This window comes from Pontimicrobium aquaticum (assembly GCF_005047595.1).
GTDB classification, from domain to species: domain Bacteria; phylum Bacteroidota; class Bacteroidia; order Flavobacteriales; family Flavobacteriaceae; genus Pontimicrobium; species Pontimicrobium aquaticum.
On sequence record NZ_SUPL01000001.1, the window covers coordinates 1 to 57,671 of the forward strand.

A 57,671-nucleotide genomic window follows, 5' to 3' on the forward strand; every position below is an offset into this window, starting at 1 on the left:
CACATTTGAGCCTTAATTACAAAACACCTAACTTTGTACACAACAAAAAAACCAGTGAAGTTAACTTCACTGGTCCTATCTAATTTTTATTTATAAACTGTCAACCTATTTTAGGACGACTCATAATTTTTAACGTCCAATGCATCACGTAATGTATTACCAATTAGCATAAATGCCATGACCAAACTCATAATACACAATCCTGGAATTAATGCTAAATAGGGTTTTCCGAGAATAATATAGTTGTAATGATCTTTTATCATAGCGCCCCAACTCGCCATAGGTGGTTGTGCACCTATACCTAAAAAACTTAAACCACTTTCAATTAAAATGGCCGCTGCAAAATTAGCTGCTGATATTACTATAACTGGTGCCATGATATTAGGTAGTATGTGCTTGGTAATAATCCTAAAATCATTATACCCTAAAGCTCGTGCAGCCGTAACATATTGCATTTCTTTAACGCCAATTATTTGTCCTCTCACTACTCTAGCCACTTCAACCCACATGGTTAAACCTACTGCTATAAAGACTTGCCAAAACCCTTTACCAAGTACTAATGTAATAGCTATCACCAAAAGTAATGTTGGGATAGACCACGTAACGTTAATGAGCCACATGATGATAGCGTCTGTTTTCCCCCCAAAATAGCCTGCAAGACTTCCTAATAAAATTCCAATAACCAAAGATATAAACACTGCTACAAAACCTATAAAGAAAGAAATTCTCGCACCAACAAGAATGCGACTAAAATAATCACGACCGTATTTATCGGTTCCAAACAAAAACGTTTTTTCTTTAATATAATTTTGAACTTCTTGGTTTGGAAATGTTGTTAAAGGAAGGGTTTTTAATTGCCCAACCAACCCATCAGAGGCATACTCTGTATAGCTTAAAACTTCATTTTCTATTTTATAATCTGAAATTGGAAGTTCTTCGGTTTGATTTATTTTACCAAAAAACAGTTTGTCAAAAAAAGATTGCGCTGTTTCATTCTTAGAAGGCAAAGACAGCATTACAACCTTAAATCCTGGTTTTTTTGAATGAATTGACAAATGCATTTGATTTGCATTTTGTGAATTGTCTGGTGTAATAACATAAGCAAATACGGATACAAACCCTACTATTACAATAAACCAAAAACTTAAAACGCCCCAAAAGTTCTTTTTAAACTTTTGGAGCGCTAAACTAGTTAATGAGTTATTTGTGTTACTCATTAATTTAATTTTTTATTGTCGTTGCTAATTTTGTTTTCACCTCTAAGGTCATTTTTAAATCATTAAGCACATTAAGGGCTTCTTCCATATATACATCTCTACTTAAACTTTCATGCCAACGATCTCGTTTTATTTTAAGCGTTGAGTCTTGAGCCATTAAAGCTAATTCATATGGTAACGATTTAAACGTTAAGTTGGTTTTATAATCGGCTAATTTTTCAAAACGCTTTGCCTCTTCTTCATTCTTTTCTAACTGAGCTCTATAATCTTCATAGCTTAATGGAAACTGGTCGTTGTCTCTTATTTTCTTAATCCATCTAGCGTTTTCATCAATAAGCTTTAACTGCTCACTCTGTTGCATACGCTCGTTACTTTTTTTAATGGTGTCATCATAATCAAAATAGCTTCCCCAAACTTCGTAGGGTGCTGCTTCAATTTTATCCCAAGGAAGTGGGTTGTCTTGATCTTTTTCTCCTATATCTATATAACTATAACGATCTGGCACTACCACATCGCTATTTACACCTTTTAACTGTACCGAACCTCCATTAATTCTATAATACTTTTGTATGGTAAGTTTAAGTGCTCCTAAATCGCCATTGGTGTTGTTTCTAATCATTCTGTTTAAATCCATGATACGTTGTACACTTCCTTTACCAAAGGTGTGCTTACTACCAATAATTATAGCGCGCTTATAATCTTGCAGTGCAGCTGCCATAATCTCTGAGGCTGAAGCTGATAATTCGTTTACTAAAACCACTAAAGGACCATCCCAAATAATAGAAGGATCTGGATCATTTAAAACCTCAGCTGGTTCGCCTGTTGTTCTTACTTGCACGATAGGCCCTTCTTTAATAAACAATCCTGCCATTTCTTGAACTGCTCTAAGTGAACCTCCTCCATTGTCTCGCAAATCTAATACCAATCCTTCCATGCCTTCAGCTTTAAGACGTTCAATTTCTCTTTTTACATCATCAGCTGAATTCTTTTTACTATAATCTTCAAAATCGGCATAGAAACTTCTTAAATCAATAACCCCAAAAATTTTATTGTCTTTCTTAACCGTTGACGATTTAGCAAAGGTTTCTTCTAATACAATAACGTCACGTGGTATTGATAAATCTTCAATAGTACCATCTACCTTTTTTAAGGTTAAAATAACATTAGTGCCTTTTGGCCCTTTTATATATTTTACAGCATCTTCAGTTCGCATCCCAACAACATTAATACCTTCTTTTTCACCTTCTTGCCTTACTTTTAAAATGGCATCGCCTACCTCGAGTTTATTTTGTCTCCAAGCCGATCCTCCAGAAATCACTTCACTAATAGTGATGTAATCGTTTTTACGCAGTAATCTTGCGCCAATACCTTCGTATTTTCCAGACATTCTAACATCGAATGCTTCTTTTTCTTCTGGTGCGAAATAGTATGTATGTGGATCAAACTCAGTTGCTATGGCGTTTATATAAACCGAAAACCAATCTTTACGCTGTCTTTCATCAATAAATTCGTATAGCTCGTTTAACGAACGTAATGTCATATCTCGTGCTTCTTGTTCTAATTCAGTTTCGGTTTTAACTACAAATGCATTTTCATCGGCTTCATTAAAAAACTTTTCCTTTTCTAAATCAGTTAAAGTCTTAACTTCTTCAGGAGTCATCACACTAATTTCCTGCTTTCTTTTCTTCCCATTTTCTTGCTCTAATACAAGATCATGATAATTTGCTATTGCCGAAAATTTTAACTGCTGTCTCCAACGCTCTTCCATGTCCTTTTTCGATTTAGCAAATGGTAAACTTTCATAATCGGTTTTATAGATTTCTTCTTTATTAAAGTCAAAAGGTTGTTGCAAGACCTCTTTGTATAAGGCTTTAGATTCTTCCATGCGTTCTAACAAACGTTGGTTTGTTAAATCAAAGAATGACACATCGTAAGCCATAATTTGATCATCAAGTTCAGTTTTATACTTTTCAAACTCTTTGATATCTGATTCATAAAAATAACGCTTATAAGGATCTATTTGATCTATATAAACATTATAAACATTTTCAGAAAAATCATCATTAATATCCTTAGGCTCAAAATGTCCTTGCTCTAGCATATAGGTAATTAGCTGTACAAGTAATTTATCTTTATCATTATCCTCTAGGGTTTTTGTTGTAAAACTACATGAGGCAAAAGCCAGTAGTAACGTAAGCAGTAAAATATTATAATTCCTTTTCATTTCTTCTTTCTAAATTGGGTGAAATTTTTTTCTAAATTACAGAAAAAATTATGCCAACATTATGTTATGGTACTAATTTTTTGTTAAACAGTGTAAAATATGAAAAATCGAGCGAATTTATTTACTTTTGCATTTCATATTTTTCTAATTACAACATGAAAAAAAAACCACTGATACTGGTTACTAATGACGATGGTATTACTGCTCCAGGAATCCGCACTTTAATCAAGGTTATGAATACCATAGGTGAAGTGGTTGTCGTGGCTCCAGACAGTCCACAAAGTGGCATGGGTCATGCTATTACCGTTGACGCTACTTTACATTGCAGAAAAGAACATATTGATAATGGCCCCCAAATTGAATACAGTACCTCAGGAACACCAGCTGATTGTATTAAACTAGCAAGACATGAAATTTTAGACAGGGTTCCTGATTTATGCGTTTCAGGGATTAATCATGGATCTAACTCATCAATAAATGTTATTTACTCAGGCACTATGAGTGCCGCGATAGAAGCTGGAATAGAAGGGATTCCTGCTATTGGGTTTTCATTATTAGACTATAATTACGATGCCAATTTTTCACCTAGCGAGCCCTTTATAAAAACAATTACCCTAAATGTGTTAAACAATGGTTTGCCTAAAGGTGTTGTTTTAAATGTAAATATTCCTAATTTACCAAAAAAAGCTATAAAAGGCATAAAGGTTTGCAGACAAGCTAAAGCCAATTGGGTAGAGAAGTTTGACAAGCGTCAAAATCCTCAAGGAAAAGATTATTACTGGTTAACAGGAAAGTTTGTAAATTTAGATAAAGGTGAAGACACAGATGAGTGGGCTTTAAAACAAGGATATATTTCGGTGGTCCCAGTGCAGTTTGACATGACAGCTCATCATTTTATACAACAACTAAATTCATGGTCTTTAAATGAAGAATAAAGATATTATAATAGGCATACTAGTGGGACTAGTTGCTAATGCTATTGGCTTATATTTTGCCGCAATGTTTCTGGGCAAAGGAGATGATCCTTTTACAGTTATAAAAGCAGCTAATGCTGAAGGATTTTTAGGCAAATTAGTTAGCCTTGGTGCTATTTTAAATTTAGGCGCTTTTTTTGTATTTATAAAAAAGAAGCAAGATCGACGCGCTAAAGGGGTACTTGTTGCTACGGTTTTAATTGCTGTTTTTACGTTTATTATTAAGCTATAGTCCATATTAACCAAAATAATCAACAGTATTTGCTGTAAATTTTAAATATATGAAGTACTACATTATTTCAGGAGAAGCTTCGGGTGACCTTCATGGATCCAATCTCATGAAAGCACTCCAACTTCAAGATGTAAACGCTGAGTTTAGATTTTGGGGAGGTGACCTTATGCAGCAAGTTGGTGGTACTCTTATAAAACACTACAAAGATTTAGCATTTATGGGTTTTATTGAGGTTGTTATGAACCTAAGAACCATTACTAAAAACCTGAAATTTTGTAAGCAAGATATTGAAGCTTACAATCCTGATGTGATTGTATTTATTGATTATCCAGGATTTAATTTACGTATTGCCAAATGGGCAAAAACTAAAGGATATAAAACTCATTATTATATTTCTCCTCAAATTTGGGCCTGGAAAGAAAACCGTATTACTTCAATAAAACGAGATATTGATGAAATGTATGTCATTTTACCATTTGAAAAGTCGTTTTACGAAGATAAACACAACTATCCTGTTGCATTTGTTGGCCATCCATTAATTGACGCTATTTCAAATAGGGTTCAAGTTGACGAGTATGATTTTAGAGCCAAACACGGATTAAACAATAAGCCAATTATTGCTTTATTACCTGGAAGTAGAAAACAAGAGATAAAAAAAATGCTCTCAATAATGCTAAGTGTTGTTAATAATTACACAGATTATCAATTTGTAATTGCTGGTGCACCTAGTCAAGATTACGATTTCTATAAGCAATTTATTGATGATGCTAATATTAATTTTGTAAGCAACAAAACGTATGATTTGCTAAGTTTATCAACTGCAGCTTTAGTTACCTCTGGGACTGCCACCTTAGAAACAGCCTTATTTAAAGTACCACAAGTAGTATGTTATAAAGGATCTTGGCTTTCGTATCAAATTGGGAAACGCTTAGTAAAACATATTAAATACATTTCGTTAGTGAACTTAATTATGGATAAAGAAGTAGTAACCGAACTTATTCAAGATGACTGTAATACCAAACGATTAAACTTAGAATTAAATAAAATTCTTGAAGACAATGAACGTACTAAGTTTTTTATGAGTTATTACGAACTTGAAAAAAAGCTTGGTGGTAAAGGCGCCAGTGATAAAGTTGCGCAATTAATTTTTAATTCTTTAAATTAGCATCGATTACATATAGTATTTATGCGATTTTTGCCCTTAATTTTAATACTCCTAATAAGTTTTACGTCTTGTAAATCTTCCAAGCTTTCTAAAAAAGATGAAAGTGAATCTGTTGCAAAAACACCTACAATTACAAAAGGCACAAATACAATAAGCCCTAAAGCTCTTAAAATATATAATATTGTTAAGCATGCCAACTCTTTTAGTGGTACCAAATATAAATTTGGAGGTACAACAAAAAAGGGAATGGATTGTTCTGGGCTAATATATATTGCTTTTAAAAATGAGCAAATATTGCTGCCCAGAGTATCAAAAGATATGGCAACAAGAGGGTTTCCTATTTCTGTAAAAGAAATTAAAAAAGGCGACCTATTGTTTTTTCAAACCAGTAAAAAAAGACGTGGTATTAATCATGTTGGTTTGGTAACAAATATTAGCAACAATACTATAGAATTTATACACTCCACAACAAGTAAAGGCGTTATAACCTCTTCTTTATCTGAACGTTATTGGCAAACAACTTTTAAAGAAGCTAGACGGTTATTGTAAGATTTTTATTATCTTACATGTATGCAACTGCTTAATTTTACGATAATTAAACTTACCATTTGTTTAATAATTGGTATTCTTTTAGGTTACTTTTTCGATATTAACCTGCTTTTAATCATTGGCTTTTACGCCTTTTTCTTACTGCTTTTAACTTTAGAATTATTTTTGTTTAAAACATCTATTAAAAAACAAACTTGGGGCACATTACTTATTTATTTAACATGTCTTTGTTGTGGTAGTCTAACTATAACTTCCCATAATGAATTTAATTTTAAAAATCACTATGTCAAAAACCAACTTGTTAAAAAAGACACTGTTCTCTCTATAACATTTAGGGTTAGAGAAGTACTAAAACCTGGTAATTTTTACAACAAATATGTTATCGATGTGTTGAACCTTAACAGCCAAAATGTAATAGGAAAATCCTTGCTTAATGTTGCTAAAGATTCAACTCAAAAACTTTTAAAAGTAGATGATATGGTATTTGCTCAAACTCAGTTTAAAGAATTAATACCACCATTAAATCCACATCAATTTGATTATAAGGCTTATTTAAAGAAACAGCATATCTATCATCAGCTTTTTGCTACAAATAAAGAGCTTTTACGTTTAAGTAATAATAAACATACATTGTTTGGCTATGCAAGTTTATTAAGAGAAACTATTAATACTAAACTTGAAAAGCATCATTTTAAAAACGACGAATTAGCAATTATTAATGCTTTATTATTAGGACAAAGACAAGACATTTCTAAAGACATTTACAATAGCTATACCCAAGCTGGTGCTATACACATACTTGCTGTTTCAGGTTTGCATGTTGGAATTATTCTTATGTTGCTAAACTTTCTATTTAAACCTATTGAATATGTAAAGCATGGTTTGTTTCTTAAAACCCTTTTACTCATTATTGTTTTATGGAGTTTTGCTATTATAGCTGGTTTATCGGCTTCGGTTGTTAGAGCTGTTAGTATGTTTACTGTGGTGGCCATTGCATTAAATTTAAAACGTCCTACTAATGTATATAACACACTAACCATATCAATGTTTGTCTTGTTGCTTTGGAAGCCTACCTTTTTATTTGATGTAGGTTTTCAGTTAAGTTATTTGGCTGTGTTTGCAATTGTTACCGTACAACCTATGTTAGATAAGCTATGGAGTCCGAAACCAAAGGTGTTTAAATTTTTCTGGAATATTTTTACGGTGACGCTTGCAGCACAATTTGGTATTGTTCCTTTAAGCTTGTATTATTTTCATCAGTTTCCTGGATTATTTTTCATTTCAAATTTAGCTATTATCCCTTTTTTAGGAGTAATATTAGGTTTTGGCATTGTAGTTATTGGACTATCAATAACAAATATGCTTCCTGGGTTTGTTGCTAAAAGCTTTGGAGTAATCATTTCAACCATGAATAATTTTGTTGGTTGGGTCGCTAACCAAGAAGCTTTTTTATTTAGAAATATTTCTTTTGATTTAATTCATGTTTTTATCAGTTATGTTTTAATTGCATTAGTTATCATAGTTATAAAAACCAAAACTTATAAAAGTATTGTATCATTACTTTTAATTATTATCATAAGTCAGTGTGCTTTATTACAAGACAATAATAAGACAGTAGAAAACTCATTTATTGTATTTCATAAATCAAGGCATAGCATTATTGGTCAAAAAGCAAATAAACAGCTACAACTTTATACAAATACCAATGATAGCATTATAAGACAGGACAAAATGATTACAAATTATACCATTGGCTCACATATAAATACTGTAACAATTAATTCTTCTAAGAGCATTTATACTTTTAACAATAAAAAGTTATTGGTTATAGACAGTTTAGGGGTTTACAAAACAAGATCTTTTAAGCCTGACATCGTCCTACTGCAACATTCAACAAAAATTAATTTAGAACGTTTAATTAAGTATCTAAAGCCTGAGCTTATTATTAGCGATGGTAGCAATTATAAAAGCTACCAAGAGCGATGGCAAGCTACTTGTAATAAGTATAACATTCCGTTCCACCAAACTAGCAAAAGAGGAGCTTTTATAGCTACTTACTAATATTATTTTTGAATAAACTCTGGCTTAAATGCTTTATAATAAGCAGTAAAAGCATCTTGAGATTTAATACTTTTATGATCGTTCTCTTTAAACATTTTTAAGTATAACTCAATCTCTTGAGGTCTTTTAACGCCTCTCAAAGGCACTAACATTTTTAAATCTTCATCTAAAAATACTACTGTTGGATACGCTTGCACTTGAAAATACTGTGTTAATTGATGCGGATAATTTCTAGATTTTGCTCTAGCTGGATCGTAATTAGGATTGGAAAATTCTCTTCCATTAAATACAACCTCATTATTTCCTTCCGCATTAAATTTCACAGCATAGTAGTGCTTATTTACATAATCTACTACATCTTTATTTTGAAATGTGATTCTATCCATCATTTTACATGGACCACACCAAACGGTGTACATATCTATAATGATTTTTTTTGGTGTTTTCTTTTGGAGTTCTTGAGCTTCCTCAAGCGACACCCAATTTATGTCTTGCGCTGATATTAGGTTTACAGCAAAGACTAGTACGAAGGTTATGACTATCTTTTTCATAATTTGATTTGTTGCAAAATATGTGCCTAACTTACAAAAAATGCTCCTAAAAGGGAGCATTTTACGTTTATTTTAACGGTTTATTCGATTAATGAACGTTACCCATAAGCTTTTTCATTAATGGTCCAAACACTAGTACAACGAGACCTGCACCAATAGAATACTGAGCAATTAAGCTAAACCCATCAGTATATACACTCAAGGTATCAAAACCTCCAATATTAGCATCGGTACTTTCAATAGCTAATTTTTTCCCGATAAATCCAACTATTTGAAATGCAAAAGCTGAAGACAAGAACCAAATTCCCATCATAAAAGCTACAATGCGTTTTGGGGATAAATCGGTTATCTTAGACAAACCAACTGGCGACATAAATAATTCACCAACAGATATAATAAAATACATAGCTAACAAATAAATCATCGGCACCATACCATTTTCATTTGCACTACCACCACTTAATGCCAACACATAAAAACTGACACCAGCTAACACTAATCCCAAACCAAACTTATACGGTGTTCTTGGGTTCAAGCCTCTTTTAGACAAGTAACCCCAAAGTAGTGAAATTGGAATAGCTAATATAATAATGAACATCGAGTTTAGTGCATTTGTTTGGCCAGCATTTATTAATGACAAATCAACATTTCTAGAAGCAAATAATGTAATTACACTTCCTGACAATTCATGAAATCCCCAAAAAAGTGTCATGAAGAATGTAATTAAAACTGCCATAAATAGTTTTTTTCGTTCATCTAAAGTCGCTTTAAACATGATATACGCCATGTAGGCAACAACAGCAACCAAAATTATTTTGAATAATAATCCAACAACAGTTTCATCTCCTAAAAAAGACTCTCCATTTGCTATGGATTTATATGAAGATAGCATATATGCAATTAAAGGCGCAGATAAAAAGGCGATAATAGGCACAAAGGTTTTTTGTGGAATCCCCAATATTTTCTTTTCATACACTTCAGGGTTTGGAGGCATTCCTTTATCTCCAAAAACATTCTTTTTAATCCCACTCCAAAAGAAAATAAGCCCTGTTAACATTCCAATGCCTGCCAATCCAAAACCATAATGATATCCATAAGCTGTTGCTAACCAAGCACATAATAAAGGTGCCACAAAGCCACCAATATTAATTCCCATATAAAAAATGGTAAATCCTGAATCCTTTCTAGTATCACCATCTGGATATAAGGAGCCTACAAAAGTGGAAATATTTGGCTTAAAAAAACCATTCCCTACAATAATAAAAGATAAGGCTAAAAAGAAAGCGACATTATTTTCTATAGCGAGCACAAAATGCCCTAGAGCCATTAAAATACCTCCTAAAAATATAGAACTTCGCATTCCTAATATTTTATCAGAAATTCTTCCTCCTATAACAGTAGAAGCATATACTAACGATCCATATGATGAATATACTACTGCTGTTGCAAAATCTCGCTCCACTAAAGCTTCAAATATCACTTCAACCATGTAAAGCGTTAGTAACGCTCTCATTCCATAGAAACTAAAACGTTCCCATAACTCTGCAAAGAATAAATAAAATAACCCTCTTGGGTGTCCAAATAAATCTTTAGGATTATTGGTTTCTACTGTATCTGCCATAATTAGATAATTAGATTAGTTAGTTTATAATGTCAAGTTTACTAAAAATTCAGCAAAAAACAGGCACTATTAACAGTTAAATAGATGAATGCATTGATACAAGAGATATTTTACGGTGAAGAATAGTATCTTTGCTGCAATAAATTGAATGGCATGAGTAAGTCTATTTCTGGGTTTTCTAAATTATCAAAATCTAAAAAAATTGATTGGATTGTTAACACCTATTTTTCTAATAAAGAAGAAGCCAAAACAATATTAAAACAATATTGGAACAGCAACGAAAAACTACAACAGCTGCACGATGAATTTATTGAAAACACGATTACAAATTACTACTTACCTTTTGGAGTCGCTCCTAATTTTCTAATAAATGATGATTTGTATTCCATTCCAATGGCTATTGAAGAAAGTTCGGTCGTAGCTGCCGCAAGTAAAGCTGCAAAGTTTTGGTTAGATAGAGGTGGTTTTAAGGCCGAAGTGATTTCAACTAAAAAAATTGGACAAGTTCACTTTATGTATAATGGTAATTATGATACTTTAAAAGCCTATTTTAAACATATAAAACCTCAAATAATTGCAAAAGCTAAGCCTATTACTAAAAATATGGAAAAACGAGGTGGTGGGATTTTAAACATAGAATTAGTAAACAAAACACAAAGTATTGATAATTATTATCAATTGCATGCTACTTTTGAAACCTTGGATGCTATGGGCGCCAATTTTATTAATTCTTGTCTTGAAAGTTTTGCAGACACTTTTAAAACCGGAGTAGATAACTATGTTGGCATGGAAAATACAACCATCCATATAGTAATGAGCATTCTTTCTAATTATGTTCCTGAATGCTTGGTAAGAGCAGAAGTAAGCTGTAAAGTTGAAGAGTTAAATGAAGATGACACTATTTCTCCGCAAGATTTTGCTAATAAATTTATGCAGGCAGTACGAATAGCTGAAGTAGAACCATACAGAGCAGTCACGCACAATAAAGGTATTATGAATGGCATTGATGCTGTAGTATTAGCTACTGGAAATGATTTTAGGGCTGTTGAAGCTGGTGTGCATGCATACGCTTCTAGAAATGGCTCTTACAGCAGTTTAACACATGCTAGTGTTGAAAATGATATATTTAAATTTTGGATTGAGATTCCATTAGCATTAGGTACGGTTGGTGGTTTAACAGGTTTGCATCCTTTGGTGAAATTATCGTTAGAAATGCTTAATAAACCATCAGCTAGAGAACTTATGATGATTGCAGCAGTTGCAGGTTTAGCCCAAAACTTTGCTGCATTAAGATCATTAACAACAACAGGAATTCAACAAGGTCATATGAAAATGCATTTAATGAATATATTAAATCAATTTAATGCAAACGACATAGAGAAAATGGCCATTATTGAACACTTTAAAACCAATATGGTAACCCATAGTGCTGTTGTAGAAATTATTGAAAACCTAAGAAGTTCTTAAAATAAAACCATACATGAGCTTTAAAAAGCTTCAGTCATCGAACCAAACATCAAGTAGGTGTCTGAGGCACTCGAAGACACCAAACAAGTTAGATAAATGCCTAAAGGATTTGTATATATACTAGAATGTAGTGATGGTTCTTACTACACAGGAAGCACTATTGATATTGAAAAACGTTTAATGGAGCACAAAAACGGAAAAGGAGCTAATCACACCAAAAAGCGCCTTCCTGTGCAACTTGTCTATCTAGAAGAATTTCAAAGAATTGACGATGCCTTTTATAGGGAAAAGCAAATTCAAGGTTGGAACAGGCAAAAAAAAGATGCCCTAATAAAAAACAAGCAACATTTACTTCCAGAAATAGCTATGGCGTATAGAGACAAGGAGGCTTCGAGAACCTCAGCCTCCAAAACTAAAAATAAAATGGTACCTAAAAAACATGAAAACACAAACAAAATGTACTCTTTTTACAGTAATGGCAAATTATTAATCACAGGTGAATACACCGTTTTAGATGGTGCTTTAGCTTTAGCAATTCCGACTAAGTATGGTCAATCTTTAACAGTTGAAAATATTAATGAAAATAAGATTGTCTGGACAAGCTTAGATTATGAAGGTAATAAATGGTTTGAAGTTTCCTTTAAATTTGAACAAGTTGTCTTTCCCTTTTTATTTGAATACTCGCAAGAAACCTTACTTGATAATGATATTTCTAAAACAGTACTTAATATTTTAAATACCATTCATAAAGAAAACAAAACAATATTCTCAAACTTTATTGAATCTGGTAAAGGACTTAAATTTATTACAAAATTAGATTTTCCTAGAAATTGGGGACTTGGCAGCTCATCAACTCTTATTAATAATATTGCTAATTGGGCTAAAGTAGATGCTTTTAAACTTTTAGAATTAACCTTTGGAGGTAGTGGTTACGATATTGCATGTGCTGAACATAATTTCCCAATTACTTATCAGTTAGAAAACTCTTATCCTAATGTCAAGGAAGTTCATTTTAATCCGAGTTTTAAAAACCTTTTATACTTTGTTCATTTAAATAAAAAGAAGAATAGTCGTGAAGGGATTATGGAGTATAATAAGAATAAAAAGGCTATTTCTGATAAGATTAAGGAGATTAATTCAATTACCAAAAATATTATTTCATGTACAGCTATAGAGGAATTTAACTTACTAATAGAAGCTCATGAAACCATTATAAGTTCTATTATTAAACAACCTACAATTAAAGATTTGCTTTTTAAAGATTTTAATGGTTTTATTAAAAGCCTTGGAGCTTGGGGAGGTGATTTTATTTTAGTGAGCTCAACCAACAATCCTTCCAATTATTTTAAAGATAAAGGATATAATACCGTTATACCATATAGTAAAATGGTGTTAAACTAAAAAGAGCCTCACAACGTGAAGCTCTTTTAATATTTATTAAAGCAAATTTCCTATTAATAAAACGTTGCTCTGTTATCTTCAATTTCTGCGGCTTCTTTTAGAGCATTCAATAATACTGTATTTACAGTTGCCGATTTAGCATTACCTATTCTATTGGCTGCTGCTTGATAGTTTGGTAATGGTTCAGCTGGTGTAAATTTAGTTACTTGAACTACAAATACACCTGAATTCCCTGTAATTGGTTTTGAAGTCGCTCCTTCAGTTAATCCAAATACAGTTCCAACTACTTTTGACTCATTTCCTGAACCTGAAATTGTTGGTGTTTTCATATTTACAGCTAAGGCTGTTTGTACTGTTTGGCTTTCACTTGAAGCGATATCTTCAAGAGTTGCTCCAGAAATACGCGCTTTAATAAGTTCTGCCTTCTTTTCTTTTCTAATAGCTGGTAATGCAGTAACCGATGCTTTATCTGTACTCATTAACCCTTCTGCATTAATCGCTGTAAGCTGTACAACAGCGTAACCTCCAGGAACATTAAATCTTTTAATATCTCCAACTTTAACACCATCTTCGTAAGCCCATCTTACAATAGCTCTTTGGCTTCCTAAACCAGGAATTGCTTCGTCTAATGCTTTAACAGCACTTACAGGTTTTACTGTATAATCACTTTCGTTAGCAACTTCATTAAAGTCTCTTGTTGCAACTGCAATCTCAAATTTAGAAGTTTCATTAAAAACTCTATCTACAGTATCGTCAGATGGTTCAATTTCTCTAGCCAAATTACCTATTTTAATTGCTCTTTGCTTATCACCTTGACTTAAAATTTCAACTACATGATATCCAAAATCTGTTTTTACTACATCTAAAGCTCCTACACTATTATCGAATGAAAATGCCTTAAACTCAGGAGCCATTCCTGCAGTATATGCAAACTCTATTTCTCCATTATTTTGGTTACTAACAACATCAGATGATAATTCTAATAAGTCTTGAAATTTAGAACGATTAGATTTAACAACGTTTAAAATACTATCGGCAGTTGCTTTTGCTTGCTCATCGGTTTTTACAACATCTGGAGCGGCTTGCATTGCTCCTGCAAACGGAATTAAAATATGTCTAACTTTTACAGAATCGGCTATTTGTTTAGTGTCGATAATCTTAGTAATCATAAACATGTTACCATTTTTATATGGACCATAAAGCTCTCCTTTATTTAAATTCCAAATACTATCGGCATGCTCTACAGGTAGGTTAGCTTTAAACATATAATCATCAAACAACTTTAACGCTGAGTTTTGTGATAGAAAAGCTTCATCGTCGGTAGTGTTTTTAAATCCAATTACTGTTTCTGTATTTTGTGAAGCTTCAACATATTCCTCTCTATCTTCTAGCAACTTAATTAATTCATCTTTAATTGCTGTTTCATCTTCTAAAGATGCTTCTTCTTTAAACTCTACAAAACGAATGTCTCTGGATTCATCTACTTGGTATTGCGCTTTATGCTCTTTTACATATTTAGAAATATCTGATTGTGTAACAGTAATGGTACTATCTGGAATTGATGAGAAAGGAATTTTAACATACTTAAAATCTACTTTGTCATTCTCCAATTTATAATCTATTTCACCTTCAGCTAAAGTTCCAAAAAGACCTGCTTTAACCATGTTGAAGTAGGTTTGTTGTTTACCTGTAGCTGCCATATCATTTTCATAATTGGTCCATGCTTCGTAGTTTATAGGTGAGCCACCTAATAATGCTGTTTCAGGAGAAATGGCTTTTAAATTGGCAATAAATTCGTTTAATTTATTTTCGTCGTACAGACCATCTTCGTTTTTAAATTCCTCAAAATTAGAAAGACCTAATTGTAACAAATCTCTCATTTGGTCACGCTCAACAGAAATTCCTAAAGCATTATATTGTGCCTCTAGTAATGTACTGTTTACTTCTTGATCCCAAACTCTATTCATGGCTTGAGTGCTAGTTAGTGAACCTGCAAACTGCTGTTGTGCAGCCTCTACTTTAGCCATAAAATCATCACGTTTAATATCTTCGCCGTTAATTGTTGCGATTACGGTTTGTGATTTACTTGAAAAGTTATCTGTGTTTTTAAATAAATCGGCTAAGACAAAAGAGAATAATGCCATAGCGATTACTAAGATTAAGAATAACGATCGTTGTCTAATTTTATTTAAAATTGCCATTGTAATTTAAATTTTTAAGTAACCTTTTTTGGGGTTTATATTTAGATCAAAACATCTATAATTGTTAGTTGGTGTTGATCTTTATTTAATTATCATAAAATATCGTGCGCGAAAATACCATTTTCTACTTAATAATAAAAGCAGAACAACGGATTAATTGTACTGTTGTAGGATTTTTAATCGTCTTGTAATATACGTAATAAAACAATGTCTATTTTAGTATTAGAGACTTCTAAAATTTCGAATAAATAGTTGTTTATAGTTACTTTATCGTTTTGTTGCGGAATTTCTTGGGTGCTATTAACTATTAAGCCTCCTAGAGTTTCGTAATTTTCGTTTTCAGGTAAATTTAATTTGTAGGTTTCGTTTATATAGTCCACTTCTAGTCGTGCTGAAAAATGAAATTCGGTATCACTAACTTTTTCTTCTAATAGCTCTATAGTATCGTGTTCATCTTCAATTTCGCCAAACAATTCTTCTACAATATCTTCAACAGTCATAATTCCTGAAGTACCTCCATATTCATCTAATACTACCGAAATACTTTTACGCTTTTTAGTAAGGACATTTAACACATCTTTTATGAGCATTGTTTCTGGAACAAACTCAACAGGCATAATAATAGACTTAATGGTTTTAGGTTTTTTAAACAAATCAAAGGAATGTACATAGCCTAAAATATCGTCCATCGTATCTTTATATACTAAAATTTTTGAATACCCTGTAGCTGTAAAAAGCTCGTTAAGCGATTTAATACTATCATGAATCTCGACACCTACAAGCTCTGTACGAGGAATCATAACTTCTCTTGACTTGACTTCGGAAAATTCTAACGCGTTTTGAAAAATTTGAATTTCGCTATCTACATCATCCTCATCTTCTACAGATTCCATTTGCTCGCTTATATAATTTCCTAATTCAACTTTTGTAAATGCCAATTGTACTTGGTCACCTTCGGTTTTAAAAAAGGTTTTTAGTACCACATCTGAGATCCAAATAACAAAGGTCGATATAAACGAAAACAACATGTAAAACACATACGCTGGGACTGAAAACAACTTTAGTAATAAATTGGAATAAATTTGAAAAAATACCTTAGGCAAAAACTCAGCAGTTATTAGTATAATAATGGTACTTATAAATGTTTGTGTTAATAGATTTAAATCGGTAATAAGATAATTAACAAAAGTACTTTGAGAGTTTATTCCAGCAAACCACTCCATTAGCACATCTCCCATATAAAACCCATAAATAACAAGTGCTATATTATTTCCAATAAGCATTGTTGCAATAAACTTTGAGGGTTTAGCTGTTATTTTGGTAAGTATTTTTGCTAGAATTCCGCTTTGTTTTTTCTCAATTTCTATGTGTATTTTGTTTGAAGACACATAGGCAATTTCCATTCCTGAAAAAAATGCCGAAAACAACAACGAAATAACAATAATTATGGACTCTGAACTCATCCTTAAAGCTTGCCTCTATCTTCGAAACGCTTTCTAAACTTCTTTCTAAAAAAGAACATAAATATTGCTAAAGCCGCAAGTGCCAATGACAAATATGGGCTTTTGTCTTCAACATTCCAATTGCTTATGGCATCGTATAAAAATAATACTGCGAAAATTAAATACGCATATTGAAAAAGCTGTAATACCTTCATTACTAAAAATGATTTAGTGATTATTGTTAATTATAACTGCACAAAGATAGCAATTATTCATCTACATAAAACACTCCACTCATCTCTAAAACTCTAGCATTTGTAAAGTTTTTATTTGAATCGAAACCTGTACCATTCATTATTTGGTCTTTTTGTCGAAACTTTACTGGTTTATTAGTAAACATCCATTCTTGTTTTTGATCGTAAAATAGTTGCTCGGTAAATAAAGTGTCGTTTGTATGTGTAGTTAATATAACGTTTCCTTGAAGGTCTATTAAATCGGTATCGTTATAAATCATTGCAAAATTGGCTACTACATTGCTTTTGTTTCCTTTGTCATCATAGATTGTAAAATCGATACCTTGCGGAAACTCAACAAACGAAAATTCTCGATTAGAAAAATCTAACATTTTTGGACTAACCAAATGAGATTTAAGCTTTCCTGAATCGGTATATTTTGTATTAATATTATCGGCTTCGGTAATAGGTTTATTACTTAGAAGACCAATATTTTGGACATCTTTAAAGTTGTCTCTACATGAAAAAAACATGGTCACAGTTAAAGCTGTGACCATGGTACTAATTATATGTTTTACTAATGAATTCATTCATTAAAGATTTGGTACTTTTACGCTTCTACCAATCCAGCATCCAATCTTTATAGTTGTTCCAGCATTACCCTTTTCGAATATTTCACTTTTTGTAGGTGCCTTAGCTGTGTAATTTGCTGCATAATCTCTAGATGCATTAGCTAAATTAGGATCTACTCTACCTGCTTTTCTAGCTTCTTGAGCAGCCAACCAAAATACAGCTCTTTGACTAAAATTATCATTACCACAATTTTTAGCACTTGAAGCATACATTTGTGCAATTGCTATATGAGCTTTACCCATTGAAGGGTTAGCAGCAAGTGCCTTTTGGTAATAATTTCTTGCTTGACCATAGCTGCCTTTTTTCTTGAATCCAGTAGCTATTCTATAAAGAATTTTACCTTTTTCATAATTATCAGTCTCTAAATCAACTGCTTGATTATAATATTTTAGAGCTTCAGTATCTTCGCCACTCTTTTCTTTTAATAACCCTATATAATAAGCTGTATCAGCACTTGGATCTAAGCTATTTTTTTGCTCTACAATTTTAACAAATAATGGGTCGTCTGTACACTCTTTAGTAAACAATCTGTTCATTGCTCTTTGCAACCATAAACCATCATTTTTATTTGCTTCATAGTTTCTAGTATAAAGTGGTATTAGGTTCTCGCAGTTTGCGCGGTCTCCTAAATCTCTATCCATACCTGACGAAATTTGATCATAAGCTTTTAAGTAACTTGTGTAAGACTTTACTCTTTTTGCATCCTTTGGACTTAATTTTGGCTCATCCTCAGTATCGTCGGCTGGTACATATTTATTTAGCAAATTGGTGTAATGCTTTATTTCGTCTTCTATCTTTTCAGATATTTCATCGTATTTTGTAAACAATTCTTCAGCAGGCTTTTTACCAGCATCATATAAATTTACCATTAACTTAAAATACGTATATAAAGATTGTGGGTTTTTAAATGTTTTGGCATCTGTTTTAAATGCGTTGTCAAAACACTCGTATAACTGGTTATCTGTCATTTGCAACTCGTCTTTAAATTCGTATTGCAACTGACATGATTTTGCCATATATTGACCTTTAAGTGTTTTACTAGCAAAATGTGTCCCTCTTTCATCGTAAAGCTTAACTAAATCGTTAATAAATGCTACCTTTTCGCTGCCTGAAGAATTTTCGATTTTATGATCTAAAATTCTTTCTCCATAATGATAAATTGCTAAGTTAAACTTAGGGTTTCTGTTTCTCAACTCCATAAATGGCTTGTAAGCAGCATCATAATTTTTAGCTTTAGCATATTCACTAAAAATTGACAATGTATTCAAGTCTAGTTCTTGATCACTTTGTGCAAATGATACATTAAAGCCTAAAAACAGCATCGCTATTAACAGTGTAATTTTCGTCTTCATAATTCTATTAGTTATTAATTAGTCAAATTTTCTTTTTTGGAACCATCTATCATTAAATGATAGACTTATTTGGAAGTTTACAAAATTTTCTTTTACTAAATTTTGTTTTATAGTTCCTCGTTGTCCTACTTCTAATCCAATATTTACATTATTGAACATTCTTCCAACTGGCAAACCTACTCCAAAAGACATGCCAAACTCGTTTATTGATTCGTTTTGTATGTTTAACCCTGTATTTTCAAACCTCATTCCTGCTCTATACACTACTCTTTTCCAATAACTAAAGGAATTATACTGTGGTATAAAAAATCCTCCAACTGAAATTGTTGAAGCATTTTCGTAAGTTGTATTATCGAAACTAAAAATTTCGTTAGAAAACTCACTAGTCTTTAAAAATGTGTATTCGGCTCCTAAAAACCATTTTCTTTTTTCTCCTAAACCTAATCCAAATGCTGTTTTGGTTGGCAAGGTTAATACTGTTTTATCTAGGTTAAGAGCTTCTAAGTCGGCCTCTATTTCATTAACTGTTATATCTTGTCCGGTGTTACCTATTACTACTGTGGCGAAATTTCTTTGATTTGTAGATGTTAAATCTGCTTTTGGAGAAAAACTTAAAGATGATGTTAGTTGTAGCTTTTCGCTAATCATAGGTGTATATGACAGCCCTAAATTAAAATTTATACCACTTAATTCTGATCGGTTAACTTCTTTACTATGATATAACAAAGGGTCGCCTTCATCGTCATATCTAAAATTAACTACACTATTTTCAATATTACCAAAATTATAGCTAGCATCAATACCTATTTTTAAATTTTCGGAAATTAAATATCCAATACCTAAAAAGGCTTTATTTAAACCACCTTCTCCATTATATCTGTAGTCTAATATATTTTCTTCTTTAACTGAAATTAACTTATATCCAACTGATGTATAAGGCATCAATCCAAAAGACATACCTAATCGTCCCATAGGAAGTGATAATGCTAAATAGTCAAAAGTAGTGGCATTGGTTTTATCTGAAGCTGAGTTAGTTTTTAAGGTTGTATTAGAGCTACTACCACCTACAGCAAACTTAATAATTTGCCCTTCACCATCACTATTTTGAAAACTTCCTGCGTAAGAGGCTGGGTTGCGCAAATTAACATGAATACTATCAGTATAGATGCTTAATCCTCCCATACTCACATTTTCTACAGTTCCTTTAAATTTTAAGCTTCCTATTCCATAAAAAGAGTAAGGAGATGTGGTGCCTTCTTGGGCATGTATGTTTAATGCAAAAAATGCTAAAATTATTAAACAAAGTAGTTTTCTCATTCGTTTGAGTTAAATTCCAATATAAAATTCAAACCTTCTAAAAGAAAATTTGAGTTCGCAAATATGCTACTTTTTAATCGCTTTGACAAGAAATCTGAGTCTCCTCCTGTTAAAATAACTGTTAAATCTTTGTATTTCTTCTGGTATTTATTAATTATCCCATCTATTTCCATTAAAATTCCGTTAATAATGCCTGAATGAATAGATTCTATTGAAGAATTCCCAATTAATTTTTTAGGTGCTTTTCTTTTCAATAACGGTAAGTTGGCGGTTAAATTATTTAATGATTTGTAACGTATTGATATTCCAGGTGAAATAGCACCTCCTAAATATTCGTTTTTTGAATTAATAAAATCGTAGGTTACACAAGTGCCTGCATCAATAATTAATACATTTTTTTTTGGATGTTTTAAAACAGCTGCACTTACTAAGGCAATTCTATCTACACCTAAAGTACCTGGTGTTTTATACTTATTTTTAAAAGGCACTTTAACATTATGGTTTAAAACAATGGTTTTAATATGCTTTGTAATATTTACAAGTTGAGATTGACTTAAATTACCAACCGAAGATATGATTGCTTTGCTTAAAAGTGGGTGTTTGTTTTTAAGTTCTTGAATTTTTACTTCAATTTTATCTATATCGACAACCTCTTTACAGATTATTGTACCCTTTTGAAAAACAGCTAGTTTTACACTAGTATTACCCACATCAATAATTAAATTCATAAGCAAAATAAAAGATGTAAATTTACAAAACCATTTTTTATCTTTTTATTTTGCGGAATAATAAAATAGAATATATATTTGCATCCGCTTTGGCGAGGTACCTTAGCTCAGTTGGTAGAGCAACGGACTGAAAATCCGTGTGTCCCTGGTTCGATTCCTGGAGGTACCACAATTAAACCCTGAAACATTACTGTTTTCAGGGTTTTTTATTTTTTAGGGTGCCGATTGGGGTGCTATTAAAATAGTTGGCCTGTCCCTTCATTTATATTTTCAATCATTGAGTTATCTACCCTAGACGACTTTTTAAATAAGGATTCTGAAAGTATTGCGAGTTTTTAGAAGTAGACGAGTATTAGCAATAAATCATATACATTCTTAACTATTGGCTTTTTTTCGTTGGCTTTACCAAAATCAAATAAAAGTCAGTCAAATTCCGCATTGTTAAAAGCATTATATGTAAAATTAAAAAGACCAAAATCGAAAATCCAACATATTTTAAGTTTTCATTAAACTCAATATTTTCAATTAGTAATGGATAAATTAGACAGCCTATTATAAGCCCAACTTCTATTATTACTGAATACGTGAAATTTATTAGTAAAAGTCTAAATAAAGTTATTTTTTCTTTATTGATTTTAATTTTCGTTTTCTTGTTTTTAATTTCATCTAAATTCTGACCTTGGCCTGTTGTTAGAATTGTTATAATTGTTATTGAAAACCCAACTAAAATTCCTAAAAGATTTATAGCGTTATCTTTAAATACTATCGTAGCAGAAGTTGATGAACCAAAAAATAAAAGCAGAAAAACTCCAACTCCAATTAGAAAAGGGAACAACCATTCAAAAAAGAAAATCCTTTTTGATACTGTTCGAAAATAATCGGTAATTAGTAAAAGAAATTCTAAATACATAGATTAGTTAAAGTTTTGTAAAGCACTCTCCATTTCATTGAATAAGTCACTTGACCTTATTTCTCCAGTAACTTGATTAACTATAGGTCTAACATACTCTTGACGTTCTATAAAGTCTGTATTAATTTTCACAACATTATTTTCATTATTACGACCAACCACCCTTAATCTTTGAATTGAGTTTTGACCACTATTTAATTTAGCATAAACATCACGAGCAAAGTCACTTATTGTATTTCTATTCTTTGCTTTTACCGAAACTACAACCTCATGTTTTACTGTACTTGTTCTTTCTGAATAATCAAGAACTTCGCTACCTAAAAGCTGTTTGTCTACATAAACGTCCGCACTAACAACTCTGGATAAATTTTCAACTTCTTCTAAAAAGTTGTCTTTCGCAATTGTCTCAAAATCAAATCTTATTTGAGTTTCAACATCTAATGTCATTGCAAAATAATTAAGATAGTTCTTAATTTGATTCATATTTAATCCAGCTTGATGCTTTTCTAAAAGTACAATTACATCTCCATTTATTGCTTTAGTTACTAAATGAGTTTTTTGAGTTTCTCCTTCCTCCATACTTTTTGGACTTTCACGTTCTGCAATTGTATCACGATGCACTAAAGGTGGTCTAAAACTATGAGAAGCACTTTTAAAAACTATTTTATGTTTTGTTCTTTGAGAATTTGAATTTATGTTATCTAAAAACCCGAATTTAGGGCTTTTGATAGTCCTATTTCTATCAACTTTAGAAAGGTTGTCAATATAGTTTAAAGTTTCGTTTAAAGCGTTGTCGATTGTTGTATTTCCAGAAATCAATGTCAGATAATAAAACCCTATTTTTCTTGATTTTGTAGTCATTCTTTATTTTTTATATTATGTCGTTTGTGGGGTTGTCGAGCTTGAGAGCAACTTGACTAAATGAATAAATCAACAACCCATAACATTCTGCTATAGTTACAAAGCTGTAATTTTTATCATTTATTCCTGAATGAAATATATTTCAATCCCTTCATTTTCGATTAATGGTTTTCCTTAATAATATTAAGCACTTTCATTAACCTAAAGTTTAAGGTGTTTTATAAGTTCACATTTCAGACTATGACGCTTTTATGTGCACGTACTTTATCATAGAACCCAATAAAAAAATTGCATCGGATATTAAAAGGGTGTTTGATGAGTTTCCTGATTTCAAGTATTTAGGAACCTCAGCCACAATTGAGGCATCACAAGAGATTATCTATACGGAGTACCCTAAACTATTATTGGTTGATTTCGACCAATCAAACAACCTCTTTAGCCACATAAATGAGATCAAACAATATTTGGATAACCCTCCTAAATTTATAGCTTTATCAACTACCACAGACATGGCTTATATTGCCATTAAGAACAACTTCTTTGATTATTTAATAAAACCGATTAATGAACTTGAACTAAGAAAAGCGGCCCTACGCTTTAAAAAAAAATGTAATTCTAAAAGAGTTAAGAAAAATCTGTGCCTAAAGTCCTATAAAGACTACCACTATATCGATACTGAAGAGATTGTACTTTTAAAAGCAGATAATAACTCTACCGACTTTATTCTAGCCAATGGATCTACCGTGATTGCCTACAAAACCCTAAAAACCTTTGAAACCCTACTCCCAAGTAATTTTGTTAGGATCCATAAAAGTTACATCGTAAATATAGACTATGTAAATCGTGTGAACTATGGCAAAAATATGTGTTCAGTAAGAGATATAGCAGAAAGCATCCCTTTCACTAAGACCTACATGAACAATATTGAAAGATTGACCAGGTCTTTATCTGAATCTTCAGTGCTAAGCCTTAATTAATTCCCTCTCAAATATGACCATTTCACTCATAGAAGTGGTCGTTTCACTAAAGGCTACTCAAAACCTTAGGTCACACAAAAACCATACAATAATTTAGATCTTGAAGCTTCTATTTTAAGAATCATAAAAGTTTGATTTTTAAATTATTAATGCGCGCATTTCGAGCTACAGCTAGCATCTGGCTCACAAAACCATTTGTAAAACTTAAAACGAAATGCCATGCAATTGACACGTAATTTATTTGCCCTAATCTTTTGTTTAACCTTATTTTCTTCATGTACCGTTGATGAAATTGAAGATGACACTCAATTAAATAAGATTGAAGACGTTCAAGCAACGGATGATGATGGAACTCCTCCAGATACAGGAAACGGAGGAAGTTAAGAATATTGACCTATTATTAAAACTACTTTAAATAAACTATGTATATTTAGAGTAGTTTTTTAACTTTTGAAATTGAATAATAACTTGAATTTCACTATAAGAATAATTATTGTATCTCTATCCATTTTTTTTGTGTTCGGATGCAAAAGGAGTATTAAAAACAGTCCCAATCAAATTCAAGTAAAGCTAGATTCAATAAATTCCATACTCAATACTAGAAATTTTCTTAATAAAACCAGCATCCAAGAAGATTACTTAAGAAAAGCATATGAACTGAGTACTTATTTGAATGATTCTACGAGAGTAAAAATCTTATCTCGTATTGCTTTTAAATATTTTGAAGTTAACGACTCACTTAATTTTTTTAAAAGAAATACTCAAAGCATGAAGCTTGCTGAAAAATTGCATGACAGTGCTGGAATAGCACAAGCTCATTGGAATTTTGGTAATTTTTACGATAGGATTGAAGAGTTAGATAAATCATTTTATCATTTTTCGAAAGCGGCAAAAATATATGATGACATTGGAAACGATTTTTATTCTGGTAGATTGCTATACAATATGTCAAGAATTCAGAAAGACAAAAAAGATTATACAGGTGCTGAAATAACTTCATTTCAATCAATCTCTAAATTTGATAAGCAGAAACATCAATACAACCTTTATTTGAGCTATAATAACTTAGGAGTAATTTATTCTTATCTCAAAGAATTTAATAAATCTACAGAATCTCATAATAAAGCTCTAATTTATTTAGAAGATATTAAAGACAAATGGAACTTTAAAGAAATCAGTCTTAATAACATTGGTTTGGCACTTCAGAAAAAAGGTGATAATAAAGAAGCTATCAAGAATTTTGAAAAAGCTTTAAAAAATGACAGTTTAAAAGTTAAAAATAGAGCTCTATACGCTAGACTTTATGATAACCTTACCTATAGCAAGTTTCTTCTTAATAAGAATGCAAATCTTGAGTCAGAATTCCTAAAAGCTCTCAAAATAAGAGATAGCATGAATAATATCTCAGGCATAGCCCTTAGCAAACTCCATCTCTCAGAATATTATGCCTTTAAACAAGACACCACCAAAGCAATTACTTTTGCGCAAGATGCTCACGATTTGGCTCTAAGTGTTAATAATCATAGAGACCAATTAGCTGCTTTAAAATTGCTTTCTAAGTTAGACACACCTAACTCCAGCACATATTTAACAAAGTATGTAACCCTTAATGACAGCTTACAAAGTGAGGAACGAGCCATACGCAACAAGTTTACACGTATTCGTTTTGAAACCGATCAATTTATAGAGCAAACAGAAAAACTCTCACTAGAAAAAAAGCTAATCTCTTTAATAGGATTTGTTTTGATTCTCCTATTAGGAGCGTCTATTTTTATCATTAGACAAAAATTTAAAAACAGAAAGCTATTACTTGAACAAGAACAACAAAAAGACAAAGAGCAAATCTACAACTTGATGCTAGAGCAACAATCTAAGTTAGAAGAAGGGAAGATTCAAGAGCGTACGAGAATATCAGAAGAATTGCATGACCATATTCTGGGTAGCATGTATGGTATCAGAATGAAACTTGGTTTTCTAGATCTTCAAGGGTCCGATGAAACTAAAGATAAGTTCAATGAATATCTTGATGAGTTCATGCAAGCAGAAAAAGAAATAAGGGATATTTCGCATCGACTACAATCCAATACACAGCGATCAGAATCCAATTTTATTGCAACCATCAAAACTTATTTGGATAATATTAATATTGACCAATTAATGAATGTTGAAATTGTCTATGATAAGGGGATTAATTGGAACACTATTGATACAGAGGTGAAAATTGATATTTTTAGAATTATTCAAGAGTCTTATATGAATACGCTGAAACATTCAAAAGCTACTGAATTTAAAGTAATATGTTCTCAAACCGAAGATGTATTGAAAATAGAGATTATTGATAATGGTATAGGATTCAATGTTACAAAATCTAGTAAAGGAATTGGGTTTAAAAACATGAACAAAAGGGTAAACAGATTTGGAGGTAAGTTAATAATCACTTCAGAACCTTCTGTTGGAACCAAAGTTATTATTACTTTAGACAATAATTAACGTGGATCAATGAGAAACCTATGGTAGTTAATACGCTTATAATTGAAGATCACCCTATTATTGTAGAGGTAAATGAGATTGCACTAGATGAGATTTCAAAAGACAATCGTAATTATAACTTCGTAATACAAAAGGCAAAAAATGCTGATGAAGCCTTGAACATTATTAACGACCCGATTAATGACAATAAACTTAATTTAGTTTTTCTTGATATAAGAATTAATCCTTCAAAAGATGAAACCGTTTTGTCAGGGGAAGATTTAGGATTGCTCCTAAGAAATAAATTTGACAATATTAAAATTATTGTCATTACTTCTTTCAATAATAACTTTCGCTTAAATAGTATTTTAAACAATCTTGATCCTGACGGTTTAATGGTTAAAACAAATCTTACTTCTCAAAGTCTTAAAACAGCAATTGAAACTGTTTTAAAAGGAGAAACTTATTATTGTAACACTGTCTCTAAATTATTACGCACCTTAATTAAAAATGATATCGTTATAGACGATTTAGACAGAGGTATTCTATATCAATTATCTATTGGCACCAAAATGAAAGATATTCCAAAGATTCTTCCTTTGTCCATGGGTAGCGTTGAACATCGTAAAAGAAAACTCTATGAGGCTTTTAACCTTTCCTCAAGAAATGACAGAATGCTAATTCTTAAGGCCAAGGAAAAAGGGTTTATTTAATCATTCATAAAAAAGGGACATGTATTCACATATCCCTACAAGCCTTAACAGATCATTTAAGACTCTCCCTAATTGAGGACAATATTAATGAGATAGTTTGTTTACTAACTAAGGATATTCATTAATATAATTAAGGATATTCATTAATTGGAACGCAATAAAAAATGACTTAAAATTTATTTTTTTAGAATCATTCATGTGGCATATGAAATATATTATAAAGTATGCTAATACATACAATTAATTATAAAACAACCTTTTTCCATAAAAAAGGAATTGATTAATTTAGTCATCACCTAAAAATGAAACTAAAGTTCACATTTTGGTTGTTTTATAATTTCCCATATCATGATATCAATAAACACATTAATAATTGATGACCATCCACTAATTGTAGAAGCTACCAAAATTGCATTAAACCAATCAGAATCTTCTTCAAAAGATTTGAGTTTTAAAATTGAGGTAGCAACTACTTGTGACGGAGCTATTAATATCTTGGATAGGTATCCAAAAAATGAGACTTTAGATTTAGTTTTTTTAGACATAAGATTAAAACCATCAAAAGATGGTAATATATTATCTGGCGAAGATTTAGGTATTAGGATTAGAAATCAATTTGAAGATGTAAAAATAATTGTAATCACCTCTTTTAATGATAACTTAAGATTGAACTCCATCCTTAAAAATGTGGATCCTGATGCTTTAATGGTAAAAAATGACCTTACTCCAAAAAAATTTTTAAAAGCTATTGAATCTGTTTTGAATGATGAAACTTACTATTGTAAAACTTCGTCAAAGCTTATTCGCATACTATTAACTAATGATATCACTTTAGATGCCTATGACCGGAGAATTCTCTATGAATTATCTATAGGAACTAAAATGAACGAATTACCAAACCTATTACCCCTTTCTCTTGGTGGTATTGAAAATAGAAAAAGACGCTTGTTAGATATTTTTAATGTCTCATCCAGAGACGACAGACAACTTATACAAGGAGCTAAAGAAAAAGGGTTTATCTAAAAACAGATAAGTTTTTACCTTAATTTATTTAAGCCCTAACCTTACTTCTCTAATAAATATTACCATTAATTTAATTCCTCTTATTTAAGTAATCAGTTTTCAACTGTTCATTTTAAACAAATTAGAGTAATTAAATTATATTCATTTTGAAAGATTCATTATCCTATCTCGTAAATCAATTATTAATTAACAACAATATTAGTTTAGACAAAAAGGAGTTGGCATTTCAAATACAAAGCCATCCTTCGTATCCTAGCTTACATGCCGTAACTGGTGTGTTAGATCATTTTAATGTAGATAATTTAGCCTTAGATGTTCCTGATACTGAGGATACTTTAAAGCAGCTCCCAAAAGTGTTTTTAGCGCAAATACTACATAAAAATCAAAGTAAAGAGTTTGCCATAGTTAATAACAAAGGCCCTTATTATCAAATCACCACCTCTAAAAGTAAAAAGCAAAAACTTTCTGCTTCTGAGTTTTTAGACATGTTTACTGGTGTCATGGTCGCAGTAGAAAAAACTGATTTAGTTGAAGAGAAAAATAACTCAGCTAAAGTCATTAAAAACAGCTTAATAATAGTATCTTCATTAATAGTTTTAAGTTTGTTCTTTAGTGCCAAACCTAGTTTAATCTATATACTAATTTTTATATCTAGCATTTTAGGGCTATTTATTAGTGTTGCATTAAAAAAACAAGAACAAGGCATACAAAACATAATAGGAAATGCTTTCTGTTCGGGCGAATCAGAAAAAAAAGATTGCAATGCCGTTTTAACATCTAAGGGAGCTAACATATTCAATCTCTATAAACTAAGTGACCTATGTTTAATATTTTTCTCTGGACTATCCTTAAGTATGTTATTCACCTCAACGCTTAACATAAGTGCGTCGTTTACGTTTGCATTAATATTACTTTCTGTACCTATAACACTTTACTCTATTTACTATCAAGCTGTAATACTAAAAAAATGGTGTTTGCTTTGTATGAGTGTTGTGGCTATATTATGGATACAATCTGCGTTAATCGTTTTTAATGTGGATACAATTACGAGTGCCTCATGGTCTATTAGTGTTGTGCTTGTAAATAGCTTAGGTTTTTTATTGGCGTTAACCCTTTGGCATTTGTTAGCAAATAATTTAGACGAGTTTCAAGGGCTTAAAAAAGTAAAAATAGACCTCTTTAAATTTAAAAGAAACTTCAATATTTTTAACTCACTATTGCAGTCTTCCAAAACTATTGACACGACTATATATAATGCTTCTGAAATTGTTTTTGGAAATGCTGATTCATCATTAAACATAGTAATTGTTACAAGTCCTTTTTGTGGACATTGTAAACCTGTACATAGTGTAATAGAAGACATCCTTAAAAAACATTCAGATAGAGTAGCCATAAGCATTCGTTTTAACGCCAACACTGATTATCCTGAAAATAATCTTGTAAAAATAGCCAGCAGACTCATTGAAATTTATAACACCAACGGTGAAGCAGTTTGCTTAAGGGCGATGCACAGCATATACCAAGGGCAACAAACAGATGCATGGCTAGACGAGTTTGGAAATTGCAATAATATAGCATTGTTTTTCGAAGAACTTAAAAAGGAACAAGAATGGTGTACTAACAACAATTTAAACTTTACACCAGTAATTTTAATAAATGGCAAAACATATCCTAAGGAATATGACAGAGCTGATTTAATTTATTTTATAGAAGCACTTTATGAAGAAAATACCATTAGTACAGAAGAGCTAAAACTAACAACATAAAAAGAGCCTAGAATTAACTAGGCTCCAGAACATATCCTTTCGCGAAGGGCAGACACAAACTGTGAGTGTCTCTAAATGTTCACAGCAAATATATTATTTAAAAATTTTAATTATAAAACATTTGCAAAAATTAAAAGGTACTAAAACACTAAACAAAAAAGAACAACAAAGTATTAATGGTGGTTATGAGTCTGAAGGAAATTGGGCAACATTGTAACGAAGGAGAACCTGTTATAAATGCTCCTAATTGTGAGTCTGGGACTACTACTTGGGCTTGTACAAATTTAGGAGGATTCTCTGGCACCTGTGTTTGTGCTGGAGACGGATGTTAATTAATCATCAAATACTTAGTTGTTAAAAACAACTAAGTATTTTTATTTAAATTTAAAAATAAACAGTATTTCTTTTTACTAAAATAATGAAACATCTAGCTCTAAAAATATTTCTTTTAATATCTTATTTACTATTCACTTCTTGTAATAGCAAAGAATCTAAAAGCATAGAATTAACAGAAATAGAAAAAATTAATTCATCCAATACCATATACATAATAGGAACAACAGATGATGAGAAAGCATTTAAATATTTAAATGTTTTAGATCGCAAAAATTTTAATGGTGAAAATCATAAAGGTTTAATAAATAAATCAAATAAGGATTCAATAATCATTACATTAAATGGTATTGAAACACCCCAATTAATGGAAATAATGATGTTTGGAAATACACTTTTTAATACTTCAGCATTATTTACACCAGGGGATACTTTAAAAGTCTCTTTTAAAAATGGAAAATTATTTTTTGAGGGAAAAAACGCACCTCATTATAATTTTTATTCAGCTCTAGATAGTACACAAACACAATGGTCTAAAATAAAATATACTAATATTGTCGATTATAAAACAAATTGTGAGAAATTATATAGTAAAAGAACTCTCTTTTTTAAAAATTATATAAATCAATTTCCAAATGTTTCTAAAGAATTTATAAACCAAGTAGAAGCGGAATTAAAGTTTGAATATTTATATAATTTAATAGCCCCAAGATCCATAAGCAGTGGAATAACTGATAGTTATGTAAATGATATTAATGGTTTGGTTTCCACTATTGAAAATAACCCAAGTTCAATTGAAAAAAACATTATTAATCTTGATGATTACTTCGACAATGTCAAAATAAGCGACTTTAATAAACCGGAGTTCTTAAGTAATAATTATTTTAAAAGAAGCTTAGTTGCGTATATAAGACATTACTTTGCAAATCACGAATATTTAGATTATACAAAAGAAAATTTTGAAAAAGAGATAACTTATATTAAAGAAAATTTGGATCCTGAAATTGCTAAATTTGCTGTCGGCAAATTAATTTCTGATTATTTCAAAAAAGGATTTGGCCAAGACTTGACAAATACTTCTCACCTCAAAGACTTTATCAAAAATTATAAAAATGACTCTCTTAATCCAACTTATAAGAAAGCTATTACTGATATCGAAAATGATTTAGAATTATTTAATGTTGAAATACCAAGGGAATTAAAAACAGATACTTTACAGACCTTACAGAGAAATTCCATTGCAATCGAGAATGCTCTTAAAAAAAATAAAGAAAAAATCAAGATCATAGATTTTTGGGCTAGCTGGTGCAACCCTTGTATAAAGGACATAATTAATTCAAAGGACATTAAAGAAAATTTAGATAAATCATATGATATTGAATGGATTTATATTTCAATTGATTCTGACATAGACAAATGGATTAACAAATCATTTGAACTTAAATCTTATTTAACTAATAAAAAACAATATAGGGTATTTAACTCAACCAAATCAAAACTCCTTGAATATCTAAAGGTAAATAAAAATGGAATGATTTCAGTTCCTAAATATGTAATCCTAGACAAGGATAACAAAGTATTATTAAACAATGCTCCTAGACCATCAGATAGTCTTAATTTTAAAAAAGTAATCGAGAAAATAAAAAAAGAGCCTAGAATTAACTAGGCTCCAGAACATATCCTTTCGCGAAGGGCAGACACAAACTGTGAGTATCTCTAAATGATCAAGGCTTTTACAATTATTTAAAATTTTTAATTATGAAAAATTTATTAAACTTAGGAAAAGCTTTAACCAAAGCTCAACAAAAACAAATTAATGGAGGTTATGAAGCTGAATGTAGTGAAGAAGAACTATGCCCGACAGGGTATCTTTGCTATATCCCATCATATATTTGTAAATCTGAAAGCTGGTGTAACCAAAACACACAGCATTCAACAACATGGTCTTGCAATTAGACAAATCTAGTTAAAAAAGGAGAGTTTAGACTCTCCTTTTCTTTCATTTCTTACATTCAAGGCATCAAGTAATGTCTTACCTAAAAACATAATGCCATAACCAAACTTATAATGCACTACCACTACCCTAGGATTAAAATAAATAAGGCTTGCAAAGAGCAATATAATGGTTTTAATTGTTCTTTCCCCTTACATATTCAGCTAAATATTCTTAAATTGTCACATAGCAAAACCATTAGTTTCGTATTCATTAACCAACCAAACTGCTTTATTATGCAATCCTTAAAAATCCGCTTTCTAGTTTTAGCCTTTTTAGTTTCGTGTCAATCCTTTTTATTTGCCCAAGAAAAACACTATTACCAAACAGATTTTCTAATAGAAGAATTTCAAGCTAGAAGAACCAAAATATTTAACGAGATAGGAAACAATGCCATTGCACTTATACAAAGTGCGCCTAGTGTTGCTGGCTTTAAAGTGTTTAGACAAAGTAACACATTTTACTATTTATGTGGTCTTGAAGAAGGACACGCCTACTTATTATTAAATGGAAAAAATAGAAGCACCACACTATATTTACCTCATAGAGAAGAAGGCAGGGAAAAAAGTCAAGGCAAAATCCTATCGGTCGAAGACGCAGATTTAGTCAAAGAATTAACAGGTGTAGATCATGTTCGCGCAGTAGAGTTTCTTGGAAATGACTTAGTTGGAACAGGACTTATCAAAGGAAGTACACCAGTTCTATATACACCTTTTAGTCCAGCAGAAACAGGAAATGATAGTAGAGATGAGATATTACATGGTTATGCTCGAGCAGCGGCTGACCCTTGGGATTCGCAAACCACTCGAGAAGCTCGCTTTATTAAACTAATAAATGAACGGTTTCCTGAATTTAAAATCAAAGACTTATCGCCTCTTTTAGACTCCATGCGCTTAATAAAAAGCAAAAAAGAAATTGAGGTTATTAGAAAAGCAACAGAAATTGCTGGACTCGCAATTATAGAGGCTATGAGATCGACCAAACCAGGAGTTTACGAGTATCAATTAGATGCTGCAGCCAAATATGTGTTTTATCAACATGGTTCGCAAGGCGATGGTTATCCTGCTATTATTGGTGGTGGCACCAATGCCTTTATGGGACATTATTTTAGAAAAACCGATGTACTAAACGATGGCGATTTAGTGTTAATGGATTATGCTCCCGATTATCATAATTATACGAGCGATGTTACTAGAATTTGGCCTGTTAATGGAAAATTTAATAAAGCTCAAACAGCATTGTATGAATTTATCATAGAATATAGAGATGCCCTATTTAGATATATTAAACCAGGAACAACAGCTAATGACGTTTTAGATAAAGCTGCGGCAGACATGAAAAAATATTTAGTTGGAAAAACATTTGAAAAACCTGAGCATTTAAAAGCTGTAGAAAAAGGCATAGAGTTTAGAGGTCATTTTCAACATCCTGTTGGTATGGCAGTTCATGATGTTGGACGAGTTAGAGGCAATGTAGTATTACAACCTGGAATGGTTTTTACCATTGACCCAATGATATGGATTCCCGAAGAACGCTTATATATTCGCATTGAAGATGTTGCTGTTGTCACCGAAACAGGTGTTGAAAATCTAAGTGCATTTGTGCCAACAAAAATAAGTGATGTTGAAAAAACAATCAAAGAAAAAGGTCTAACCGAATTTAGACCTGCTAAATCACTACCACTAAAAAGAAACTAAGAGACTAGCTTTTTACTCAATTGCTCTATCATTGTTTTTGCTATAGCATCTAAATCAAATTTGTGCTGCCAATTCCAGTCGTTTCTCGCTTGAGTATCGTCAATAGAATTTGGCCATGAATCTGCTATTTTTTGTCTAAAATCAGGGTTGCTTGACAAGGTAAACTCTGGAATATACTTTTTTATACATTCGGTTAGTTGCTTTGGCGTAAAACTAATTGCTGCAAGGTTATATGATGATCTAATTTGTACATCTTTGGATTTAGCATTCATTAAACCAATAGTAGCGTTAATTGCATCGTCCATAAACATCATTGGCAATTCGGTATCTTCTTTTAAAAAACAGTTATAATGTTTTTCCGAAATTGCTTTATGAAAAATGTCTATCGCATAATCTGTGGTACCACCTCCAGGAAGCGTTTTCCAACTTATAATTCCAGGATATCTCACGCTACGTACATCTACTCCGTAATTCTTAAAATAGTATTCACACCAACGCTCACCTACCTGTTTAGTAATACCATATACTGTGGTTGGCTCCATTATTGTATATTGAGGCGTGTTTTTTTTAGGTGTGGTAGATCCAAATACAGCTATACTTGAAGGCCAAAAAACCTTTTTAATTATTTTTTCTTTCGCAAGATTCAGCACATTAAATAAAGACGTCATATTTAAATCCCAAGCTTTTTCAGGGTATTTTTCTCCTGTTGCGCTAAGCATTGCTGCCATTAAATATACTGTATCTACATCATGTTTTACAACATTATTTTTAATGGCAGCAAAATCTTTAGCATCAATAATTTCGAATGGTCCAGAGTTGACAACTTCTAAATTACTTTTAGAAATATCACTTGCAATTACATTGTCGATTCCTACTTCAGATCTTAGCTTAGCTGTTAGTTCAGAGCCTATTTGTCCGCAAGCGCCAATAATTAAAATTTTTGATGTCATTATTTAAGTTTAATCAAAATCAAAAATAATAAGTTTTTCAGCATAGTTTGAAAATAACAAGTAAAACTTTTTTACAATGCTGCTTTAACAATATATTTGTGTGATTATAAGTTTTATATGTATGTCTAAATTTAATCTAATAACCTCTCGCTTAGTTTTAGTTTTAATACTAAGTCTTAGTTTTCATTGTAAAGAACCAGACAACGACACAAAACAAGAGCAAGAAACTACAACCGAACTAGTAAAAATCACGCCACAAGATATTAACACAATAAATTATACCGAATTTGTACTTAGTAATTTAGCAAGAAAAAAAGTGAATGATTGGACAAAATTTAAAACCTTAGAAACTGAAATTGAAAATCTAAAAAGCGGCACACTTTCCTTTTTTAAAGATGACAAAGCTGTTTTACAAGGGTTTATTACTGATCTTAAAAATGAAGTTCCAGAATCTCTTAATAAACCATCTATTTTAGTCAGACTTTCTGTTTTAGAAACTGCCATGTATAAATTTGACGAAACAATAAACCTTCAAAGCTCAACCAAAGAAGCTATTCTTAAGGATATTGAAAGATTACTTTTGGCTCAAAATAATTTTATTTATCAAATAAATAAAGTCATTGAAAAAGCATCACAAAACATTATTAAGCCTTAATTATTATTATTTTTATGTTATAGTGTAACAAAAAAAGTTTTCAGGCTTCTAAATAATAAGTAAATTGTAAATAAATAAATACTATTCAAAATGAAAATCAATCAAATTAAATTGCTTTTTACAAGTATGTTTGTCTTAATTGGACTTAATGCATGCAAAGAGGATTCAAAAAATGACACTGCTGAAGCAGAAAAAATTCCTGGAATTATTCTTGAAAATATGGATACTTCCGTAAGCCCTAAAGATGATTTTTACAATTACGTAAACGGTAATTGGATGAAAACTAACACCATCCCAGACGATAGAACTCGTTGGGGAGGATTTGGAGTATTAAGAAAATCTACCGACGAAGATGTACTTAACATTATTAAAACATCAAAAGAATTAGGAAAGTACTCTGAGGGAAGTGACCAAAAAAAGGCTTTATTAATTTTTGAAAGTGAGTTAGATACTGTTGCCAGAAATGAAGCTGGAATTAAACCATTAATGCCTCTACTAGATGCAATAAACAGCATTAACAATTTAAAGGACATGCAAACCATTTACGCCAGTACATTAGGCGTTGGAGCTCCTTTTGCTGGTCTTGGTGCAAATCCAGACATGAATAATAGCAGTATGAATGTGGCTTGGGTATTCCCTGGAGGTCTAGGTTTACAACGTGAATACTATCTATTACAGGATACAAAGTCTAAAGAAACTCGCGACGAATATGTAAATTTTGTTGCAAAAATGTTTCAATATATAGATTATAACGAAAGTAAAGCAAAAGCCACTGCTAGCAAAATTTTAGAATTAGAAACACAATTGGCTGAGCCAAGATTGGACAAAGTAGCTATGAGGGATGCTAGAAATTATAATAATCCAATGACAGTAGCTGAACTACAAGAACTAACTCCTGCTATTGACTGGAATAAATTTATAGTAGATATGGGTATCACCAAAACTTTATCTAAAGTTAATGTGATGCAACCTGAATATATGAAAGCTCTAAATGCATTTTTAACATCAACTTCTATTGAGGATATCAAAACATTAATGACGTGGAATACACTTAGATCCAATTCTGGATATTTAACAACAGATATGGGAAAAACCAATTGGGAATTTTATGCACAATACTTAAGTGGTGCAAAAAAAATGAGACCAGCAGAAGAAAGAGCTTTACAAACAGTTAATGGCTCAGTTGGTGAAGCTATTGGGCAATTATACGTTGAAGCAAAGTTTCCGCCAGAGGCCAAAGAAAAAGCTGAGAAAATGATTGCTGATGTAATTACAGCGTTTCAAAATAGAATTAAAAAGTTAGATTGGATGAGTGAAGACACAAAAACCAAAGCCATTGAAAAGCTAGATAAGTTTACAGTAAAAATTGCTTATCCTGACGAATGGGAAGACTATTCAGAAATGATGGTAAAAGAGGGTAATAGTTATGCCGAAAATATGATGGCTGTTGGTAAATGGGCAACGGATAAAAATTTATCTGAAATAGATGAGCCTGTGGACAAAACACAATGGGGAATGTCTCCGCAAACAGTAAATGCTTATTTTAACCCATTAAATAACGAAATTGTATTTCCAGCAGCTATATTACAACCTCCTTTTTACAACTATACAGCAGATGATGCTGTGAATTATGGTGGTATTGGCGCTGTAATTGGACACGAGATTTCACATGCTTTTGATGATTCTGGATCAAGATTTGATGGCGATGGTAATTTAAAAAATTGGTGGACAGATACAGACCTAGAAGAGTTTACTAAAAGAGGTAATGCTTTAGCGGAACAATATAGTGCTATTGAAGTTATGGATAGCGTTTTTATAAACGGTAAATTCACTCTAGGAGAAAATATTGGTGATTTAGGAGGTTTACTTGGAGCTTACGATGGCTTACAATTAAACTTCGAAAGAAACGGTCGTCCAGAAAACATTGATGGCTTTACACCTGAACAACGTTTCTTTATGAGTTGGGCAACTGTATGGAGAACATTAATTAGACAAGATGCCTTAAGAACACAGGTTAAAACAGATACTCATTCTCCTGGATTATACAGAGCAATACAACCTTTAAAGAATATTGATGCTTTCTATGAAGCGTTCGATATTAAAGAAGGTGATAAAATGTATTTAGCTCCAGAAAAGAGAGTTCGTATTTGGTAATTATACCAACAATCAATAATAAAAAAGCAGCTCAATGAGCTGCTTTTTTGTTATCTAAACTTTGGAGGTTTTAGTTATCTTTTTTAGTTGCTTGAGCAGGAGCAGGAGGATTTTTTCTAGCCTCTAATGCTTGCTTACCTACTAATGCAATATTAAAATTAGGAGCTAAAGCTATAGCCTCATCTAAAATGGCAATAGCACCATCTAAATCATTTTGATTAAGTTTAAATTTAGCAAGACCTTTTAAATATGTAAATGCAGCTTTAGCTGGCACTTGGTAAGGTCTTTGAGAGTCGTAATAAGTACGTACTTCATCGTCTTTAGAATTTGCAAGACCATACTCTATATTAGCAGTGGCTCCAGCAATATCATTTATTTGAATTTTAAGATCTGCCATTTCATAAGCTATCATAATATTTGGCGTTCTTTTAAACAATTCTTCAAAATGTACAAGAGCTTGCTCTGGTTGGTTTATAGCTTGTAAACTTACTGCCTTAACTTCAACAGCCATATTAGAATCGTTTACATTTGTATCAATTCCAATAGTGTTTAAAGCCTGCATATGCTTTCCTCCATTCATATACAATACAGCTAGAGTATCAATTCTAGCTTGGTTAGGTGCTAATACATTTAAATGTGTTAACGCGTTAATTACACCTTGCATATCTCCTTGTTTCTTCATTTGTGCATAATATGCTTCATAATGCTTTAGCAACTCAGAATTACTTTGAGCAGTAGCCTGAAATGTAATTGCTAATAATAAAATTCCTATAACTTTTTTCATTTGTAATTATTTAAGGGTTCAAAACTAAACAATTAAGTGAAACAATAGGTATGCCAAAGACTAAATTTTAGTTAATGTCTATAGTTTTAGTAACAATTATGGCATCATTTAAAATGAATGGTTTTGGAATCATTTCCTTAGTTCTTTTTGGAATTGTAAACAGCTCATTTGTCAATAAATCAAAAGATGACTCATAGAGTTGTATTTGGGTTTTTTGATTTTTTGGAACAGTGAAATCAAGGTGTAACGAGTCATTATCAGACACGAAATAACTAAAGAGCCTATTGCCCCTTCTCATTTCAAAGGCAAAGCCATCTGCAGTTTCTTTATATGCTTCAACACCATTTACTTTAAAGTCTTTAAACTTAACTTCACTTTTAGCATATAAATCAAATTTATTAATGCTTCTTTGTTGAACAATAGACATTTCAATATGTCTTAAATCACCTATGATAGTGTCTTTACTTATGGTAACTTTTGAATCTGGAATGTGTTTTATAGTTGCCTCGGCTGTATAAGTAAATCTTGAATTATATTTGCTACTAAAGGTGTTTTCGTTTGAATTCACATCAGTTTCTTCCGTTATAAAGTTTTTAGTCCAAGTGTCTAGCATACTATCATAAGTTGCCCAATTTGCAGTATTGTTATCAGCATTTAAAACATACACTAAGCTATTTGGCTTTGGTTGTTCTTCATTAAATGATGCGTTAAAATGTGCCACAATTAGTACTATTAATGCTACCATAAACGAAATTCTTGACCATCGTTTTTTATGATTTAAAAACCCTAAAACTGGCAACAAAAGTCCAAATATTAAAGCTCCTAATGCTCCTACCGAGATTAGCATTTTTAAACCTAAGCCTACAGGGAACATCTTAATAAATGGCGTAAAAATTAACAACAAAGGGAAACATAAAAGTGCTAATAAATAGAGGTTTGGCTCATTCTGTTTTATTGTAACATACAAGGCAATTAGCGCAAAAAACACTGGTACAATAAAAAAACTTGCTCCTTTTAAGTACATAGCCACGAACAAGCAAACTACTAACCAAATAGTTATTGGTGCAATTAATGTGTTAGCAACACTCTCTTGCTTAAACTTATTATAAGCCCAAAAACACAAACTTAATGTTACAAAAGCAAAAGCTAATATATAAGTATAACCATTATAGGTAAACCCATGGAGCATTTCACTGTACTCTGGATATAACACAAGCATTAACTCCCAAAGTAAATAACAAACTAAAACACTAGTGATTAATGCCACTAAAAAGGGCACAAACCCTTTAAGCATTAGCTTAACATTAAGTCGTTCTTTTTTAATTCCGTAAGCAATTAGCCCTCCAAAAAGAACCAACGCGAGAATCAACATTGGCCAAATCCAAGAAAAAGGATACATTACCACTTTAAATAGTGGCACGTTAAAATAGATGTAATCCACATCTGTTTTTAGGTTGCTTAAGTCGGCTTCAGAAAAGTAACTTAGTAAAGGCATTAAATAAGACGCTTGATGCTCTAAAGTATTTCTATCCAATCGCTCATAATTATCCATATAAGTATGGTAATCGAAATGATCACCGATAAAAGCAAAATTGAATCCTTCAATATCGCCATCTTCTCTAAACACAGTTAAATCAGTATCGTTTGGCAGCATTTTATAAATACTATAGGCTAATGAATTTGCCACAGGATATTGAGGATTAGCCTCAACAAAACCTTTCATCAAATTAGCATTCCCAGCATTGGTTTCCATAAGCATATAGCTTGGACCACCACTACCTCTAGCTTCAAAATTTAATACCAAACCAACATCTTTTGCCCAAGGATGTCGGTTTACAAAAATATCTGCGCCATTAAGTCCTAATTCTTCGGCATCAGTTATTACAATAATAATGTCGTTCTTGGGTTGAGTTCCATTGGCTAAAAAAGCTCTAACACCTTCTAATATTGTTACCACTCCTGATCCTGCATCACTGGCTCCTAAAGAAGCTTGAGGTGCACTATCATAATGTGACAATAGCAGCAATGCTTTTGAATTATTACTACCCTCTATTTTGGCTATAATATTTTTAGGTTTTGATAAATTCCCCCAGTCTCGCAAAGAATAGCCTTCTTGTATTTTAGCTTTTAACCCAAGTTGATTAAGCTCATTAACAATATAGTTTCTAACATTTTCATGCTCTTCACTACCTACAAAATGCGGTGCTTTAGTGAGTTCTTTTAAATGAACTAAAGCTCTTTGGGTTGAAAATTGGTTTTCATCAGTGTTTAAATTGGATATGCTTTGGGGCATCATTGCTAAAAAACTCCAATAAACAGCTACAATTAGTAATAATAGTGAAATTGCTTTTTTAATCATTTTGGAAAAATTACCGGTTTGTATAAAAGTAGTAAAAATTCCATTTAGCATAAGTCACTAAAATTTAGTAAATTAAAGCTCAACTGTTAAATTAAATATCATGGCAATTAAAAGTTTTCAAGGCTCTAGACGAGATCAACAAAATACTATTGACACAGCACACATTACAGTTAAAGACTACATGACCACAAACTTAATTACGTTTAAGCCTAATCAATCTATAGAGGAAGTGATAGACACACTCATAAAATATAAGATTTCAGGTGGTCCTGTTGTTAATGATAACAATGAGTTAATTGGTATTATATCTGAAGGTGATTGTATTAAACAAATAAGTAAAAGTCGCTATTATAATATGCCTTTAGAAAGTAGCACTGTAGAAAACCACATGATAAAAGATGTAGAAACTATTGATGGTAACATGAATGTATTTGATGCAGCTAATAAGTTTTTAGAATCTAAACGACGACGATTTCCTATTGTAGAAAACGGAAAATTAGTTGGTCAAATTAGTCAAAAAGATATTTTAAAAGCAGCCATTAAACTTAAAGGTCATAACTGGAAATAAACTAAAATCTATCTTTTCGTTTATTTTCTATTGGTAAGTCGGTAATTAGTAATTTATCTTTTTCAGTACTTACCAATTCTGCAATTTTAGAATAAGGGTATTCTGGAATTGACTCACTTAATGTTTTCCATTTAGCAATTCCTGCAACAGTTATTTTCTCGCCAATTTCAATTACACCCTCTTTATAACGAAGCGACTTATTAAAACCTAAAAAGCTGACTGGATCAATATTATATTGTTTTAACAGAGATTCGAATTCTGGTGTTGGATCATTAAAAGCTCCTGATGATGTTTTTACATCTTTTACTAAATAACTTTTATAGTTTTTTGGTGATTGCGTTGGTCTAACTATAACATAATCACCACGATTCTCGATAAAAAACTCCTGCGTTTTTTCTTCATCTATTACTGTTTTCCAATGCGAGCTTTTACCTGTACTAACACGCTTTTCAATTTTAATGGTGTAAAACACGCATTTCCTTCCGCTTAATGGTGCAATTAAGGGGACTTTAACGTGTAAGGCTTTCCCACTTACTTTTGCAAGCTCATTGGTTTTTATGCCTCCTGTAGATTTAAAAGGTATTTTAGACAGTTTTCTTAAAACAACTTGTTTTATTGAGAAATAATGAGATAGAAAAATTACAGCTCCAATAACTACTATTAGTATTGGAAGGATAATTATTAAGTCGTTTTTTGCAAGAAGTATCATAGTAATGGTATGGCGTGTAACATATTAGTATATGACTTCACGTTAATGTTACAAATTCTAAGAATCGCGCTTTACTAAGGCATAGTACTCATTCTCCAAAGGCAAATAGCCTTGATCGTACACGAAATAGTAAATAGCTCCAGCTTTGGTTGTATAAATACTCGTAAAATAATTAAAATCGAATCCTTTTTCTATCAATTTGCCTCTAGACGTTTTTGTTTTTTGTTCAGGGTTTAGCTCTTCAAGAATTCTGTAGTTTTTACGTAATCGATTGTTCGTGTTTCGTATTAAATTTTTACTGTCCTTATTAACCCTATTGTTATAAGAATTTCTGCATGCATCACTACAAAATTTTTTATCAATGCGACCCACTATTTTGTCGCCACATTCTGGACATTCTCTTTTCATTATCTACATAGTTTAATTTATCATTTTTGAAGCTAGCTCTTTAAATAATTTATAAGCAACCATGGCAGTTACATTATTTATATCTCGTTTTGGGTTTAGCTCTACAATATCTGCTCCTACAATTGGTACATTTATATTTTGAATAATATTTAGCAACTGTCTGGTAGTCATTCCTCCAGGCTCATGATGAGAAATTCCCGGGGCAAATGCTGGATCAAGCACATCAATATCCAATGAAATGTATAAAGGTGATTCTAGCGAATTGATGAAATCTGTATTAAAATCTTTCATTTCAATAATTTTCACCCCAAAACGTTTTGCTTGTTCTCTTTGATGTGTATTAAACGTTCTAATTCCTACTTGAGTTAAGGAATTAATACAACCTCTTTCCATGAGTCTTGCAAAAGGAGACGCATGTGAGTATGGATTATTTTCAAAATTATCATACAAATCGGCATGCGCATCTAAATGCAACACATTAAGGTTTTGATGTTTTTTAGAAAACGCTTCAATCACAGGAAATGAAATAGAATGGTCGCCACCTAAACTAATAATTTTACTTCCATCCTTTAATTCATTACTTATAGTTTCTTTTATTTTATTATAAGCAAAAGCAGCATCCGTTTTAGTAAATGCTATATCGCCACAATCTTTGTAGTTTACATTTTCAATAATTTCTTTTCCTTGTTCACAAAATTTGTTTGCTGAACCTTCTTCATCCATCAGCCTGATGTGCTCTGGTGCTAAAGCAGAACCTTTTTTATAAGAAGAATTAGCGTCGTAAGGAATTCCTATTAGTCTTAACATTTTTAACTGAGATGTAATTTACTCAGTAAATAGGCATCTATATACAAAGAGGGACAAGATGCTTTAATCCGATTCTCTTTGGTTAAACATTAAACAAATCTCTAAACAAACCAATAACAAGTCCAAAAAATACTACCAACACTAGAATAGCAGCGACTATAAAAAGTAATGGAAATAAGAATTTATTAGCACAGCCCTCAAAGGGTGCTTGATGCATACCTTGTTCTTTTTGCGTCTTATTCATTTAGTTAAATGTAAATTTAGATAAATTTGCTTGATTAGAAGTTATGGAAGAAAAAGAACCAAAGAATTACGCAGACCATGTAATAGTAGCACTTATTATAGTTGCTATAATATCTTGTTTAATGGTGGTTTTTAAGATTAGTTGATTTTGTCGTTTAATATTTTTTGGAAAGTATATTTTTTTCGACTTACTTCATTTGTATAATATAAGATGTTACTTTTCTTAAATGCTTTTTCGTAAAATGAATTACTCTTTAAGTAAGGCTCAATACTTCGCATTTTTCTTAATAGCTCTGATAAATTTGTAGCAACAAATAACACTTTGTTTTCGCTTACAGACACGTAAAATTTAGAAATTCTTTTATTCATGTTTACGATTAAAGCACTTTATTCGTATTTTTATCAAATATATGAATTAAATTTCTTAACTTTGTTATATGAAAAAACGCCAAGAGTACGAATCTTGACGTTTTTAATTATAATCTTTTTGGAGTGTTTAGTTCATTCGTTAATGAAGCGAAGTCTAACTTAACTTTCAACCTGTATATATTCGCAGGTCTTAAAAGATTACTTTTAATAGAAACTGCTTATTAAAGTTACTTTCCTCACAAAGGAAGTATTGCTTTTTACACAGTTTCACAGGAAACACACAAATTAAGCATCCATACAAAGGATGCTTTTTTACTTTCTTACTACTTCTTTTTTATTTATATCTATAGGTAAATATTTCTCTTTTGGCTTGTATTCATGTTTAAAATCATTACTTAAAACCCACTCTGGAAGCCCCCAAAAACTAAGATTGTTAGCCCCATTGTATTTCACTACAACTAATTTTCCTTGCTTTTTCAATCTTCTAGCTACATTATCAATCCTTTTTACACTCCCACTTAACATGTTCATATGATATTGAACATCATGAAGTTTAGTTCCACGCCCCAAATAATTTTCAAATAACCACAATAGTTGTTTATCCTTTCTAGCTAATGAAGGAAAATTTTTAACTGCTTCAGATTCGTTAAAAAGATTTTTAATCTTTATTTCTTTTATTTTTTCTGGATTTGTAATTTTAGAATAATTCTTAGCGATATCATTCTCTTGAATTACAACGAGTATATTCTTAATAGTAACATCTAGCCTATCCCTAATGATGTTTAATTCATCTTTAGTTTTTAAAAGCCCCTCAAGTAATAATTCATTAGAAGTCATTTCAATTCTCTTTTACCCTACATAATTAGGATGAATATATACTCAAAAGTAAACAAACACAAGAGAATGTCAAAAGGAAAGTAGTAAAATTTACATATAATCGTTAAAGTGTTTATCTTTTACGATGAAATACATATCATTTAATATTTATATGTGTTTAAGTGATGTTATTTAGATTGATTACAAATAATTAATAATGTTTAACCTTAAATATTTTCCATTCGCTAGCTAAGATAGGATATTCTTTCTTACGAACCAAAGTCCAATAACTAGGAAAGTTCTCATCTTTTATAAACTCTGTAATCTTTCTTAAGTTTCCAAACGTAGCTATAACTATGTCGTCTTTAACAAGCACATAGTTATATTGATTTTCTTTCCTCTCTTTATATGTAGTCATATTACAAAACTACAAAAATATTCGGAATAATTTGTATATGTCAATATATTCGGCTATATTTGCATAGTAAAACAAAGAAATTATGAACTTTAAATCTCTACCACAGTTATTAGATTACTTCAAGGAAGAAAGCACTTGTTTAGAATACTATGCTCAAATTCGTTGGAACGGTAAGCCTGTTTGCCCTCATTGTGATAGTGAGAGAGTATATACAACTAATAGAGGTTACAAGTGTGCTAATAACGAGTGTTATAAAAAGTTCACGGTTAAGGTTGGCACAATATTTCATAATTCTAAAATATCTTTAAGAATATGGTTCGCAGCCATCTATTTAGCAACCACACATAAAAAAGGGATTAGTTCAGTACAATTAGCAATCGATTTGGGAATTACTCAAAAGACAGCTTGGTTTGTATTGCACAGAATTAGAGAAATGCTAAAAGAGAAAGCTCCGCAAATGTTGGGCGAAAACAATATGGTAGAAGTTGACGAAGCGTATATTGGCGGAAAAGAAAGCAACAAGCATATTAGTAAAAGACGTTCTTTCGAGGACAAAAACCTAACTAATGAGGGTAAGCCATTTAGGGATAAGAAAATAGTTGTTGGACTTATTGAGCGTAACGGAAATGTTGTTTTAAAGCATGTTCCTAAAGCAGATGCCAATAATATGGTAGCATTTATCAATAAGCACGTTCCAGAGGGTTCAACGGTTTATAGTGACGAAGCTTCGGTTTATAGAAAGTTACATAAAACCTATACACATGAAAGCGTTAAACACGCTTTGAGTATTTATGTTGAGGGTTCAGTTCACACAAACACTATTGAGAACTTTTGGAGTGTACTTAAAAGAGGGTTATATGGTATCTACCACCAAGTAAGCGAAAAGCATTTAGAACGTTACCTAGATGAATTTAGCGCACGTTTTAACACACGTTCTTTGACAAGTCAAGAAAGATTTGAAAAGTTTTTGGTAGATAGTGAGAGTATTTTGAGTTATAAGAGATTAACTTGTAGCAGATAAATAATAATTAAAACATATATTGTTTTAGTTGTAACTTTTATTAATTTGTTAAGTCTAATTAATAAAGTTCAGTTACATGATAAATTTTTGTTCAAAATTCATAATTTTTGTGTTAAAATCGTTGAAATGCAAGTGAAATGTAGTATTTATCTTTCATTTTATTTTTTAATTGGCATAAATGTTGTATTTTTGCGCTGTAAAAGAACCTAATTAATAGCAGATTAAGTTTATTTTATACACACCTTAAAACAATGACTACTAAATTACTTACAGATTATCTTGAAAGCAATGACATTGCTTACAAGATAGATAACAACCCTTCTCCTGCAAAGGTTAATAGGATTCAAAAAGCTCTTGCCAGAAAGCGAGAATTGATGAATCTAGCTGTTAGCGCATACAAACAGGTAAGAGGGATTTAATGATTGTAGTTACAAGAGAAAATATTTATGGACTCGATGTCTTCAGGTTCATAAGCTCAAAGCGTACGCCATACCAATTAGTTTTTGATGATACTGTTAGCCTGAAATATACTGAAGTTTCATTAGTAAACTTATTAGGTCAATCAGATTCGATTTATTGTAAATCTCTAAGACAAGCTGTTTGTAGTATAATTTTTGATTACATAGCAGAAAAAAAATGTACCTTATATTTTGATTTTAAATTAGATGGAGCAAAAGGCATGTCGTTATTTAAAAAATTTGTGCGCTGGATAAAATTAGAGCCTAGAGTTATTGCTGATGTTGAAATAACACCTTATGATGGCTCACATTATATTGAGTTTAGATTAAAGCTAAACAAAGTATACATTAAGTCATTGAATGTTAAATGAAATATGAATAAAGAAAACAAACCAAAAGACAAGCCAAAAACAAACGGTGACAGTCTTAAAATTAAAGGCACATTAGACGATGTTCTAAAGGTGTCAGTTCCTAAAAAGGATAAAAAGTAAACCGTTCCAATGTTAGTAGAATTGGAATAGGAGTTCATTGATAGAATTACCTTTAATTTGATTTATTCGGCAAGATGCTCACGCTCTGGATTCTGAATAAGTAGATTCTAAACGTGGATTAAAGGTCTGACTTCACAAAAAAAAGCGATTTTCACGCTTCATTAAACCATTATTCTTTCTTGTCCCCTTTTGTATATAGATGCCAGTAAATATAACACTTTATTCATTTACAAACGACTACAAACATTTACAAACGATTTTAAATGTGTAATAACCGACTAATGCTTTGATGACGTCGCATCTTTGTAATGTCGAAACATAAGAACTCGATAGTATTAACTGTTTAACACGAAAATTTAAAATTATGAACTCATTAAGAAACAAAGTACAGTTGATTGGAAACCTTGGGAACGACCCAGAAATTATCAATCTAGACTCAGGAAAAACATTGGCGAAATTTGCTATAGCCACTAACGAAAGTTATAAAAATGCCAGTGGTGAAAAAATTACAGACACGCAATGGCACAACGTCGTTGACCATTTGCGAAATCGAAATAGAAGCCCAAAAGCCGCTGCCTAAGGGATATCCTATAAATCCGACCTCAATCGGTGATTATTTGAAACAATACAGAATCGCAAATAGCTACACAGCATTTCAAATATCACTTGAGCTGGATGTTTACGATTCCACAATCTATAAATGGGAACATGGGCTTACAAAACCTACTTTGGAAAACACAAATAAAATAATCGAATTCATGGGTTATGACCCTAGAATTTATAATCCTTTAAAAACAGAAAATTATGAACTCACTTAGAAATAAAGTACAACTTATTGGAAGACTTGGACAAGATCCAGAAATTATCACTTTTGAAGATGGTGGTAAAATTGCAAGATTTAATTTAGCAACTGATGATAGTTATAAAGATAAAAATGGGAACAAAGTTGAGCGTACATATTGGCATCCAGTTGTCGTTAAAAATGGATTGGTTAAGGTCGTTGAAAACTATGTAACCAAAGGTAAAGAAATTGCTATTGAAGGTAAATTAACAAATCGTTCTTGGGATGATAAAGATGGTAAAAAGCATTATGTTACTGAGGTTATTTGTAATGAACTTTTGATGCTTTCCAAATAGTAGTCTATGAGTTGCAAATGCTCAGAAAATAGGTCTAGTGATTCACTAGGCCTATTTAGGTTAGTGTTAAAAAAATTGATTTATAGATATGGTGAATCTGTTTAGGACTACCTTGAACTCATTAAAATCACTATAAATAAAGGAGTTTCTGATTGTCGCTTTTACACAACTCAAATATATGCTCAAACCTTTGGAGATAAAAACGAGTTAATAACGTGGTTTCCTCTCATATTACCAGTTGAAACTATTAATTGTGTTAGTAGAAACTTAAGTTTAATTAGCTTCCATCACAAAATATGTAATAAATTCAATTCTTTGGGGATCCCTAAAAGATTACCCTTATAAATAAATTCTGATTTCTTTTATAATCCAATTAACTGCTTGGTCTAGATCAAAAAATACTTCGCCTTTAAATTTTAATAAGCGTTTTTCAATTTCAAAATTCTCATATCCAATTCCAGAATGGAGGACAACAGCATTTAACCTTAAATCGCCAAATTTCTTTGCTATAGGCATTAATTCTGGTAAATTAATTGAGTAAGAATTAACCCTATTGCTGATTAGTCCATAAGGTTTCTCAATTCCAAAGTAGTCATTAGCTAAGTTCATGGCTTCCAAAAATTGAGACCTTCCTAGAACTACTCCTTCACTTATTTCGGAAATAACAAAATCTTCATAAAAGTATAAACCTCCCCAAGGAAAATTAAACGATGCATTTGAATCATGATAATAACTGTTTTTAGTTTTATTCATTTTAGAGGGATTTTCTATATTAAAGTTAGTAAAAAAAACAGTTTCAAACCAAGGAAACTGTTTAAATTAAAAAAAGTACATGAACATAGATTTTTGGATATAAACGTAAAAACCCAAATTAAACATTATGTTACTGAGGTCATTTGTAGTGAACTTTTAATGTTGAGCAAATAAAAACCTCTACAAATTCAAATAAAAAAAGAGCTGTAAATTACAGCTCTTTTTTTATCTAACTTCTTGCAAACTCTAATAAAAGTTTATAATCATTTAAATCTGCTTTTTTTACTGCCTTTAGGTAAGCAGCACGTGCTACTCCTTCTTTTGAGAGATTACTTGCTCCCCAAGAAAAAGGTGACTTACCAAATAATTTTTCAATTATTATATCTGCCATTAATCTGCTGTGTCTACCATTTCCATTGGGGAAACAATGAATACTAACTAAACGATGCTTAAAGCGTATTGCGATTTCATCTTCAGAATAAGTCTTGTTCTCTATCCAATATAAAGCATCCTCACAAAGTACTTTAAGTTCCATAGGTATTCGATGAAAATCAACACCTATATTTTTATTAGTTTTCCTAAATGTTCCTGCCCAAGCCCAAACATTGCCATACATACGTCTGTGCAAGTCGCAAATAAACTTTTCTGAAAAGACTTGTTCTGGTTTGAATTTTTTACCAAATATCCACTGCAACGCTTCTTCTATATAGAGTTGTTCAAATTCATCTAATTCTCCTTTTGTAGAAACAGTCTCAATTAATAAACCTTCTTTTTCGTCTTCATCAATGGGTGTTTGACCATCTATATAGTCTAGGTTTAATCCCATAATATTTTAGGCATTTCGTTTTTAATATTAGTTGTACGCTCCTCTATTGCTTTTTTTAGACGTTCTTCAGAATTTTCTTGATCTTCAAGCTTCATATTGTTAGAAGTTCTCGATACAATTTTTATTGCTAGTTCTCTTGCCTTATGTTCTATTAAAGCATCTAAAGTACCATCATTTGGCACTAAACCATAGACCAATTTCATATCTAAAGCATTTGCTGCTTTTTTTAAACTTTTAAGCGTGATGTTTCCTTCTTTTTCTCTTTTTTCAATTTCTTGAACGCTTTGCTTGGTAATAGATAGCTTGTTTGCTAATTGTTGTAAAGACATACCCAAAGACAACCTTACAGCTTTTACCCAACCAGTTCCAGGTGGCGTAACCTTAGTTGCTTCTGAGAATCCTTTTATCTTACGGTCTAATTGTTCTAATTGTAGTTTCTTTTTATTCATATCGAAAGGCTTTATACTGACTTTTAAAATACTAAAGTAAGTCTTTATACTGACTTAAAAAAATTATTTGTAATTATATAGCCTGACAAAAATGTTTTTAACAGACTTTTCATAAAAGCAAGTTTTTCTTCCCAAGGCGCAACGCACAATGTCGTTGCTTGGGGAAAAACAGCTCAGATTGTTGAGAAATATGTTACCAAAGGAAAAGAGGTTGCTATAGAAGGTAAACTAACCTCAAGAAGTTATGATGACAAAGATGGAAACAAACGCTACATTACCGAAGTTGTATGTAACGAATTACTCATGTTAGGAAAATAAACTCTAAAACTTTTAATCAGCTTCCAAATGGAAGCTGATTTATTTTTTAGACTACCGTTACAATGAAAGTGTTATATTTGGTTTATATAACCTATTATGCTAACAAACGCTACCAAAATTGCCATTAGGGCTACCTTATATTTAGCCATGTTTTCTAGTGAAACAAAAAAACTAGGCGTCAAACATATTGCTGGAACCTTAGAAATACCGAAACCATTTTTAGCAAAATTATTACAGAAACTTAATAAAAGTGATATTGTATCTTCTACTAAAGGCCCTCATGGTGGTTTTTATTTAAACCAGATAAACACAAAAAAAAGAGTTTGGGATATTATTGTTTGCATAGATAATCCTGAACGTTTTGACCAATGTTTTTTAGGGCTTGCTGAGTGCAGTGACGATAACCCTTGTCCTTTACATTTTACTATTGCTCCTTTTAAGAAAAAAATAATGAAAGATTTTAGAGATAAAACAATTAACCAATTTGCCAATGAGATAAAAAATTCCGATAAGATTATTATTTCATTGAAAGATTTTGAGGCGTTATAGATGATAGATTTATTTTATCAAAAAATTAGCAATCAACAGGTTTTTTTTTAATACTCTGTATATTTTAAAAACCTATAAACTCCACTTTTTTTATTAAAAGCTCCTCTAATATATGAATCTTTATATTTGAAAACTGATTCAAAAAGCTGATTTCCTTCCAAGTTACTTGAATCGTTATTGATTATATCAAATCCATTTAATGGAATATTATCACCTTCAACATGACTAAAATCTTTATCAAAAAGACAAATAATTCTGGTAGATTTTGTTTTTGAATACGAATTAAATGCTGAAAACAATGCGCCTCCAATCATTCCTCCAATCATTCCTCCCATTATACTCATATTGACTCTCTGAATTTCTTCACTAGCTCCTATGGTTACTACATATAAGCCTTCTCGTTCATAAACTGAAACACCCAAGTTAGACCTAAATATTTTTCTTAAAAATTGTTTTGTTCTTTTTAACTCTCTATAGTTAGACAAATCTCCTCCTTCTAGCATAATAGGAGAGTTCTTAAAGTCAATTTCTGAATCTTCATTAATGGTAAATTCTTTTACAAGTTCATTAGTAGTTTTATTATAGATACTAAAAACCAATCTATAAGGAGTTACATGAACTTTAAAAAACAAATCTTTATAAATAAAAGAGTTAGACTTAGATCTAAGCTCTGTTTTTGTAAAATCTTTATTCTCTAACTCCTTAACTTTCCAGCTTCCGTCTTTAGTATCTATATTAAGGAGATATGTATAATCATCTTGAAAGTCTGTGGTTAAAGTAACAACTCCTTCATTAAAATAAGCTTTACTACTAGAAGATGTTAGTTCTAGAGACATTGGTTCATTTTTTAAAATTTGAGATGTTTTTCCATAACCATTAGGTCCGAAATACATATAATAAAATTCACCTCCTTTTATTCCTGAAAATTCATGCTCAGTAAGGTCAATTGTTTTAGTCTCAATATTACTCTCCTTATCAAAAGTGTAAAGTTTCAATACTGAGGTTCCTTGAATAATTGTAAGTAAATGTAATATCTCCATTTCATTAAATGAATCTACTATTACCTCTTTTCTCAAATCAATTGGAAGCTCTTCCTTTACAACAAACTTGTTTGTAGTAAAATTAAATGCTATGCTCGAAAACTTTCTACCAGATCCATTTTTAAAAAATAAAGTCACTAGATAATCGTTTATGACACTCCCAATAAAATAAGGTGTTTTTTTAGGAAATAAAGGTACTCGCATTTCAGAAATCAACTCCTGATTTTCATTATACAAATAACCTGTAATACCATTATACTCTTGGAGAAAAAAAGCAAAATTACCATTAGAAGTATCCACAACTGGAATTGCGTCTTTAATTTCTGAGCTATTAGCTCCAAACCTTGTATTAATATGAACCCATTCCTCTTGTGAAAAGCCTATAAGAGAATTTAAAAAGAAAAACACAAACAAAAACTGTCTCATAACCTAACTAATCTTCAACCCATTTGTAACCTCATCATGTTTATCAGGATTTACAAACACCAAATTTCCTGCACTGTCTTCGGTCATTAAAATCATGCCTTGGCTTTCCACACCACGTAAGGCTCTAGGCGCAAGGTTTACCAATACGGTTACTTTTTTACCAACAACGTCTTCTGGTGTAAAGCTTTCAGCTATTCCTGACACAATAGTTCTGGTGTCAATTCCTGTATCCACCTTTAACACCAATAATTTTTTTGTTTTAGGCATTTTCTCAGCCTCTAAAATAGTGCCCACACGAATATCCAGTTTTGAGAAATCATCCCAGGTAATTTCTTCTTTTTGTGGTTCTACTTTTTTATTGGCTGCTTCATTAGCTTTTTTATTTGCTTCTAATTTGTCTAATTGTGCTTGAATTTCCTTATCCTCAATTTTTGAAAATAATAACTCTGCTCTACCTATAGTATGATTAGCTGGAAGTAATTCTTTACCTTCAGAGATTCCATCCCAAGTGAAATCTGAATCAAGTGCAGCATGACAAAGAATATCTTCTAATTTTTTTGATGTAAACGGTAAAAAAGGTTCGCCTAAAACCGCTAAAGCTGAAGCGATTTGCAATGCCACATACATGATGGTTTGCACACGAGCTTCATCTTCTTTTATAACCTTCCAAGGTTCTTCATCGGCTAAATACTTATTACCTAATCTAGCTAAATTAATAAGCTCTTGACTTGCCTCTCTAAAACGATAACGCTCAATAGAACTTGCAATAACTGCAGGAAAGGCTTTTAAAGTTGCTAACGTTTCCTTGTCAATAGCTGAAAACTCATTAGGTTTTGGCACTATTCCGTCGTAGTATTTATTGGTAAGCACTACGACTCTATTAATGAAGTTACCAAAAATGGCAACTAACTCATTATTATTTCTAGCTTGAAAATCTTTCCATGTAAAATCGTTATCCTTAGTTTCTGGTGCATTGGCTGTTAAGGCATAACGCAATACATCTTGCTTATTTGGAAACTCTTGTAAATATTCATGTAACCAAACTGCCCAGTTTTTAGAAGTTGACAACTTGTTTCCCTCTAGATTTAAGAACTCATTTGCTGGTACATTATCTGGTAATACATAGCTGCCTTCAGCTTTTAACATTGCTGGAAATATAATACAGTGAAATACAATATTATCTTTTCCAATAAAATGCAACAATTTTGTATCCTCGTCTTTCCAATAAGGTTCCCAATCTTTCCCTTCGCGTGCTGCCCACTCTTTTGTAGCAGAAATGTACCCAATTGGCGCATCAAACCAAACATACAACACTTTACCTTCGCCACCTTCAACAGGAACAGGAATTCCCCAATCCAAATCACGTGTGACTGCTCGCGGACGTAAACCGTCGTCAATCCAAGATTTTACTTGACCATACACATTAGGCTTCCAATCTTTTTTATGACCAACCAGAATCCATTCTTTTAAAAAGGCCTCATGCTTATCTAAAGGCAAAAACCAATGCTTTGTTTTTTTTAAGGTTGGCGTTGCTCCAGTAATTGCTGATTTTGGGTTTATTAAATCGGTTGCATTATGGCTAGTTCCACAGTTTTCACATTGGTCACCATAACTTTCTTCATTACCACATTTTGGGCAAGTTCCAATAACAAATCTATCTGCTAAAAACTGATTGGCCTCTTCATCATATAACTGCTCTGTGACTTCTTCAATAAACTCACCTTTATCATATAAGGTCTTGAAAAACTCAGACGCTGTATCGTGATGAATCTTTGCAGAAGTTCTTGAATAATTATCAAAAGAAATTCCAAAATCTTCAAACGATTGCTTGATAATAGCATGATATTTATCGACAATATCTTGAGGAGTCACACCCTCCTTTTTTGCCTTGATAGTAATAGGCACACCATGCTCATCACTTCCACAAATAAATACTACATCTTGACCTTGAAGTCTTTGGTAGCGTGCATAAATATCTGCTGGCACATAAACACCTGCTAAATGACCAATATGAATGGGACCATTAGTATAAGGTAAAGCCGCCGTTATGGTATATCTTTTTGGTTGATTCATTAATTCTAAAAAATTAAATTATACGTCATTGCGAGAAGTAAAACGACGAAGTAATCTCAATAATCACAACATCTAACAAACAGATTACTTCGTTATACTCGTAATGACAAGTTGTTTTTGAAGGCACAAAAATACATAATTTGTCAACCTTTAAGAAACCAAATTAATTAGAACTTCGTTATATTTACCAAAAGCCTATAATATGATTTTTAAACGCATTACATACACATTATTAATATTGACTTTAGTTTGTCATAATATGGTTTTAGCGCAGTCTTCAAATGTAACTTATTCTAATACTACAATGTCTAAACCTTTTATTAAACCGCAATCTTTAAAAGCAGGTGATTCTGTTGCCATAGTTGCTCCTTCAGGGATTTTAAAAAATCGTGAAAAAGAAATAACCCAAGCAAAAGAATTACTTAAAAGTTGGGGACTTAATGTTATTATAGGTGAACATGTGTTTAAAAAAGATAATCATTTTGCTGGAACAGATAACCAGCGCGCTGAAGATTTCCAAAAGGCTTTGGACAATCCAAATATTAAAGCTATTTGGTGTGCTCGTGGTGGTTATGGCACTGTGAGGATGATTGACAAAATAGATTTTACCAAGTTTAAAGAGAGTCCTAAATGGGTGATTGGTTACTCTGATATTACAGCTATTCACAACCAACTTAATATTGAAGGTAGCGAATCTATACATGCTATGATGTGTACGAGCTTGAAAGACGATTTATCGGAAATTGAAAACACCGTTGAAACCTTTAGATGTGCTTTGTTTGGACAACCTTTAAGCTACACAATCGAAGGGTCAAAACACAATAAAAAAGGCAATGCAAGTGGTGCCTTGGTTGGTGGAAATTTAACCCTATTACATACGATGCTAGGCTCTAAAACTAGTATTGATACGTCTGGAAAAATATTATTTATAGAAGAAATTGGAGAGTATAAATACCATATTGACCGAATGTTGCAAAGTTTAAAACGTGCTGGCTATTTTGACAACTTAAAGGGACTTATTGTGGGAGACATGAGTAATCTTAGAAAAAACACAACGCCTTGGGGAACGACCATCGAACAATTAATTTTAGGTGTGGTTGCCGAATATGACTTTCCTGTGTTATTTAATTTCCCAGCTGGTCATGAAGATGATAACAGAGCTTTGATTTTTGGAAGAACGATTCAGTTAGCAGTTGGTAGTGAGCAATCGTCAGTTGTTTTTAATAATTAAGTAAAACTGTAAACTGAATATTGTTGACTGAACACTTTAAAGATGGCACAACACAACGAACTTGGCAAAAAAGGCGAACAACTGGCAGTAGATTTTCTACTTAAAAATAATTACACCATAGTTGAGCGTAATTATAGATTTGATAAAGCCGAAGTTGATATTATTGCTCAACAAAAAGGCACGCTTGCAATTATTGAGGTTAAAACGCGATCGACAAACGACTTTGGGAATCCGCAGGATTTTGTTAAACCAAAACAAATTCAGCGTTTGGTAAAAGCAGTAAATGAATATGTGATTGAAAACGATTTGGATGTAGAAATTCGTTTTGACATTATTGCTATTGTAAAACAAGGAAAAGGTTATGATATTGAGCATTTAGAAAATGCGTTTTACCATTTTTAGCTACTGAAAAAAAAAGGAATCTTATACATTAAAATAAGAATAAAAAAGTAGATTCCGTATCACACTTCGACTACGCTCAGTGGGACAGTGCGGAATCACAGAGCTATCTATTTTTTAATTAACTTTTTTAAGGCTTCAATATCGTAAGGCTTCGCAATAATTTTTTTCTCACTATTTAAAACAAAATAGGTTGGCGTAGCACTTACGTTATAACTTTTACCTATTTTATTTTCCCATTTCCCTAAACCAAGCACATGCATAAACTCAGGGTATTTTTTAATTTCATTTTCCCATTGGTAAGGCTCATCTTCTAAACCAATAGCTACTACTTTATAGTCAGGGTTATCTAATGTTTTTAAGTGTGCCTGTAACTGCGGAATTTCTTGTAAACAATGCGAGCAAGTACTACTCCAAAATACAACAATGTATGTTTTAGCCATATTTAAATCGTAAAGCGATATTGGAGTTCTAATACCATCTTCATCAATAAAGACATCAAATTCTGGAGCCTTATTTCCTATTGATGTGTTTTTAAATTGATTTAAACCGTTTACCAGTTCACTGTCACCTAAAGATTCAGCTAGTTGCAATAAGTAAGTATCCGAAATATAATTCGCCACACCATCAAAATTTGTATCAACCATTTGTTGCCAAATTATTTCTAGCAGAGTACTTTTTATTTCGGGTTTGGCATTTTTCATTGCCATAAAAACTTCGTCAATATTTTGTTTGTAAATAGCTTCTTCGTCTTCTTTATCGGCAGCCATTCCAAATACATAATTAAGCACACGATCTATAAGAAAATTAGAACTTTGCAACACTTCATTATTAAAATCTACTCCTTTAAAAAAGTGTTTTTTTAAATTATCAATATAGGTTGTAATATCTTCGAATGATTCTGGTATATATGGTTTGTTAGCTTTAATAAAATTACTCGCTATAGTCCCTTTGGCAGCTTTTTCGTATTCTAATTGCGTTTCTTTTTGGGTTTTAAATATTGACATTAACGCAGTACTATCTTGGCTTTGCTGATTGTAAAAATTACCGATACTTTGGCTAATAAGAGACATACTATTAGTATATGAGCTCATTAATGTATTCTCTACAGAGGATTTAAAATCGACTCCAGTTTCAGCATTAAAGGTTA

General features: G+C 31.6%; 58 protein-coding genes, 1 tRNA gene and 1 pseudogene (1 of these 60 running past the window's edge). 31 read left to right on the forward strand and 29 right to left on the reverse strand.

The genetic code is table 11. The features are described from left to right. Window positions 1-110: 110 nt before the first annotated feature. The gene (locus E5167_RS00005) at window positions 111-1,217 is read right to left on the reverse strand and encodes an ABC transporter permease (RefSeq protein WP_136839744.1); all 1,107 of its coding nucleotides are present in this window, start codon (window positions 1,215-1,217) and stop codon (window positions 111-113) included. Between the two features lie 4 nt (window positions 1,218-1,221). Beyond that, the gene (locus E5167_RS00010; protein WP_136839746.1) at window positions 1,222-3,441 is read right to left on the reverse strand and encodes a carboxy terminal-processing peptidase; all 2,220 of its coding nucleotides are present in this window, start codon (window positions 3,439-3,441) and stop codon (window positions 1,222-1,224) included. 155 nt (window positions 3,442-3,596) lie between these two features. Between E5167_RS00010 and surE the strand changes: the two genes are divergently transcribed. From surE to E5167_RS00035, 5 genes are read left to right on the forward strand one after another with little or no spacing between them, the layout of a single operon-like run. Next, entirely contained in the window at window positions 3,597-4,376 is a 780-nt protein-coding gene (gene surE, locus E5167_RS00015; protein WP_136839748.1) for a 5'/3'-nucleotidase SurE, read from the forward strand. After that, on the forward strand, window positions 4,366-4,647 hold the full coding sequence (locus E5167_RS00020) for a hypothetical protein (RefSeq protein ID WP_136839750.1): 282 nt from the start codon (window positions 4,366-4,368) through the stop codon (window positions 4,645-4,647). Before surE ends, E5167_RS00020 begins: the two co-directional genes overlap by 11 nt. A 49-nt stretch (window positions 4,648-4,696) precedes the next feature. After that, the gene (gene lpxB / locus E5167_RS00025; RefSeq protein WP_136839753.1) at window positions 4,697-5,812 is read left to right on the forward strand and encodes a lipid-A-disaccharide synthase; all 1,116 of its coding nucleotides are present in this window, start codon (window positions 4,697-4,699) and stop codon (window positions 5,810-5,812) included. Between the two features lie 21 nt (window positions 5,813-5,833). After that, on the forward strand, window positions 5,834-6,361 hold the full coding sequence (locus E5167_RS00030) for a C40 family peptidase (protein WP_136839755.1): 528 nt from the start codon (window positions 5,834-5,836) through the stop codon (window positions 6,359-6,361). Between the two features lie 21 nt (window positions 6,362-6,382). Next, window positions 6,383-8,422 (forward strand): ComEC/Rec2 family competence protein, encoded by a 2,040-nt coding sequence (locus E5167_RS00035; protein WP_136839757.1) that lies wholly within the window; start codon window positions 6,383-6,385, stop codon window positions 8,420-8,422. 2 nt (window positions 8,423-8,424) lie between these two features. Here E5167_RS00035 and E5167_RS00040 read toward each other — a convergent pair whose 3' ends face one another. Further along, a complete protein-coding gene (locus tag E5167_RS00040) occupies window positions 8,425-8,973 on the reverse strand; it encodes a thioredoxin family protein (protein WP_136839759.1) in 549 nt (182 codons plus the stop codon). A gap of 88 nt (window positions 8,974-9,061) precedes the next feature. Beyond that, a complete protein-coding gene (locus E5167_RS00045; RefSeq protein ID WP_136839761.1) occupies window positions 9,062-10,594 on the reverse strand; it encodes a peptide MFS transporter in 1,533 nt (510 codons plus the stop codon). A gap of 153 nt (window positions 10,595-10,747) precedes the next feature. On the opposite strand from E5167_RS00045, the gene E5167_RS00050 reads away from it, so the two are divergent. Together E5167_RS00050 and E5167_RS00055 are read left to right on the forward strand one after the other, a co-directional pair. After that, window positions 10,748-12,061 carry a hydroxymethylglutaryl-CoA reductase, degradative gene (locus tag E5167_RS00050; RefSeq protein ID WP_136839763.1) on the forward strand — a complete coding sequence of 438 codons (1,314 nt, stop codon included), beginning with the start codon at window positions 10,748-10,750 and terminating at the stop codon, window positions 12,059-12,061. Between the two features lie 96 nt (window positions 12,062-12,157). Next, entirely contained in the window at window positions 12,158-13,462 is a 1,305-nt protein-coding gene (locus tag E5167_RS00055) for a GYDIA family GHMP kinase (protein WP_136839765.1), read from the forward strand. 53 nt (window positions 13,463-13,515) lie between these two features. Here the strand turns inward: E5167_RS00055 and E5167_RS00060 are convergent, their stop codons facing one another. From E5167_RS00060 to E5167_RS00090, 7 genes are all read right to left on the reverse strand, one after another. Continuing rightward, window positions 13,516-15,663 (reverse strand): peptidylprolyl isomerase, encoded by a 2,148-nt coding sequence (locus E5167_RS00060; protein WP_136839767.1) that lies wholly within the window; start codon window positions 15,661-15,663, stop codon window positions 13,516-13,518. 176 nt (window positions 15,664-15,839) lie between these two features. Beyond that, a complete protein-coding gene (locus E5167_RS00065) occupies window positions 15,840-17,126 on the reverse strand; it encodes a hemolysin family protein (RefSeq protein WP_136839769.1) in 1,287 nt (428 codons plus the stop codon). Between the two features lie 2 nt (window positions 17,127-17,128). After that, entirely contained in the window at window positions 17,129-17,320 is a 192-nt protein-coding gene (locus E5167_RS00070) for a hypothetical protein (protein WP_136839771.1), read from the reverse strand. 53 nt (window positions 17,321-17,373) lie between these two features. Further along, window positions 17,374-17,928, reverse strand: a complete 555-nt coding sequence (lptC, locus tag E5167_RS00075; protein WP_239021908.1) for an LPS export ABC transporter periplasmic protein LptC — start codon at window positions 17,926-17,928, stop codon at window positions 17,374-17,376. A gap of 3 nt (window positions 17,929-17,931) precedes the next feature. Next, window positions 17,932-19,323, reverse strand: a complete 1,392-nt coding sequence (locus E5167_RS00080) for a hypothetical protein (protein ID WP_136839773.1) — start codon at window positions 19,321-19,323, stop codon at window positions 17,932-17,934. A gap of 18 nt (window positions 19,324-19,341) precedes the next feature. Further along, window positions 19,342-20,640, reverse strand: a complete 1,299-nt coding sequence (locus E5167_RS00085; protein WP_136839775.1) for a hypothetical protein — start codon at window positions 20,638-20,640, stop codon at window positions 19,342-19,344. After that, window positions 20,637-21,368 carry a type III pantothenate kinase gene (locus E5167_RS00090; protein WP_136839777.1) on the reverse strand — a complete coding sequence of 244 codons (732 nt, stop codon included), beginning with the start codon at window positions 21,366-21,368 and terminating at the stop codon, window positions 20,637-20,639. Before E5167_RS00090 ends, E5167_RS00085 begins: the two co-directional genes overlap by 4 nt. 96 nt (window positions 21,369-21,464) lie before the next feature. Between E5167_RS00090 and E5167_RS00095 the strand changes: the two genes are divergently transcribed. Beyond that, a tRNA-Phe gene (locus E5167_RS00095) sits at window positions 21,465-21,537 on the forward strand. Window positions 21,538-21,747: 210 nt separating this feature from the next. Here E5167_RS00095 and E5167_RS00100 read toward each other — a convergent pair. Together E5167_RS00100 and E5167_RS00105 are read right to left on the reverse strand one after the other, a co-directional pair. Next, the gene (locus tag E5167_RS00100; protein WP_136839779.1) at window positions 21,748-22,278 is read right to left on the reverse strand and encodes a hypothetical protein; all 531 of its coding nucleotides are present in this window, start codon (window positions 22,276-22,278) and stop codon (window positions 21,748-21,750) included. A 3-nt stretch (window positions 22,279-22,281) separates the two neighbouring features. Beyond that, on the reverse strand, window positions 22,282-23,139 hold the full coding sequence (locus tag E5167_RS00105; RefSeq protein WP_136839780.1) for a hypothetical protein: 858 nt from the start codon (window positions 23,137-23,139) through the stop codon (window positions 22,282-22,284). 251 nt (window positions 23,140-23,390) lie between these two features. Here E5167_RS00105 and E5167_RS00110 point away from each other — a divergent pair, with 251 nt between their 5' ends. The 10 genes from E5167_RS00110 (at window position 23,391) to E5167_RS00145 (ending at window position 34,110) form a co-directional block, all read left to right on the forward strand. Then, a complete protein-coding gene (locus tag E5167_RS00110) occupies window positions 23,391-24,116 on the forward strand; it encodes a LytR/AlgR family response regulator transcription factor (protein ID WP_136839782.1) in 726 nt (241 codons plus the stop codon). Window positions 24,117-24,335: 219 nt separating this feature from the next. After that, window positions 24,336-24,500, forward strand: coding sequence for a hypothetical protein (locus tag E5167_RS15330; protein WP_169301338.1), 165 nt, complete (start codon window positions 24,336-24,338; stop codon window positions 24,498-24,500). Between the two features lie 384 nt (window positions 24,501-24,884). Beyond that, window positions 24,885-26,606 (forward strand): tetratricopeptide repeat-containing sensor histidine kinase, encoded by a 1,722-nt coding sequence (locus E5167_RS00115; RefSeq protein WP_136839784.1) that lies wholly within the window; start codon window positions 24,885-24,887, stop codon window positions 26,604-26,606. A gap of 20 nt (window positions 26,607-26,626) precedes the next feature. Beyond that, entirely contained in the window at window positions 26,627-27,298 is a 672-nt protein-coding gene (locus tag E5167_RS00120) for a response regulator (protein ID WP_136839786.1), read from the forward strand. A 348-nt stretch (window positions 27,299-27,646) separates the two neighbouring features. Further along, on the forward strand, window positions 27,647-28,321 hold the full coding sequence (locus E5167_RS00125) for a response regulator (RefSeq protein ID WP_136839788.1): 675 nt from the start codon (window positions 27,647-27,649) through the stop codon (window positions 28,319-28,321). A 146-nt stretch (window positions 28,322-28,467) separates the two neighbouring features. Then, a complete protein-coding gene (locus tag E5167_RS00130; RefSeq protein WP_136839790.1) occupies window positions 28,468-30,087 on the forward strand; it encodes a vitamin K epoxide reductase family protein in 1,620 nt (539 codons plus the stop codon). 185 nt (window positions 30,088-30,272) lie between these two features. Continuing rightward, a complete protein-coding gene (locus E5167_RS15335; protein ID WP_169301339.1) occupies window positions 30,273-30,419 on the forward strand; it encodes a hypothetical protein in 147 nt (48 codons plus the stop codon). A gap of 86 nt (window positions 30,420-30,505) precedes the next feature. Further along, window positions 30,506-32,086 (forward strand): TlpA family protein disulfide reductase, encoded by a 1,581-nt coding sequence (locus E5167_RS00135; protein WP_136839792.1) that lies wholly within the window; start codon window positions 30,506-30,508, stop codon window positions 32,084-32,086. Between the two features lie 92 nt (window positions 32,087-32,178). Further along, window positions 32,179-32,376: a hypothetical protein gene (locus tag E5167_RS00140; RefSeq protein ID WP_136839794.1), complete on the forward strand. Its 198-nt coding sequence runs from the start codon at window positions 32,179-32,181 to the stop codon at window positions 32,374-32,376. Window positions 32,377-32,649: 273 nt separating this feature from the next. Continuing rightward, window positions 32,650-34,110, forward strand: coding sequence for a M24 family metallopeptidase (locus E5167_RS00145; RefSeq protein ID WP_169301340.1), 1,461 nt, complete (start codon window positions 32,650-32,652; stop codon window positions 34,108-34,110). Here the strand turns inward: E5167_RS00145 and E5167_RS00150 are convergent. Next, complete coding sequence (locus E5167_RS00150; RefSeq protein ID WP_136839799.1) at window positions 34,107-35,060, reverse strand: NAD-dependent epimerase/dehydratase family protein; 954 nt, start codon at window positions 35,058-35,060, stop codon at window positions 34,107-34,109. The genes E5167_RS00145 and E5167_RS00150 overlap by 4 nt on opposite strands. 121 nt (window positions 35,061-35,181) lie before the next feature. Between E5167_RS00150 and E5167_RS00155 the strand changes: the two genes are divergently transcribed. Together E5167_RS00155 and E5167_RS00160 are read left to right on the forward strand one after the other, a co-directional pair. Continuing rightward, entirely contained in the window at window positions 35,182-35,715 is a 534-nt protein-coding gene (locus E5167_RS00155; protein WP_136839801.1) for a hypothetical protein, read from the forward strand. A 90-nt stretch (window positions 35,716-35,805) separates the two neighbouring features. Then, a complete protein-coding gene (locus E5167_RS00160) occupies window positions 35,806-37,869 on the forward strand; it encodes a M13 family metallopeptidase (RefSeq protein WP_136839804.1) in 2,064 nt (687 codons plus the stop codon). A gap of 70 nt (window positions 37,870-37,939) precedes the next feature. Here the strand turns inward: E5167_RS00160 and E5167_RS00165 are convergent, their stop codons facing one another. Further along, window positions 37,940-38,653, reverse strand: a complete 714-nt coding sequence (locus E5167_RS00165; protein WP_136839806.1) for a tetratricopeptide repeat protein — start codon at window positions 38,651-38,653, stop codon at window positions 37,940-37,942. A 67-nt stretch (window positions 38,654-38,720) separates the two neighbouring features. After that, window positions 38,721-41,012 carry a M28 family peptidase gene (locus E5167_RS00170; RefSeq protein WP_136839810.1) on the reverse strand — a complete coding sequence of 764 codons (2,292 nt, stop codon included), beginning with the start codon at window positions 41,010-41,012 and terminating at the stop codon, window positions 38,721-38,723. 100 nt (window positions 41,013-41,112) lie between these two features. Here E5167_RS00170 and E5167_RS00175 point away from each other — a divergent pair, with 100 nt between their 5' ends. Continuing rightward, window positions 41,113-41,580, forward strand: a complete 468-nt coding sequence (locus E5167_RS00175) for a CBS domain-containing protein (protein ID WP_136839813.1) — start codon at window positions 41,113-41,115, stop codon at window positions 41,578-41,580. Between the two features lies 1 nt (window position 41,581). On the opposite strand, the gene E5167_RS00180 is transcribed toward E5167_RS00175, so the two are convergent. From E5167_RS00180 to E5167_RS00205, 7 genes are all read right to left on the reverse strand, one after another. After that, window positions 41,582-42,289: a GIDE domain-containing protein gene (locus tag E5167_RS00180; RefSeq protein WP_136839815.1), complete on the reverse strand. Its 708-nt coding sequence runs from the start codon at window positions 42,287-42,289 to the stop codon at window positions 41,582-41,584. Window positions 42,290-42,346: 57 nt separating this feature from the next. Then, entirely contained in the window at window positions 42,347-42,697 is a 351-nt protein-coding gene (locus E5167_RS00185; RefSeq protein WP_136839818.1) for a hypothetical protein, read from the reverse strand. A 12-nt stretch (window positions 42,698-42,709) separates the two neighbouring features. Next, window positions 42,710-43,504 (reverse strand): agmatinase, encoded by a 795-nt coding sequence (gene speB / locus E5167_RS00190; protein ID WP_136839820.1) that lies wholly within the window; start codon window positions 43,502-43,504, stop codon window positions 42,710-42,712. 82 nt (window positions 43,505-43,586) lie between these two features. Beyond that, window positions 43,587-43,748 carry a hypothetical protein gene (locus E5167_RS15340; protein ID WP_169301341.1) on the reverse strand — a complete coding sequence of 54 codons (162 nt, stop codon included), beginning with the start codon at window positions 43,746-43,748 and terminating at the stop codon, window positions 43,587-43,589. Window positions 43,749-43,885: 137 nt separating this feature from the next. Further along, complete coding sequence (locus E5167_RS00195; protein ID WP_136839822.1) at window positions 43,886-44,116, reverse strand: hypothetical protein; 231 nt, start codon at window positions 44,114-44,116, stop codon at window positions 43,886-43,888. A gap of 312 nt (window positions 44,117-44,428) precedes the next feature. Continuing rightward, the gene (locus E5167_RS00200) at window positions 44,429-44,953 is read right to left on the reverse strand and encodes a hypothetical protein (RefSeq protein ID WP_136839824.1); all 525 of its coding nucleotides are present in this window, start codon (window positions 44,951-44,953) and stop codon (window positions 44,429-44,431) included. A 190-nt stretch (window positions 44,954-45,143) separates the two neighbouring features. Next, entirely contained in the window at window positions 45,144-45,350 is a 207-nt protein-coding gene (locus E5167_RS00205) for a hypothetical protein (protein WP_136839826.1), read from the reverse strand. 82 nt (window positions 45,351-45,432) lie between these two features. Between E5167_RS00205 and E5167_RS00210 the strand changes: the two genes are divergently transcribed. From E5167_RS00210 to E5167_RS00230, 6 genes and pseudogenes are all read left to right on the forward strand, one after another. After that, window positions 45,433-46,371 carry an IS1595 family transposase gene (locus E5167_RS00210; protein WP_136839828.1) on the forward strand — a complete coding sequence of 313 codons (939 nt, stop codon included), beginning with the start codon at window positions 45,433-45,435 and terminating at the stop codon, window positions 46,369-46,371. Window positions 46,372-46,622: 251 nt separating this feature from the next. Then, window positions 46,623-46,790: a hypothetical protein gene (locus E5167_RS15345; RefSeq protein ID WP_169301342.1), complete on the forward strand. Its 168-nt coding sequence runs from the start codon at window positions 46,623-46,625 to the stop codon at window positions 46,788-46,790. Continuing rightward, window positions 46,790-47,200, forward strand: coding sequence for a hypothetical protein (locus tag E5167_RS00215; RefSeq protein ID WP_136839830.1), 411 nt, complete (start codon window positions 46,790-46,792; stop codon window positions 47,198-47,200). The genes E5167_RS15345 and E5167_RS00215 overlap by 1 nt, the downstream gene beginning before the upstream one ends. A gap of 484 nt (window positions 47,201-47,684) precedes the next feature. Continuing rightward, window positions 47,685-47,855, forward strand: a pseudogene (locus E5167_RS00220) (single-stranded DNA-binding protein); the annotation flags it as partial. A gap of 82 nt (window positions 47,856-47,937) precedes the next feature. Continuing rightward, the gene (locus tag E5167_RS15350; protein ID WP_169301343.1) at window positions 47,938-48,138 is read left to right on the forward strand and encodes a helix-turn-helix domain-containing protein; all 201 of its coding nucleotides are present in this window, start codon (window positions 47,938-47,940) and stop codon (window positions 48,136-48,138) included. Continuing rightward, the gene (locus E5167_RS00230; protein WP_136839835.1) at window positions 48,125-48,457 is read left to right on the forward strand and encodes a single-stranded DNA-binding protein; all 333 of its coding nucleotides are present in this window, start codon (window positions 48,125-48,127) and stop codon (window positions 48,455-48,457) included. The genes E5167_RS15350 and E5167_RS00230 overlap by 14 nt, the downstream gene beginning before the upstream one ends. 339 nt (window positions 48,458-48,796) lie before the next feature. Here the strand turns inward: E5167_RS00230 and E5167_RS00235 are convergent, their stop codons facing one another. From E5167_RS00235 to E5167_RS00245, 3 genes are all read right to left on the reverse strand, one after another. Next, window positions 48,797-49,210: a hypothetical protein gene (locus tag E5167_RS00235; RefSeq protein ID WP_136839837.1), complete on the reverse strand. Its 414-nt coding sequence runs from the start codon at window positions 49,208-49,210 to the stop codon at window positions 48,797-48,799. A gap of 229 nt (window positions 49,211-49,439) precedes the next feature. Next, window positions 49,440-50,036 carry a mobile mystery protein B gene (locus E5167_RS00240; protein ID WP_136839839.1) on the reverse strand — a complete coding sequence of 199 codons (597 nt, stop codon included), beginning with the start codon at window positions 50,034-50,036 and terminating at the stop codon, window positions 49,440-49,442. Continuing rightward, window positions 50,027-50,485 (reverse strand): mobile mystery protein A, encoded by a 459-nt coding sequence (locus E5167_RS00245; RefSeq protein WP_136839841.1) that lies wholly within the window; start codon window positions 50,483-50,485, stop codon window positions 50,027-50,029. The genes E5167_RS00240 and E5167_RS00245 overlap by 10 nt, the downstream gene beginning before the upstream one ends. 111 nt (window positions 50,486-50,596) lie before the next feature. Between E5167_RS00245 and E5167_RS00250 the strand changes: the two genes are divergently transcribed. Together E5167_RS00250 and E5167_RS00255 are read left to right on the forward strand one after the other, a co-directional pair. After that, window positions 50,597-50,803, forward strand: coding sequence for a single-stranded DNA-binding protein (locus tag E5167_RS00250; protein WP_262709572.1), 207 nt, complete (start codon window positions 50,597-50,599; stop codon window positions 50,801-50,803). 96 nt (window positions 50,804-50,899) lie between these two features. Then, window positions 50,900-51,352, forward strand: coding sequence for an RrF2 family transcriptional regulator (locus E5167_RS00255; protein ID WP_136839843.1), 453 nt, complete (start codon window positions 50,900-50,902; stop codon window positions 51,350-51,352). A gap of 47 nt (window positions 51,353-51,399) precedes the next feature. On the opposite strand, the gene E5167_RS00260 is transcribed toward E5167_RS00255, so the two are convergent. Both E5167_RS00260 and metG read right to left on the reverse strand, forming a co-directional pair. Beyond that, window positions 51,400-52,818, reverse strand: a complete 1,419-nt coding sequence (locus tag E5167_RS00260) for a hypothetical protein (RefSeq protein WP_136839845.1) — start codon at window positions 52,816-52,818, stop codon at window positions 51,400-51,402. A 3-nt stretch (window positions 52,819-52,821) separates the two neighbouring features. Continuing rightward, window positions 52,822-54,891 carry a methionine--tRNA ligase gene (gene metG, locus E5167_RS00265; protein WP_136839847.1) on the reverse strand — a complete coding sequence of 690 codons (2,070 nt, stop codon included), beginning with the start codon at window positions 54,889-54,891 and terminating at the stop codon, window positions 52,822-52,824. 202 nt (window positions 54,892-55,093) lie between these two features. Here metG and E5167_RS00270 point away from each other — a divergent pair, with 202 nt between their 5' ends. Together E5167_RS00270 and E5167_RS00275 are read left to right on the forward strand one after the other, a co-directional pair. Beyond that, window positions 55,094-56,122, forward strand: a complete 1,029-nt coding sequence (locus E5167_RS00270) for a S66 peptidase family protein (RefSeq protein WP_136839849.1) — start codon at window positions 55,094-55,096, stop codon at window positions 56,120-56,122. 42 nt (window positions 56,123-56,164) lie between these two features. Then, window positions 56,165-56,524: a YraN family protein gene (locus tag E5167_RS00275; RefSeq protein ID WP_136839851.1), complete on the forward strand. Its 360-nt coding sequence runs from the start codon at window positions 56,165-56,167 to the stop codon at window positions 56,522-56,524. A gap of 107 nt (window positions 56,525-56,631) precedes the next feature. Here the strand turns inward: E5167_RS00275 and E5167_RS00280 are convergent, their stop codons facing one another. Then, window positions 56,632-57,671: the 3' portion of a TlpA family protein disulfide reductase gene (locus tag E5167_RS00280; RefSeq protein WP_136839854.1), read on the reverse strand. Its footprint extends 286 nt past the window's final position; 1,040 of the gene's 1,326 nt are visible here — the last part of the coding sequence; the start codon falls outside the window, past its right edge; its stop codon occupies window positions 56,632-56,634.

Bases quoted from the DNA above. Each gene is read 5' to 3' on its own strand.
- E5167_RS00005 (WP_136839744.1), bottom strand. From the start codon at position 1,217: ATGAGTAACACAAATAACTCATTAACTAGTTTAGCGCTCCAAAAGTTT.
- E5167_RS00010 (WP_136839746.1), bottom strand. From the start codon at position 3,441: ATGAAAAGGAATTATAATATTTTACTGCTTACGTTACTACTGGCTTTT.
- surE (WP_136839748.1), top strand. From the start codon at position 3,597: ATGAAAAAAAAACCACTGATACTGGTTACTAATGACGATGGTATTACT.
- E5167_RS00020 (WP_136839750.1), top strand. From the start codon at position 4,366: ATGAAGAATAAAGATATTATAATAGGCATACTAGTGGGACTAGTTGCT.
- lpxB (WP_136839753.1), top strand. From the start codon at position 4,697: ATGAAGTACTACATTATTTCAGGAGAAGCTTCGGGTGACCTTCATGGA.
- E5167_RS00030 (WP_136839755.1), top strand. From the start codon at position 5,834: ATGCGATTTTTGCCCTTAATTTTAATACTCCTAATAAGTTTTACGTCT.
- E5167_RS00035 (WP_136839757.1), top strand. From the start codon at position 6,383: ATGCAACTGCTTAATTTTACGATAATTAAACTTACCATTTGTTTAATA.
- E5167_RS00040 (WP_136839759.1), bottom strand. From the start codon at position 8,973: ATGAAAAAGATAGTCATAACCTTCGTACTAGTCTTTGCTGTAAACCTA.
- E5167_RS00045 (WP_136839761.1), bottom strand. From the start codon at position 10,594: ATGGCAGATACAGTAGAAACCAATAATCCTAAAGATTTATTTGGACAC.
- E5167_RS00050 (WP_136839763.1), top strand. From the start codon at position 10,748: ATGAGTAAGTCTATTTCTGGGTTTTCTAAATTATCAAAATCTAAAAAA.
- E5167_RS00055 (WP_136839765.1), top strand. From the start codon at position 12,158: ATGCCTAAAGGATTTGTATATATACTAGAATGTAGTGATGGTTCTTAC.
- E5167_RS00060 (WP_136839767.1), bottom strand. From the start codon at position 15,663: ATGGCAATTTTAAATAAAATTAGACAACGATCGTTATTCTTAATCTTA.
- E5167_RS00065 (WP_136839769.1), bottom strand. From the start codon at position 17,126: ATGAGTTCAGAGTCCATAATTATTGTTATTTCGTTGTTGTTTTCGGCA.
- E5167_RS00070 (WP_136839771.1), bottom strand. From the start codon at position 17,320: ATGAAGGTATTACAGCTTTTTCAATATGCGTATTTAATTTTCGCAGTA.
- lptC (WP_239021908.1), bottom strand. From the start codon at position 17,928: ATGAATTCATTAGTAAAACATATAATTAGTACCATGGTCACAGCTTTA.
- E5167_RS00080 (WP_136839773.1), bottom strand. From the start codon at position 19,323: ATGAAGACGAAAATTACACTGTTAATAGCGATGCTGTTTTTAGGCTTT.
- E5167_RS00085 (WP_136839775.1), bottom strand. From the start codon at position 20,640: ATGAGAAAACTACTTTGTTTAATAATTTTAGCATTTTTTGCATTAAAC.
- E5167_RS00090 (WP_136839777.1), bottom strand. From the start codon at position 21,368: ATGAATTTAATTATTGATGTGGGTAATACTAGTGTAAAACTAGCTGTT.
- E5167_RS00100 (WP_136839779.1), bottom strand. From the start codon at position 22,278: ATGTATTTAGAATTTCTTTTACTAATTACCGATTATTTTCGAACAGTA.
- E5167_RS00105 (WP_136839780.1), bottom strand. From the start codon at position 23,139: ATGACTACAAAATCAAGAAAAATAGGGTTTTATTATCTGACATTGATT.
- E5167_RS00110 (WP_136839782.1), top strand. From the start codon at position 23,391: ATGTGCACGTACTTTATCATAGAACCCAATAAAAAAATTGCATCGGAT.
- E5167_RS15330 (WP_169301338.1), top strand. From the start codon at position 24,336: ATGCAATTGACACGTAATTTATTTGCCCTAATCTTTTGTTTAACCTTA.
- E5167_RS00115 (WP_136839784.1), top strand. From the start codon at position 24,885: ATGAAGCTTGCTGAAAAATTGCATGACAGTGCTGGAATAGCACAAGCT.
- E5167_RS00120 (WP_136839786.1), top strand. From the start codon at position 26,627: ATGGTAGTTAATACGCTTATAATTGAAGATCACCCTATTATTGTAGAG.
- E5167_RS00125 (WP_136839788.1), top strand. From the start codon at position 27,647: ATGATATCAATAAACACATTAATAATTGATGACCATCCACTAATTGTA.
- E5167_RS15335 (WP_169301339.1), top strand. From the start codon at position 30,273: ATGAGTCTGAAGGAAATTGGGCAACATTGTAACGAAGGAGAACCTGTT.
- E5167_RS00135 (WP_136839792.1), top strand. From the start codon at position 30,506: ATGAAACATCTAGCTCTAAAAATATTTCTTTTAATATCTTATTTACTA.
- E5167_RS00140 (WP_136839794.1), top strand. From the start codon at position 32,179: ATGAAAAATTTATTAAACTTAGGAAAAGCTTTAACCAAAGCTCAACAA.
- E5167_RS00145 (WP_169301340.1), top strand. From the start codon at position 32,650: ATGCAATCCTTAAAAATCCGCTTTCTAGTTTTAGCCTTTTTAGTTTCG.
- E5167_RS00150 (WP_136839799.1), bottom strand. From the start codon at position 35,060: ATGACATCAAAAATTTTAATTATTGGCGCTTGCGGACAAATAGGCTCT.
- E5167_RS00155 (WP_136839801.1), top strand. From the start codon at position 35,182: ATGTCTAAATTTAATCTAATAACCTCTCGCTTAGTTTTAGTTTTAATA.
- E5167_RS00160 (WP_136839804.1), top strand. From the start codon at position 35,806: ATGAAAATCAATCAAATTAAATTGCTTTTTACAAGTATGTTTGTCTTA.
- E5167_RS00165 (WP_136839806.1), bottom strand. From the start codon at position 38,653: ATGAAAAAAGTTATAGGAATTTTATTATTAGCAATTACATTTCAGGCT.
- E5167_RS00170 (WP_136839810.1), bottom strand. From the start codon at position 41,012: ATGATTAAAAAAGCAATTTCACTATTATTACTAATTGTAGCTGTTTAT.
- E5167_RS00175 (WP_136839813.1), top strand. From the start codon at position 41,113: ATGGCAATTAAAAGTTTTCAAGGCTCTAGACGAGATCAACAAAATACT.
- E5167_RS00180 (WP_136839815.1), bottom strand. From the start codon at position 42,289: ATGATACTTCTTGCAAAAAACGACTTAATAATTATCCTTCCAATACTA.
- E5167_RS00185 (WP_136839818.1), bottom strand. From the start codon at position 42,697: ATGAAAAGAGAATGTCCAGAATGTGGCGACAAAATAGTGGGTCGCATT.
- speB (WP_136839820.1), bottom strand. From the start codon at position 43,504: ATGTTAAGACTAATAGGAATTCCTTACGACGCTAATTCTTCTTATAAA.
- E5167_RS15340 (WP_169301341.1), bottom strand. From the start codon at position 43,748: ATGAATAAGACGCAAAAAGAACAAGGTATGCATCAAGCACCCTTTGAG.
- E5167_RS00195 (WP_136839822.1), bottom strand. From the start codon at position 44,116: ATGAATAAAAGAATTTCTAAATTTTACGTGTCTGTAAGCGAAAACAAA.
- E5167_RS00200 (WP_136839824.1), bottom strand. From the start codon at position 44,953: ATGACTTCTAATGAATTATTACTTGAGGGGCTTTTAAAAACTAAAGAT.
- E5167_RS00205 (WP_136839826.1), bottom strand. From the start codon at position 45,350: ATGACTACATATAAAGAGAGGAAAGAAAATCAATATAACTATGTGCTT.
- E5167_RS00210 (WP_136839828.1), top strand. From the start codon at position 45,433: ATGAACTTTAAATCTCTACCACAGTTATTAGATTACTTCAAGGAAGAA.
- E5167_RS15345 (WP_169301342.1), top strand. From the start codon at position 46,623: ATGACTACTAAATTACTTACAGATTATCTTGAAAGCAATGACATTGCT.
- E5167_RS00215 (WP_136839830.1), top strand. From the start codon at position 46,790: ATGATTGTAGTTACAAGAGAAAATATTTATGGACTCGATGTCTTCAGG.
- E5167_RS00230 (WP_136839835.1), top strand. From the start codon at position 48,125: ATGAACTCACTTAGAAATAAAGTACAACTTATTGGAAGACTTGGACAA.
- E5167_RS00235 (WP_136839837.1), bottom strand. From the start codon at position 49,210: ATGAATAAAACTAAAAACAGTTATTATCATGATTCAAATGCATCGTTT.
- E5167_RS00240 (WP_136839839.1), bottom strand. From the start codon at position 50,036: ATGGGATTAAACCTAGACTATATAGATGGTCAAACACCCATTGATGAA.
- E5167_RS00245 (WP_136839841.1), bottom strand. From the start codon at position 50,485: ATGAATAAAAAGAAACTACAATTAGAACAATTAGACCGTAAGATAAAA.
- E5167_RS00255 (WP_136839843.1), top strand. From the start codon at position 50,900: ATGCTAACAAACGCTACCAAAATTGCCATTAGGGCTACCTTATATTTA.
- E5167_RS00260 (WP_136839845.1), bottom strand. From the start codon at position 52,818: ATGAGACAGTTTTTGTTTGTGTTTTTCTTTTTAAATTCTCTTATAGGC.
- metG (WP_136839847.1), bottom strand. From the start codon at position 54,891: ATGAATCAACCAAAAAGATATACCATAACGGCGGCTTTACCTTATACT.
- E5167_RS00270 (WP_136839849.1), top strand. From the start codon at position 55,094: ATGATTTTTAAACGCATTACATACACATTATTAATATTGACTTTAGTT.
- E5167_RS00275 (WP_136839851.1), top strand. From the start codon at position 56,165: ATGGCACAACACAACGAACTTGGCAAAAAAGGCGAACAACTGGCAGTA.